This is a genomic window from Humibacter sp., assembly GCF_035547335.1.
Classification (GTDB): domain Bacteria; phylum Actinomycetota; class Actinomycetes; order Actinomycetales; family Microbacteriaceae; genus Humibacter.
Genome location: NZ_DASZVF010000078.1, coordinates 1 through 43114, shown reverse-complemented (window position 1 = coordinate 43114; position 43114 = coordinate 1). Strand labels below are relative to the sequence as shown.

General features: G+C 68.4%; 36 protein-coding genes, 1 rRNA gene and 1 pseudogene. 11 read left to right on the top strand and 27 right to left on the bottom strand.

Annotated features, from left to right (window positions below; genetic code table 11):
* From VHB92_RS15875 to VHB92_RS15865, 3 genes are all read right to left on the bottom strand, one after another.
* Positions 1-1677 (bottom strand): ABC-F family ATP-binding cassette domain-containing protein (locus VHB92_RS15875; RefSeq protein WP_325454741.1); only part of this gene is annotated, 1677 nt, incomplete at its 3' end.
* Positions 1678-2074: 397 nt separating this feature from the next.
* The gene (locus VHB92_RS15870) at positions 2075-3547 is read right to left on the bottom strand and encodes a malate:quinone oxidoreductase (RefSeq protein ID WP_325454740.1); all 1473 of its coding nucleotides are present in this window, start codon (positions 3545-3547) and stop codon (positions 2075-2077) included.
* Between the two features lie 138 nt (positions 3548-3685).
* Positions 3686-4312 carry a DUF1684 domain-containing protein gene (locus tag VHB92_RS15865; protein WP_325454739.1) on the bottom strand — a complete coding sequence of 209 codons (627 nt, stop codon included), beginning with the start codon at positions 4310-4312 and terminating at the stop codon, positions 3686-3688.
* Between the two features lie 148 nt (positions 4313-4460).
* On the opposite strand from VHB92_RS15865, the gene VHB92_RS15860 reads away from it, so the two are divergent.
* The gene (locus tag VHB92_RS15860) at positions 4461-5807 is read left to right on the top strand and encodes an APC family permease (protein ID WP_414653125.1); all 1347 of its coding nucleotides are present in this window, start codon (positions 4461-4463) and stop codon (positions 5805-5807) included.
* A 121-nt stretch (positions 5808-5928) separates the two neighbouring features.
* Here VHB92_RS15860 and VHB92_RS15855 read toward each other — a convergent pair whose 3' ends face one another.
* Positions 5929-6993 carry an aspartate-semialdehyde dehydrogenase gene (locus VHB92_RS15855; protein WP_325454737.1) on the bottom strand — a complete coding sequence of 355 codons (1065 nt, stop codon included), beginning with the start codon at positions 6991-6993 and terminating at the stop codon, positions 5929-5931.
* Positions 6994-7279: 286 nt separating this feature from the next.
* Between VHB92_RS15855 and VHB92_RS15850 the strand changes: the two genes are divergently transcribed.
* The 3 genes from VHB92_RS15850 to VHB92_RS15840 all read left to right on the top strand — a co-directional run bounded on the left by VHB92_RS15850 (position 7280) and on the right by VHB92_RS15840 (position 9470).
* A complete protein-coding gene (locus VHB92_RS15850; RefSeq protein ID WP_325454736.1) occupies positions 7280-7978 on the top strand; it encodes a FadR/GntR family transcriptional regulator in 699 nt (232 codons plus the stop codon).
* Positions 7979-7988: 10 nt separating this feature from the next.
* The gene (locus tag VHB92_RS15845) at positions 7989-8435 is read left to right on the top strand and encodes an L-rhamnose mutarotase (protein ID WP_325454735.1); all 447 of its coding nucleotides are present in this window, start codon (positions 7989-7991) and stop codon (positions 8433-8435) included.
* 96 nt (positions 8436-8531) lie between these two features.
* On the top strand, positions 8532-9470 hold the full coding sequence (locus VHB92_RS15840; RefSeq protein WP_325454734.1) for an amidohydrolase family protein: 939 nt from the start codon (positions 8532-8534) through the stop codon (positions 9468-9470).
* Between the two features lie 149 nt (positions 9471-9619).
* On the opposite strand, the gene VHB92_RS15835 is transcribed toward VHB92_RS15840, so the two are convergent.
* Together VHB92_RS15835 and VHB92_RS15830 are read right to left on the bottom strand one after the other, a co-directional pair.
* Positions 9620-10627: an aldo/keto reductase gene (locus tag VHB92_RS15835; RefSeq protein WP_325454733.1), complete on the bottom strand. Its 1008-nt coding sequence runs from the start codon at positions 10625-10627 to the stop codon at positions 9620-9622.
* Positions 10624-11976: an L-fuconate dehydratase gene (locus VHB92_RS15830; protein WP_325454732.1), complete on the bottom strand. Its 1353-nt coding sequence runs from the start codon at positions 11974-11976 to the stop codon at positions 10624-10626. The genes VHB92_RS15835 and VHB92_RS15830 overlap by 4 nt, the downstream gene beginning before the upstream one ends.
* Positions 11977-12118: 142 nt before the next feature.
* On the opposite strand from VHB92_RS15830, the gene VHB92_RS15825 reads away from it, so the two are divergent.
* A complete protein-coding gene (locus VHB92_RS15825) occupies positions 12119-12871 on the top strand; it encodes an SDR family oxidoreductase (protein WP_325454731.1) in 753 nt (250 codons plus the stop codon).
* A gap of 111 nt (positions 12872-12982) precedes the next feature.
* Positions 12983-13747 (top strand): Pr6Pr family membrane protein, encoded by a 765-nt coding sequence (locus VHB92_RS15820; protein WP_325454730.1) that lies wholly within the window; start codon positions 12983-12985, stop codon positions 13745-13747.
* Here the strand turns inward: VHB92_RS15820 and VHB92_RS15815 are convergent.
* The 11 genes and pseudogenes from VHB92_RS15815 to VHB92_RS15765 form a co-directional block, all read right to left on the bottom strand.
* Positions 13710-14633 carry an urea transporter gene (locus tag VHB92_RS15815; protein WP_325454729.1) on the bottom strand — a complete coding sequence of 308 codons (924 nt, stop codon included), beginning with the start codon at positions 14631-14633 and terminating at the stop codon, positions 13710-13712. The two genes, VHB92_RS15820 and VHB92_RS15815, sit on opposite strands and share 38 nt — an antisense overlap.
* Positions 14634-14652: 19 nt before the next feature.
* Entirely contained in the window at positions 14653-15648 is a 996-nt protein-coding gene (locus VHB92_RS15810) for an urease accessory protein UreD (protein ID WP_325454728.1), read from the bottom strand.
* The gene (ureG, locus tag VHB92_RS15805) at positions 15645-16280 is read right to left on the bottom strand and encodes an urease accessory protein UreG (protein WP_325454727.1); all 636 of its coding nucleotides are present in this window, start codon (positions 16278-16280) and stop codon (positions 15645-15647) included. The genes VHB92_RS15810 and ureG overlap by 4 nt, the downstream gene beginning before the upstream one ends.
* Before the next feature lie 55 nt (positions 16281-16335).
* The gene (locus VHB92_RS15800) at positions 16336-17052 is read right to left on the bottom strand and encodes an urease accessory protein UreF (RefSeq protein ID WP_325454726.1); all 717 of its coding nucleotides are present in this window, start codon (positions 17050-17052) and stop codon (positions 16336-16338) included.
* 8 nt (positions 17053-17060) lie between these two features.
* Entirely contained in the window at positions 17061-18785 is a 1725-nt protein-coding gene (gene ureC / locus VHB92_RS15795) for an urease subunit alpha (RefSeq protein ID WP_325454725.1), read from the bottom strand.
* A gap of 137 nt (positions 18786-18922) precedes the next feature.
* Positions 18923-19234, bottom strand: a pseudogene (locus VHB92_RS15790) (urease subunit beta); the annotation flags it as partial.
* Positions 19235-19259: 25 nt separating this feature from the next.
* Positions 19260-20243 (bottom strand): hypothetical protein, encoded by a 984-nt coding sequence (locus tag VHB92_RS15785; protein WP_325454723.1) that lies wholly within the window; start codon positions 20241-20243, stop codon positions 19260-19262.
* Positions 20219-20524, bottom strand: a complete 306-nt coding sequence (locus VHB92_RS15780; protein WP_325454722.1) for an urease subunit gamma — start codon at positions 20522-20524, stop codon at positions 20219-20221. Before VHB92_RS15780 ends, VHB92_RS15785 begins: the two co-directional genes overlap by 25 nt.
* Positions 20525-20754: 230 nt before the next feature.
* Complete coding sequence (locus tag VHB92_RS15775) at positions 20755-24213, bottom strand: FUSC family protein (protein WP_325454721.1); 3459 nt, start codon at positions 24211-24213, stop codon at positions 20755-20757.
* Between the two features lie 166 nt (positions 24214-24379).
* Complete coding sequence (locus tag VHB92_RS15770; RefSeq protein ID WP_325454720.1) at positions 24380-25492, bottom strand: HoxN/HupN/NixA family nickel/cobalt transporter; 1113 nt, start codon at positions 25490-25492, stop codon at positions 24380-24382.
* A 110-nt stretch (positions 25493-25602) separates the two neighbouring features.
* On the bottom strand, positions 25603-25929 hold the full coding sequence (locus VHB92_RS15765; RefSeq protein WP_325454719.1) for a metalloregulator ArsR/SmtB family transcription factor: 327 nt from the start codon (positions 25927-25929) through the stop codon (positions 25603-25605).
* A gap of 368 nt (positions 25930-26297) precedes the next feature.
* Here VHB92_RS15765 and VHB92_RS15760 point away from each other — a divergent pair, with 368 nt between their 5' ends.
* Together VHB92_RS15760 and VHB92_RS15755 are read left to right on the top strand one after the other, a co-directional pair.
* The gene (locus VHB92_RS15760) at positions 26298-27989 is read left to right on the top strand and encodes a site-specific DNA-methyltransferase (protein WP_325454718.1); all 1692 of its coding nucleotides are present in this window, start codon (positions 26298-26300) and stop codon (positions 27987-27989) included.
* A 56-nt stretch (positions 27990-28045) separates the two neighbouring features.
* The gene (locus VHB92_RS15755; protein ID WP_325454717.1) at positions 28046-28951 is read left to right on the top strand and encodes an SGNH/GDSL hydrolase family protein; all 906 of its coding nucleotides are present in this window, start codon (positions 28046-28048) and stop codon (positions 28949-28951) included.
* Between the two features lie 409 nt (positions 28952-29360).
* Here the strand turns inward: VHB92_RS15755 and VHB92_RS15750 are convergent, their stop codons facing one another.
* From VHB92_RS15750 to VHB92_RS15710, 9 genes are all read right to left on the bottom strand, one after another.
* On the bottom strand, positions 29361-30677 hold the full coding sequence (locus tag VHB92_RS15750; protein ID WP_325454716.1) for an aspartate kinase: 1317 nt from the start codon (positions 30675-30677) through the stop codon (positions 29361-29363).
* 360 nt (positions 30678-31037) lie between these two features.
* Complete coding sequence (locus VHB92_RS15745) at positions 31038-32195, bottom strand: acyltransferase (RefSeq protein WP_325454715.1); 1158 nt, start codon at positions 32193-32195, stop codon at positions 31038-31040.
* Positions 32196-32346: 151 nt separating this feature from the next.
* On the bottom strand, positions 32347-33651 hold the full coding sequence (locus VHB92_RS15740) for an MFS transporter (protein ID WP_325454714.1): 1305 nt from the start codon (positions 33649-33651) through the stop codon (positions 32347-32349).
* On the bottom strand, positions 33648-34220 hold the full coding sequence (locus VHB92_RS15735; RefSeq protein WP_325454713.1) for a helix-turn-helix domain-containing protein: 573 nt from the start codon (positions 34218-34220) through the stop codon (positions 33648-33650). Before VHB92_RS15735 ends, VHB92_RS15740 begins: the two co-directional genes overlap by 4 nt.
* Positions 34221-34376: 156 nt before the next feature.
* Positions 34377-35045, bottom strand: coding sequence for a nucleoside/nucleotide kinase family protein (locus tag VHB92_RS15730; protein WP_325454712.1), 669 nt, complete (start codon positions 35043-35045; stop codon positions 34377-34379).
* Between the two features lie 123 nt (positions 35046-35168).
* Entirely contained in the window at positions 35169-36380 is a 1212-nt protein-coding gene (locus tag VHB92_RS15725; protein ID WP_325454711.1) for an enolase C-terminal domain-like protein, read from the bottom strand.
* A gap of 127 nt (positions 36381-36507) precedes the next feature.
* Positions 36508-37803, bottom strand: coding sequence for a hypothetical protein (locus VHB92_RS15720; protein ID WP_325454710.1), 1296 nt, complete (start codon positions 37801-37803; stop codon positions 36508-36510).
* Between the two features lie 257 nt (positions 37804-38060).
* Positions 38061-38468, bottom strand: a complete 408-nt coding sequence (locus VHB92_RS15715; RefSeq protein WP_325454709.1) for a (deoxy)nucleoside triphosphate pyrophosphohydrolase — start codon at positions 38466-38468, stop codon at positions 38061-38063.
* 169 nt (positions 38469-38637) lie between these two features.
* Positions 38638-39525, bottom strand: coding sequence for an HNH endonuclease (locus VHB92_RS15710; protein ID WP_325454742.1), 888 nt, complete (start codon positions 39523-39525; stop codon positions 38638-38640).
* Positions 39526-39579: 54 nt separating this feature from the next.
* Here VHB92_RS15710 and VHB92_RS15705 point away from each other — a divergent pair, with 54 nt between their 5' ends.
* The 3 genes from VHB92_RS15705 to VHB92_RS15695 all read left to right on the top strand — a co-directional run bounded on the left by VHB92_RS15705 (position 39580) and on the right by VHB92_RS15695 (position 42857).
* A complete protein-coding gene (locus VHB92_RS15705; protein ID WP_325454708.1) occupies positions 39580-41730 on the top strand; it encodes an HNH endonuclease signature motif containing protein in 2151 nt (716 codons plus the stop codon).
* Between the two features lie 164 nt (positions 41731-41894).
* Positions 41895-42257 (top strand): GntR family transcriptional regulator, encoded by a 363-nt coding sequence (locus tag VHB92_RS15700; protein WP_325454707.1) that lies wholly within the window; start codon positions 41895-41897, stop codon positions 42255-42257.
* Positions 42258-42632: 375 nt separating this feature from the next.
* A complete protein-coding gene (locus VHB92_RS15695) occupies positions 42633-42857 on the top strand; it encodes a KTSC domain-containing protein (protein WP_325454706.1) in 225 nt (74 codons plus the stop codon).
* A 116-nt stretch (positions 42858-42973) separates the two neighbouring features.
* Here VHB92_RS15695 and rrf read toward each other — a convergent pair.
* Positions 42974-43090, bottom strand: a 5S ribosomal RNA gene (gene rrf / locus VHB92_RS15690).
* Positions 43091-43114: the final 24 nt, after the last annotated feature.

Below are 43114 nucleotides of genomic sequence, written 5' to 3'. Positions count from 1 at the left end.
GTTCGTGGGCTCGTCGAGAAGGAACACGTGCGGTGGCCGGGCGATGATGAGCGCCAGCGCGAACCTGCGCTGCTGGCCGACCGACAGCGATCCGATCGGCGCGTCCAGATCGCGGGGTGCGATCAGGCCGAGCGACTGCAGCGGAACCTGCTCCGCGCGTCGCTCCCCCAGCGCGCGCTCGTACAGCGCCCGGGGCGTGGCGGATGCATCCGCGAACCGCACGTCCTGTTCCAGCAGGCCCACGCGCAGCCCCCTTCGACGCGTCACCGATCCGGAGTCGGGCTGCACGGCTCCCGCGAGCAGTCCGAGCAGCGTCGACTTGCCCGAGCCGTTGGCTCCCGTGACCAGCAGCCGTGCGTCGGGCTCGATGCGCAGCCGCGACACGTGCAGCCGGTGCCGCACGCGGGCATCCGCGACCTGGATGAGCGTTCCCGCCGAGTCGTCGAGTCCGTGCGCCCCGCTCGGGATGCCTGCGAAGCGCAGCAGAGCAGGCGGCTTGCGCACCTGGTGGCGTTCCAGTTCGTCGAGGCGACCCTGCGCGTTGCGCACCCGCCTCGCGATCTGTGCATCCACGCGCTGGCCTTTGAACACGCCGATGAACTTGTCGTTGTCGCGCGGAGCACGGGCCGCATGCGTGGACCGCGCCGTGACCGCCGTCGTGTGACGCAGCCGGTCGAGCTCGTCCTGCTCGTCGCGGAACTGCCGTTCCCAACGCTCGCGTTCCGCCGCCTTGTGGTCGAGGTACGCCGTGAAGACGCCCTCGCGCGTCGCCGGCCTGCCGAACACCGTCGCGCCGTTGCCGCTCGCCTGCACGGATCCGCGTCCCGGCATGCCTGTGCCGCCAGAGGTGCCGTCGGCGCGAGCGGCAAGGCTCGAGCGCGACGGGTCGAGGTCGACCAGCGCCGTGGCCACGGCATCCAGGAACACGCGATCGTGGCTGGCGAACAGCACCGGCCCGCTCCACTCGGTCAGCTGGCGCTGCAGGAACTCCACGGCGTCGTCGTCGAGATGGTTGGTCGGCTCGTCGAGCAGGAGGGCGTCCGGGTGGCTGAGCAGCAGCGCCGCCATGGCGAACCTGCTGCGCTGGCCGCCTGAGACCTCCCCCAGAGTGCGCTCCAGAGGGATGCTGCGCACACCGAGGCCCGCCAGCACGCGATCGCGGCGCGCCTCGATGCTCCAGACATCCGCACGCTCGGCCGCGGCCAGAGCCGCCTCGTACCTCGACGACGCCCGTTCGACCTCGTCGGGTGTGGATGCCTCGCCCAGCCGGATGCCGGCGTCGTCGAGTTCGCGCTCGACGGCCCGAACCTCTCCGAGGGCGTGCTCGAGGAGCGAGTTCAGCGTCGCGCTCGGTGCGAATCGCACCTCCTGCCAGAGGAACCCCGTGCGCGCCGGCCGCGCGATGGAACCGCGGTCCGGTGCCTCAGCCCCGGAGAGCACCCGGAGCAGCGTGGACTTGCCCACGCCGTTCTCGCCGATGAGACCGACCCGGGAGCCGGGTGGAACGGTGAGTGAGACATCCGTGAGCACGGGGCGGCCGCCGTAGGCGAGGGAGACGCCGTCTGCGCGCACGTGATCGGCGATGGCTGCTGGCTCGGTGCCGGTGAACGGACGTGTGAGCGTCGCATCCACCGGTGCGGCGTCGACGACGGGAAGGGAGGGGAGTTGTGCAGGCATGGAACCGCCTCTCGGTCAGTCCCGATCCCGGCGGGCCGCGGTAGGCGGTGCCCGCACGAATCGAGGTGCTCGACCTCGGCGTGCGGCAGGCTGCCGGCGCGCGGGACGAGCGCGGAATCCCGCCGGGCGTTGGCCCCGAGCTCAGAAGCGGCCGACGATCCGATGACGAGCGCGCAGGACGCGACCCGTCACGGTGACGGATGACCGTTCCTCGTCGGGTGCGCTGCGGTGCGACATCGAGGTGTCGCGGATCCGCAGGGGTCGAGCCTCATGCGCGGGACGAAGGGTGGTCACTTCTTCATAGCTCGCGAAACGTTACCAGCGTTGCGTGCGCGAGTCCAGCGTGCGCGCGAAGAGGTTCCGCCGGTCCAGCGGCACAATCACCGCAGCGGCGGGCTCAGGCGTCGAGTCCGAGCACCTTCGAGGTCTCGGCGAGCACCTTCGCCGCCTTCTTCGGCTGGTCGTTCAGCGTGCTGCCCATCGTGGGGATCAACTCCTTGAGCTTGGGCTCCCACTCGTCCCAGTGATCCGGGAAGCACCTGTGCAGCAGGTCGAGCATGATCGGAACGGCCGTCGACGCGCCGGGCGAGGCACCGAGCAGGCCCGCGATCGAGCCGTCGGATGCCGCGACCACCTCGGTGCCGAACTGCAGCACGCCGCCGTGGTCGGCATCCTTCTTCATGACCTGCACGCGCTGACCGGCCGTGATGAGCTCCCAGTCGACGTCCTTCGCGGTGGGCATGAACTCCTGGAGGGCGCGCAGTTTCTTGGCGCGGGATGCCAGTAGTTCGGAGATCAGGTACTTGATGAGCGCGAAGTTGTCGCGCGCCACGGCGAGCATGGGCCACAGGTTGCCCGGCCGCACCGACCCGGGCAGGTCCCACCAGGAGCCCTTCTTGAGGAACTTCGGGCTGAATCCGGCGTACGGACCGAACAGCAGCGACGCCTCGCCGTTGACGACGCGGGTGTCCAGGTGCGGAACGGACATCGGCGGTGCACCGACGGCGGCCTTGCCGTAGACCTTTGCCTGATGCTGCGCGACCAGTTTGGGGTTCGTGGTGCGGAAGAACTTGCCGCTGATCGGGAACCCACCGAATCCGTTGATCTCCTTGATGCCGGATGACTGCAGCAGGTGCAGCGCGCCGCCGCCCGCTCCTACGAAGACGAACCGCGCGTCGACCGTGTGCGGCGTGTTGCCCACGAGGTGCTTCACGCTGAGGCGCCAGTTGCCGTCGCGCGTTCTGCGGATGCTCTTCACCCGGCAGTTGAGCCACAGCTCGCCGTCGCGCTCCACGACGCCGTCGAACAGGGCCGTCGTCAGCGCGCCGAAGTCGACATCCGTTCCCGCCGCGATGCGGGTGGCGGCGATCGGCTCGCGCTTGCGGCCCTTGATGAGCAGCGGCGCCCACTCGCGGATGACCTTGTGGTCCTCGGAGTACTCCATGCCGGCGAACAGCGGCTGATCTTTCAGCGCTGCATAGCGCTTGCGAAGGTACTTGACGTTCTCGCCGCCGCGCACGAACGTCATGTGCGGCGTCGAGTTGATGAAGGTGGTCGGCAGCTCGCCCTTGGTAGCCAGCGACGCCCAGAACTGACGGCTCAGCTGGAACTGCTCGTTGATGCTGATCGCCTTCGAAGGGTCGACCGTTCCGTCCTTCGCCTCCGGCATGTAATTGAGCTCGCACAGCGCCGCGTGACCGGTGCCCGCGTTGTTCCACGGGTTCGAGCTCTCCTGGGCGACTCCGCCGAGCGACTCGTAGACGCGGATGCTCCAGTCCGGCTGCAACCGCTGGATCATGGTGGCGAGGGTGGCGCTCATGATGCCCCCACCGATCAAGACGACGTCCAACGGGCCTCGGGAATCACTCACTCGATCGATTCTATCGGCGTGTCGACACTGCCGCGGACAGCCGTGAGGGCCCCACCCGGCGTACGGTTCGCGGCACGCTGCGAGTCTCTCAGCCGAGGTACCGCCCCCCGGTCTCAGCCGAGGTACCGCTCCCCGGTCTCAGCCGAGGTACCGCTCCCCGACGGGGATGTCGACGGTCACGGTGTTGCCTGGCGGCGCGAGCGGGCACGCCCAGGCCGGGTCATAGGCGCAGCTCGGGTTGTAGGCGAAGTTGAAGTCGAGAACGACGGTGCCGGGCGCGGAGCCCGGACCGAGGTCGGCACCCTTGATGGTGTCGAGGAGGTAGCGGCCGCCGCCGTAGGTTCCGTTCCGGCGGCCCGCTGAGGCATCCTTCACGGGAACGAACAGCCCGCCGCCGTACGAGCGCAGCCGCCACACGTCGAGCGAGCCGACGTCGGGAAGGCGCACGACGCCGATGCGTTCGAACGGCACGACGCCGTCCGTTCCCGTCTCGACGTCGAGCTCCGCGTGTTCGGCCGGCTCGATCGGCAGCTCGAACCGCCACTCCGGGTCGTACTCCGGAACCGGGAGCCCGGCGAAGCCGGCCCGGTCCTCGGGCAGCAACGGCGTCGACGGATGCGTCGCGAACAGCGCGTCACGCTCGACGACCCACGCCGCATGCGCGGCAGAGGCGTCCTCCTCCGCGAGGTCGCGCACGAGCTCGTACAACGCGAAGACGCGTCGGCGCCAGTCGGCGACGTCGATGGCGGTCTGGATGCCGGTCATGGCTCCAGCCTGCCGCATCCGCCGGACGCGTGCCTGCTGCGGTATCCGCGACGCTCCGGATGCCTGAGCAGCAGGATCCGGACAGCCGCCGACAAGATGCGGACAGCGTGCCGGAAAGCCGGCTGCCGTGTCGGAGGCCGCCGCCAGAATGCTCGTCGTGACCGTCGACACGCACCGCGGGATCGGCCTCGCGCAAGGGACGGCCCTGTACGTCGCGGCCGTGCTGGGAACGGGCATCCTGCTGCTTCCCGCGCTCGCTGCGAGGGCAGCAGGGCCGGCTGCGATCGTCGCGGTCGTCGCCCTGGCCGTCGTCTCCGTGCCGCTCGCGTCGACGTTCGCGGCGCTGTCGACCAGACATCCGGATGCCGGCGGGGTCGCGACGTTCGCGCGTCGCGCGTTCGGCCCGACCGCCGCTCGCGTCGTCGGGTACTGGTTCTTCTTCGGGACGCCCATCGGCGCGCCGGTCGCGGCGATCATGACCGCGCAGTACGTCGTGGCGATCATCGGCGGCGACCGGGCAACGGTGATCGCCGTGGCGGCCGGCCTCGTGATCGTGCCTGCCGTCGTCACGGTGTTCGGTGTGCGCTTCGCCGGCTGGGTGCAGCTGCTGCTCAGCGGTGCGTTGATGGCCATCCTCGTGCTGGCGCTCGCGGCCGCATCGCCGCACGTGCGCGCCGGCAACTTCACGCCGTTCCTTCCGCACGGGCTCGGCGGCGTCGGCGTGGCCGTGAGCCTCTACATCTGGGCCTTCGCGGGATGGGAGGCCGTCGCCGGCATCGCGGGCGAGTTCTCCAGGCCGCGCAGGGACATCCCGAGGGCGACCGCGCTGGCCCTGGCGATCGTCGCCGTCGCGTACGTCGCCATCCAGACCGTCGTGGTCGGCGTTCTCGGGCCGAGAGTCGGCTCGTCCGACGCGCCGCTGCTCGATCTCGTCTCCGTCGGGCTGGGCAGAGGCGGGGGCGTCGTGGTCGCGTGCGTCGCCGTGATCGTGGTCGTCGGCGTCTTCAACGCCTACTTCGCCGCGTTCAGCAAGCTGGGGGCGGCCATGGGGCGTGACGGCGATCTGCCGGCATGGTTCGGACGAGGAGCCGAACGGGGCGGCATCGCGCGCCGGGGGCTGCTGCTCAGCGCGGCACTGATGACCGTGTACTTCGCCGTGGTCGCGTGGCTGCCCGACCTGCAGCCGGTGATCCTCGTGCACACCAGTCTGGCAGCGGCCATCTACGGCGTCGGGGTGGCCAGCGCGCTGGTACTTCTGCCGAGAGCGAGCCTGGGCTGGTGGATGGCCGCGCTCTCCTGCCTGCTCGTGCTCGGCCTGCTCGTGCTCGCCGGCGTCAACCTGGTGTACCCGCTCATCCTCGCCTGCGCCGCGGTGCTCGTCCGCGTGGTCGCGCGCCTGCGACGTGGCGTGCGACAGACGCGCGAGATGCCGGCCGCAGCGGATGCCGTCGCCCCGGCCGTCTCCGGCAGTGCAGCACCGGCATCCCACGACTGAGCGCACGTCCGACGACGGGGGCCCGTCAGCGCGGCGCCCCGAAAGGAGTCCTGTGCTTTGGGGCTGCGCGGACCGACTCGGGCGCGTCGGCGTCCGCCGCCCCGCGCGGGGCGGGAAGCGCTCAGACCGTCGCGGCCGTGGGCAGGTTGGCTGCGACGAGCTCCGCGATCTGCACCGCGTTAAGCGCTGCACCCTTGCGGAGGTTGTCGTTCGAGACGAACAGCGCCAGCCCGCGGCCCTCGGGGGCACCCGGGTCCTGACGGATACGTCCGACGTACGACGGGTCGGTGCCGGCGGCCTGAAGCGGGGTCGGCACGTCTGACAGCTCGACGCCGGGCGCATCCTGCAGCAGCTCCGTGGCGCGCTCGGGCGTGATGGGCCGCGCGAACTCCGCGTTGACCGACATCGAGTGCCCCGTGAACACCGGGACACGCACGCACGTGCCGCTCACCAGCAGGTCGGGCAGGCCGAGGATCTTGCGGCTCTCGTTGCGGAGCTTCTTCTCCTCGTCGGTCTCGTAGAGTCCGTCGTCGACGATCGAGCCGGCGAGGGGGACCACGTCGAACGCGACCGGGCGGGCGAACTTCACGGGTGCAGGCAGCTCGACCGCGGCGCCGTCGTGCACGAGGTCGAGCAGGCGACCGGATGCCACGGCCGCCTCGGCCTGGTCCGCGAGCTCCTGCGCTCCGGCGAGCCCGGCTCCGCTGACGGCCTGGTACGTGCTGACGATGAGCCGCTGCAGCCCTGCCTCAGCGTCGAGCGCCTTGAGCACGGGCATGATCGCCATGGTCGTGCAGTTCGGATTGGCGATGATGCCCTTCTGCGCCTGCGCGATGGCCCCGGGGTTCACTTCACTGACGACGAGCGGGACCTCGGAATCCATGCGCCACGCGCTGGAGTTGTCGACGACGATGGCACCGGCATCCGCGAACCTCGGCGCGTAGGCGCGGCTGCCGGTCGCGCCCGCCGAGAACAGCGCGATGTCGACACCGGACGGATCCGCGGTCTCGACGTCTTCCACCACGATCTCTTCGCCCTTGAACTCGAGCGTGCGTCCGGCAGAGCGACTCGTGGCGAACAGCCGCAGGCTCTCCACCGGAAAGTCGCGTTCCGCGAGGATGCGGCGCATGACGGTGCCGACCTGGCCGGTCGCGCCGACGATGCCTACCGTGAATCCGTTGCCCATGGGAGTTCCTTGCGTCCGTGCGGCAGGCGCTCGACGCCGGCCGTCGTCATCGATGCGGGTATGACCTTCCATTGTGGCAGACCGCGCCGCGCCGGTAGCGACACCCCTCGTGACCACGCGGTGCGCCGAGACCGACGGATGTGGTCGAGACGGTCGAGACCGACCGCGGGGAGGCAGGTCTCGAGCGGATCGGTCGGTCTCGGCAGTGCGAATGGGGCAAGGTGCGGGGCGCGCGGACGGCGAAGAGACATCCGACGTATGGCCGCCACGCGCTACGATCGCGCGTATGGCCGTCACCGACGAGGCGATCCTCAAGATCAAGGAGATGATCACCACGGGGCGACTCTCCCCCGGCGATCGCCTGCCTCCCGAGAAGGAGCTGAGCGAGAGCCTCGGGCTCTCAAGGTCGTCCCTGCGCGAGGCGGTGAAGGCTCTCGAGGTGATCAGGGTGCTGGATGTGCGCCGCGGCGACGGCACGTACGTCACGAGCCTGGAGCCCCGGCTTCTGCTCGAGGCGCTCTCGTTCGTGGTCGACCTGCACGACGATCGGTCGGTGCTGGAGATCTTCGGGGTGCGGCGCATCCTCGAGCCCGCGGCGGCACGGCTGGCGGCGACGCGCATGACCGACGAGCAGCTGGATGCCCTTGAGCAGCTCCTCGAGGCCACCACGCACGACACGGGCGTCGAGGGCGCGGAGGCTCTGGTGCAGCACGACCTCGAGTTCCATCGGGCGATCACCGAGTCGTGCGGCAACGACTACCTCGCGCAGCTCGTCGAGTCGATCTCGAGCCACACGGTCAGGGCCAGGGTGTGGCGTGGCCTGACGCAGCAGGGTGCGGCGGAACGCACCATCCAGGAGCACAGGGCGATCCTGAACGCTCTGCGACAGCGCGACGCTGAGCTCGCGTCGGCGCACGCTCTGACCCATGTCGCCGGCATCGAGGACTGGCTCCGCGCGGCCGTCACCGCGACTGACCGAGCCTGATCGGAGGACCATGCGGATCGCACTTCATTCCACGCTCCGCGCCGGAGCCGCCGACGCCTACCTCGCCGAGCACGCGAGGGTGCCCGACGAGGTGCGGGCTCTCTTCGATCGGGCGGGCATCCGGGACTGGACGATCTGGCGCTCCGGCGACCGGCTGTTCCATCTCGTGGAGTGCGACGACTTCGACGAGGCGATGCGCGTCATCCGTGCCGACGAGGCCGACCGGCGGTGGCAGGAGCGGATCGGCCGTTTCGTCGACGGCTTCCGCGGCCCCGACGGAACCCCGGCGTACGCCCCGCTCGAGCAGGTGTGGCGGCTGGAGGAGCAGCGGCGCGACGACGCCGCATCCGTCGCATCCGGGGCAGAAGCGCCAGAGAGCGGACGCGCGCAGCCGGCTGATGCATCCCGTTCCGATGCCGATGCCGACGGGCCCGTCGTCGACATGGGACTGGACTGAGTGGTGGAGGACGCACCGGAGGCCCCGGCATCGGCTACAGGCACAATCCGGGCGACCCCTGCACCGGCGGCCGACGGTCACGATGCCCCGACGCCCATGGTGGACGCGCACGTTCACGTGTGGGACCCGGCGCGGCTCAGGTATCCGTGGCTCCACGGCATCCCGGCGCTCGACCGGGCCTTCCTTCCCGCTGACATCGACCGCGCGGGCGGCGCGTCGAGACGCCACGTCTTCGTGCAGGCGGGCTGCGTGCCCGAGCAGGCCATCGACGAGGTGCGCTGGGTGCTCGGCATGCGGGACGCCTGGCCTGAGCTGGCCGCGATCGTCGCCGACGCCGACCTGCGGTCCGGGCGAGCGCTCGAGTCCCAGCTCGACGCGCTCGCCTCGCTCGACTCGCTCGACTCGCTTGACTCGGTCGACTCGCTCGCGGACCGGGACACCGAGGGGTACTCGGTGCGGGTCGTGGGCATCCGCCACCTGCTGCAGGACGAGCCGGACGAACTGCTCGAGGATGCTCGTGCCCGCTCGGCGCTCCTCGACGGCCTGCGGATGCTCGCCGAGCGCGGCCTCACGTTCGACGCCTGCGTCAGGCACCGGCAGCTCGCGGTCGTCGCGGAGCTGCTCGAGAGCGTTCCCGACGTGCGCGTCGTGCTGGATCACCTCGGCAAGCCGCCGGTCGACGACGGCATCGACTCGGCGGGCGGGCGCGCGTGGGCGCGGAACATCGAGCGGATGGCGCTGCTGCCACTCGCCCACGTGAAGCTCAGCGGGCTCGGCGCCGAGGCATCGACGCGGGACGCCCTCGGCGCGCACGCGGCGCCCTTCCTCGTCCACACGCTCAACGCGTTCGGTGCCGAGCGTTCCATGATCGGAAGCGACTGGCCGGTCAGCTCCTACACAGGCGCAGGCGGCACGACGAACGAGTGGCGTGAGCGCGTCCGCGGTGCGGCGTCGGATGCCGGGCTCACCGCGGACGACCTCGCGGCCCTCGAGAGCCGCACCGCCGAACGCTTCTACGGCCTGCCCCGGTCCTGACCGTGCCACGCCGCCGACGCGCGGCGCCGAGCCAGGCGGCCGACACGCGGCATCGAGCCACGCGACCGACGCCCGGCACGAGTCAGGCGACCGACGCACGGCACCAGGCCCGTGCTCTTCGGCCCGGGGCAGCCGTACCCCGAAGGCCCTCAGCCCGGGATGTACCCGGCCGCGGCGAGCGCCTCCCAGAGCTCGCCGGGAATGGGCGCCTCCAGACGCGCGAGATTCTGCCGGACGGCATCCGGGTCGGCCGCGCCCACGAGCGCCGCCGCGACGACGGGGTCGCGGAGCGGGTACTGCAGCGCGGCGGCAGGCAGCTCGACGCCGTGCTCCGCGCACACTCGCGCGAGGTCGCGAGCCCACTCGACGAGTTCGGGCGGCGCTGCCGAGTAGTTGTATGTGGCATCCGGCGCCGGCTCCGCACGTGCGAGCAGCCCCGAGTTGTACAGCGCGGCGGCGACGATCTGCACGCCACGCTCGCGGCAGGCGGGAACCAGCTCGTCGAGCGCCGGCTGCTCCAGCAGGGTGTAACGCCCGGCGATCATGACGACGTCGAGGTCGCCCTCGCGCACGGCGCGAGCCGCCGCGGCGGCGTCGTTCACGCCGATCCCGATGCGGTCGACGAGACCCTCGTCGCGAAGGGCGCTCAGCGCGGGAAGTCCCTCGCGCAGCCCGCGGTCCAGGTCGTAGACATCGGGGTCGTGCAGGTAGAGGATGTCCACGCGGTCCAGCCCCATGCGCGCCAGCGACTGCTCCAGGCTGCGACGGATGCCGCCCGCGCTGGGATCGAACCGCCGCACGAGGTCGTCGGGCACATCGAACCCGTGCGCGAGGTCGCGCCCGCCCGCGAACGCGGGGTTGGGCTCGAGCAGACGTCCGACCTTGGTGGACACCACGTAGTCCGCCCTGGGCTTCGCGCGCAGGAACTCGCCGAGCCGACGCTCGCTGAGGCCGAGACCGTAGTGCGGCGCCGTGTCGAAGTAGCGGACGCCGCCCTCCCATGCGGCACCCAGCGCGGCGCGCGCCTGCTCGTCGGTGACGGCGCGATACAGGTTGCCGATCGGCGCCGCCCCGAACCCGAGCCGCGATCCTCCCCCGAACGCGCTCGACGCCCTGCTTGCGGGGGCGCTGTCGGTCGCCTCGAGGTCGGAGCTCACTCGCCGTCCCCGGTGTGGGCGGCGTCCAGGCGGGCCGAGGCCTGAGCCTGCTCGGCAGCATCCTCTCGCTCCGCGAGCCACTCGAACTCGTCAAGAGATGCGGGCAGCATCTCCATGCCGGCACCCGGCGCCGTCGGCGTCGTGTAGCGGCCGTTCTCGATCACGACGGGTGTGACGAAGTGCTCGTGCAGGTGGTCGACGTACTCGATCATGCGGCCCTCCACGGTGCCGGTGACCGCCACGAAGTCGAACATCGAGAAGTGCTGAACGGCCTCGCACAGCCCGACTCCGCCCGCGTGCGGGCAGACCGGGATGCCGAACTTGGCCGCCAGCAGCAGGTTGGCGATGTTCTCGTTCACTCCGCCGACTCGCGTGGCGTCGATCTGCATCACCTGCATGCCGCCGGCCTGCAGGAGCTGCTTGAACACCACCCGGTTCTGCACGTGCTCGCCGGTGGCCACCCGGACCGGGGCGACCCCGCGCGAGATCGCCGCGTGGCCCAGGATGTCGTCGGGGCTCGTCGGCTCCTCGATCCACGCGGGGTCGAACTCGGCGAGCGCCTTGACCCAGTCGATGGCCTCCTGCACGCCCCAGCGCTGGTTCGCATCCATGGCGATCGGGAACCCGGGGCCGAGCACCTCGCGCGCGATCCGATACCGGCGGATGTCGTCGGCCAGGTCCGCGCCGACCTTCAGCTTCACCTGCCCGAACCCTGCGTCGACCGCCTCGCGGCAGAGCCGCGCGAGCTTCTCGTCGGAATAGCCGAGCCATCCGGGGGAGGTCGTGTACGCCGGGTAGCCCTGTTCGAGGAGCCGTGCGATGCGTTCCTCGCGCCCGGGCTCGGCGGCCTTCAGGATGCGCAGCGCCTCGTCCGGCGTGATCGCGTCGGTGAGATAGCGGAAGTCGACGAGCGAGACCAGCTCCTCCGAGCTCAGCCGCGACAGGTGCAGCCAGAGCGGCTCGCCCGCGCGCTTCGAGCGCAGGTCCCAGAGCGCGTTGACGATGGCGCCGATGGCCATGTGCATGACGCCCTTCTCCGGGCCCAGCCAGCGCAACTGGGAGTCGTGCACGAGCATGCGCGACGCCGAGCCCATGTCGGCCAGCAACTCTTCGACGTTCAGGCCCAGAAGGTGGTCGCTGAGCGCATCGAGGGCCGCGACCTGAACGTCGTTCCCACGACCGATCGTGAAGACGAACGCGTGCCCCTCGAGGCCGTCCTCTGCATCGGTGCGGAGCGTGACGTAGGCGGCAGAGTAGTCGGGATCGGGATTCATGGCATCCGACCCGTCGAGCGAGAGCGAGGTAGGGAAGCGCACATCCCTGGTGTCGACGGCGATGATCGTGCTCATGGGTTCCTTCGGTCGGGAGGCGATGCTGCAGTCACGACACTAAACATCGGATGTTTAGGCTGTCAATGCGCCGGTCTCATGCAAGAATCGGCACACGACCGGCAGCAGTGCTGCTGAGGCATCAGTCCACGAGAGGAACGACATGGCCACCGACTTCACCGGACTCGTCGCGATCGTCACCGGAGGAGCGTCGGGCATCGGAGCCGCCGTCGCGCGCCGGCTGCGTGCCGACGGTGCGCGCGTGGCGGTCTTCGACCTGAGCACCGACGCCCCGGCCGCTGACCTCGCCGTCCGGGTGGACGTGAGCGACGACGCGACGGTGGTGACTGGCGTGCAGAGCGTGATCGACGAGTTCGGACGTCTCGACATCGTCGTCAACAACGCGGGCATCGGGGCCCAGGGCGATGTCGCGGCCAACTCGGATGCCGAGTGGCAGCGCGTTCTCGACATCAATGTGATCGGCATGGCACGGGTCTCGCGCGCCGCGCTCCCCTACCTACGCACGTCCCCCGCCGCCGCGATCGTGAACACGGCATCTGTCGCGGCGACGGCCGGGCTTCCGCAGCGTGCTCTGTACTCCGCCTCGAAGGGCGCCGTGCTCGCCCTCACCAAGGCGATGGCCGCCGATCACCTGGCCGACGGCATCCGGGTGAACGCGGTGAGCCCCGGCACGGCCGACACGCCGTGGGTCGGCAGGCTGCTCGACTCCGCCGCCGATCCTGCCGCGGAGCGGGCGGCGCTCGAGGCGCGCCAGCCGCACGGGCGTCTCGTCTCCGCAGAGGAGATCGCGGATGCCGTCGCCTATCTCGCGAGCCCGGCCGCCGGCTCCACGACGGGAACGGCACTCGAGGTGGACGGCGGCATGGCAGGACTCAGGCTGCGCCCTCGCGGCTGACTGCACACGCGAACGCCCTCGCACGGCATCCGGCCGAGCACCGATCCCCGTTTCCTCGGTACCACTATCCTGAGACACGCGACCAGGACGGTCGCAGACGGGGGTCGTGTCATGGGGGGATCGACGACGGATGCGCGTGCGCGGGCGGCGCGCTGGTGGTTCGGCGGCATCGGGGTCATCGTGGGGGCCGCGCTGGTCATCCAGCTCGTGCTCGTCTTCACCGGCGGCCAGGACGTCAACACGTTCATGCCCAGCACGAACCAGAGCCTGCGCGAACGGCTGATCAACCTGTTCAGCTACTTCACCATCCAGAGCAACCTGTTCGTGCTGGGCACCTCGATACTGCTGGCGGTCAGCATCCGCCACGACGGAACGCTGTGGCGCACGCTGCGCTTCGACGCCATCCTCGGCATCATCATCACGGGTCTCGTCTACGAGACGATCCTCGCGCCGCTCGTGCACCCGACCGGCTGGGCGCTCGCCGCCACGATCGGATTCCACTACATCTCGCCGTGGGCGACGCTCATCGGATGGCTCGTGTTCGGTCCGCGCCCGCGCATGTCGTGGCCCGTCATGGGATACACCATGATCTGGCCGCTCGCCTGGCTCGTCTACACGTTCGTGCGGGGCGCGCTCACCGGCTGGTACCCGTACCCGTTCCTCGACGTGAACCTCATCGGGTTCGGCGACTCGGTGCGCAACTGCGCCGTCATCCTCGTCATCGCACTCGGCATCGCCGCGCTGCTCACGATCCTCGACAAGCGTCTGCCCGCACTCGTGCACGACGACGACGGCGGCAGGCGCCGGCCCGTGGCCGCCGCTGCCGAGACGGCCGGCATCACGACCGCGTCGGTCGACCCAGGAAGTGAGCGGTGACCAGCGCGACCCAGGTCGTGAGGATGTAGGGCCACGTGTACGTGTCGACCCCGAGGGCCTGCATCACGAACGTCACGACGGCCGTGACCACGATCCAGGGCAGCGCGTAGAGCCACGACGCGAGCGAGCTCCTGAAGAACGTGACGGCGACGGCGATCGCGGTGAGCACCCCCGAGTAGCCGTCCAGCCCTCCTGCCACCTCCGACCACGGCTGTCCGATCAGGATCGCCGTGAGCGACCCGACGACGCTGCCCAGCACGGCAGCGACTCCGACCTTCCAGTTCGCGATGAAGAGTCCGAGCAGGATCAGAGCGCCGCTGACGGCGTTGCCCACGAGCACGACCTGCGAGACATTGGTGAGCAGAGAGAGAAGGAACGCAGGCAACGGCTCCGCCGGCGGCACGGCCGGCCTGCCGGTCACGGCGAGGCGCGCGGTCGACACCACGAGAACGGTCGCCACGATCACGAACGGAGCCGTCGTGTACGGCAGCGCGAATCGAGACAGCGGCCGCATCGCGAACAGCGCGTTGATGAGCCGCGTCACGGGCCCCGTCGCGAGACCGCCGAGCACGGCTGCGGCGTAGCACCACCAGGCAGAGCCGCCGAGCGCGGCGAACACGGCGGCGCCGACGAGCATGCCGCAGAACGACTGCATGCCGGTCGACACGTCGGCCAGCGAGAAGCGCATGGCGCGACCGCCCAGCATGCCGGCGGCAGCCCCGACCACGGCGAGGATGCCCATGCGCCAGTCCGCGACGAAGAACGCTGCGATGATGAGCACGCCCGTGATGACGTTCTGCTGGAAGTAGATCTGCGACGCACCGTGGAACAGCCCGAGCGTCCACTGCAGTGTCGTGCTCCTGCTGGCTGTGCTCGTACTCGTCATCGTCTCCCCCGAGCTGGCGCTACTTACGGATCTTCGGCGCGATCCCGCCCGTGATGAGCTCATGTGCGGCGGCCGCAGCAGTGCTCTGCACATTCGCCGACGTGATGGTGTCGTCGCCGACGTACCTCAGCCACGCCCCCGCTTCGTGAGGAAGCGCGCTCACGCCGAACAGCGCGGCATCGTCATCCGACTTCTCGACCACGGCGCGAACCGCCTCGTGCAGCGTTTCGGCGACGCGCGCCGCGGGAACACGCGATGTCACGACGTAGAGCGAGGCGATGATGTCCCTGCCGCCCAGCACGGCGGGGCCACCGACGTGCCCCTCGTGCGGCACGAGCCGCGCCCTGTCGATCGCTACGGGCACCCCGTCCGGCCGCGACACCTCGAAGTCGCTCGCGAACGCGGCGTAGGCGTTGTGCTCGCCACGGGTGAGACGACCGGCGTAGACGACCTCGCCCGCCAGGAGGGTCGCATCCGGATGCAACGACACGGCGGTGCGCTGATAGAAGCGCGAGTCGACGTACGGGATCACCGGATCGGGCAGGTACTCGACATAGGCGTCCGCGCCGATCTCGAGGTTCACGAGAGCCGTCGCGTAGCCGGACTCCATCCGGTACACCTTGGTGTGCGCCTGCGTCGTGACGTGTGCCGACGTGCCGGGCCCGAACGCGAGATCCGTTCGCTGCCGGTCGTTGTGCAGCACTCCTCCGCCCGTGGTCACGAGGTACGTGTACGGCATGTCCGGCCGCAGCGGGTTGTAGTACAGCGGCTTGATGATCTGCAGCGGCGACTTCTGGTAGTGGTGCACCAGCTCCGTGCGCTGCACGCCGTGCGCCTCACGCAGCTCGAAGTCGAGCTCGAGGATGCCCACCTTGCCCGGGCTGCCGATGGGCAACGTGTGCGCATCGTCGCCGAAACGCGCCACCTCGACCGGCACGTGGGCCGGCTCGTAATGCTCGGGCTGCAGGCGAGCGCCCCCGTACCGGTCGCCCAGCCGTTGAACAGGGATCGTCACGCGACGGACTCGGCCCTCGACGCGTTCCAGTTCGCCATGATCGAGTCGAACAGCTCGTGCACCCCCGTGCCGTCGAGGGAGTTCGTGAGGATGACCGGCTTGCCTTTGCGCACCGCGTTGGCGTCGCGCTCCATCACGCCGAGATCCGTGCGCACGTACTTCGCGATGTCGACCTTGTTGATCACGAGGATGTCGCTGTCCGTGATGCCCGGCCCGCCCTTGCGAGGCATCTTCTCCCCGTTGGACGTGTCGAGCACGAACACGAAGACGTCAGCGAGCGAGGGCGAGAACGTGAGCGTCAGGTTGTCGCCGCCGGACTCGTAGATCAGGGTGTCGACGGCCGGAAACCGCTCCAGCATCTCCTCCCCGGCCGCCAGGTTCATCGTCGGGTCGTCACGCACCGCCGTGTGCGGGCACGCTCCGGTCTCCACTCCCACCACGCGCTCGGGATCGAGCACCCCGGCCAGCTCGCGTCGCACGTGCCGGGCGTCCTCCTGCGTGTAGATGTCGTTCGTGATGACCCCCGGCGTGCGGCCGGCGGCGATGAAGATGGGCACGAGAGCCTCGGTCAGGGACGTCTTGCCCGTTCCCACCGGCCCTCCGATGCCGACTCGTAGCACGTTGTCGCTCATGTCACTGATTCCTTCCTTGTCGTCCTGTGGTCGTCGTCCGGCATCCCGGTCCGGCTCAGCTGGTGAAGAGGCGCGCGTGCGCGCGCTCGTGGCTCGCCGACATGATGTCGCCGACCGGCGCGAACCCACCGATGTCGAGCGCCGGCCTGGCGACCGCGTCGGCCGCGACCGCCTCGATGGTGGGCTGGATGCGACGCAGCAGCACCTGCGTGCTCCGGTGGTCGGTCAGCCGGAGGCGCAACGCCGCTCCGGCGTAGCTGACCGCGAACGCGAACAGGTCGGACACCACGGCCTGCTCGACCGGTACGCCCGTCGCCGCGTAGGCGACGCCCGTCACGATCGCCTGGCATCCGGGAGTCCGCCGCGCCTTGACCAGACCCGCCCACGTGGCCAGGTCGTCGCCGCCCGCCGTGCCCGCATACGCTTCGCCGGCGATGTCGGCGAGCTGGCGCCCGCTGCGCACGCTCGCCGCCCGCAGCTCCGCGCTGAGCTTGGAGGCGAACAGCTGCCTGTCGAGGTCGATGACGGCATCCCAGTCGCGACGGATCGCAGCACCGTGCGCGCGAGCCAGAGCCGTCGCATCCGACGGGCCGACCGTGCGCACGAGCATGTCCTCGAGCAGGCCGCCGACCGTCTCCGGCGACACGAGGCCCTGCTGGAGAAAGCCCTCGAGTCCGTGGGACATCGCGTAGAAGCCGCTCGGGAACGCCGAGTCGCTCAGCTGCAGGCTGACCAGCAGCTGAGCGGCTCCGACGGCATCGTTCCCTGCCATGTGGTTGCCTAGACGAGGAAGAACAGCTGCGTGAGCGGCAGCGACTGGGCCGGCTCGATGTGCACAGGCTCGCCGTCCACCGTCACCTTGTACGTCTCTGGGTCGACCTGGATGTCGGGCGTGGCGTCGTTGCGCACCATGTCCGTCTTGCCGATCGTGCGCGTGCCCGTCACGGGCAGGGTGCGGCTCTTCAGGCCGAGCTGCTCGGGAACCCCCTTCTCGATCGAGACCTTCGACATGAACGTCGCCCGCGTGGAGTGCAGTGCCTGCCCGAAGGCGCCGAACATGGGCCGGTAGTACACCGGCTGCGGCGTGGGCAGCGACGCGTTCGGGTCGCCCATCAGCGACCAGTTGATCAGGCCGCCCTTGATGACCAGCTTCGGCTTGGCCGCGAACGAGTCGACCGGCCAGAGCACGATGTCGGCCATCTTCCCCGGCTCGAGCGAGCCGACGTAGTCCGCGATGCCGTGCGTGATCGCCGGGTTGATGGTGACCTTGGCGAGGTAGCGCAGCACCCTGAAGTTGTCGTTGCCCTCGGCATCCTCCGGGAGCTTGCCGCGCTTGTCCTTGCAGTGATGAGCGGTCTGGAACGCGCGCACGACGGACTCCCCGATGCGCCCCATCGCCTGCGAGTCGGACGAGAACATCGAGATGATGCCCAGGTCGTGCAGCACCGTCTCGGCGGAGATCGTCTCGGCCCGCACCCGCGAGTCTGCGAAGGCGATGTCCTCGGGGCTGTCGTACGACAGGTGGTGGCACACCATGACCATGTCGAGCAGTTCGTCGATCGAGTTGACGGTGTACGGCAACGTCGGGTTCGTCGACGACGGCAGCACGTTGGCCTGCCCGGCGATCTTGATGATGTCGGGCGCGTGGCCGCCACCCGCTCCCTCGGTGTGGAACGTGTGGATGGTGCGGCCGTCGATCGCCGAGATGGTCTCCTCCACGAATCCCGCCTCGTTCAGCGAGTCCGTGTGCACCGCGATCTGGATGTCGTACTCGTCGGCGACGCTGAGCGCTTGGCTGAGCGCAGCGGGCGTCGCACCCCAGTCCTCGTGCACCTTGAGGCCGCCGGCGCCCGCCTCGATCTGCTCGATCAGCGCCTGCGGAAGCGATCCGTTGCCCTTGCCGTGGATGCCGACGTTCACCGGCAGCGAATCCCACGCCTCGAGCATGCGGTGGATGTTCCACGCGCCAGGGGTGCACGTCGTGCCGTTCGTGCCATCCGTCGGTCCCGTTCCGCCGCCGAACAGGGTCGTGATGCCGTTCGACAGCGCCGTCTCGGCCTGCTGCGGCGAGATGAAGTGCACGTGCGAGTCGATGGCGCCGGCGGTAGCGATGAGGTGCTCGCCCGCGATCACCTCGGTTCCCGGTCCGAGGAGGAGCTTCGGGTCCACGTTGCGCTGCGTCTTCGGGTTGCCCGACTTGCCGATCCCGACGATCAGGCCGTCCTTGATCCCGATGTCGCCCTTGACGATGCCGAGCACCGGATCCATCACGATCGCGTTCGTGATGACGAGATCGAGCGCACCCATCGACTGGCTGGCCAGCGGGTCGGCCGCCATGCCATCGCGGGCGGACTTGCCGCCACCGTAGACGACCTCGTCGCCGTAGCTGTCGGCGGCGTAGTCCTTCTCGATCTCGATGACGAGGTTCGTGTCGGCAAGCTGGACCTTGTCGCCCACGGTCGGTCCGAAGAGATCCGTGTACTGCTGGCGCGAGATGATGGCCACGGCTAGTTCCCGCCCTTTCCGTTCGTTGCGGTCGTCGTCGAAGTTGCCGGCGTCTTGCCCACCGTGCTGTCCGGTTCGCCGTTCTGGAAGCCGCGTTCGGCGAGCCTGCGCATCGCATCCACCTTGGTCTGCGGCGCATCCAGCCCGCCGTCGACGAGACCGTTGAAGCCGGAGAGATGCCTCGCGCCGTCGAAGGCGACGAGTGTGACCTGCTTCGTCTCACCCGGCTCGAACCTCACGCCCGTGCCCGCGGGCACGTCGAGGTGCATGCCCCACGCCTGTTCGCGCAGGAAGCGCATGGCGGGGTTCACCTCGAAGAAGTGGAAGTGCGATCCGATCTGCACCGGCCGGTCGCCGGTGTTGGTGACCTTGAGAGTCACGCTGGGGCGCCCCGCGTTGATCTCGATGTCGCCGCCCCCGTGCTGGACTTTCGGTTTTCGGCTGGCCATGACGTTCCTTCCCCCTGAAGGCGGTTCAGTTGTGTTCGTGGAGCCCGGCCGAGTGGCCGGCTGCATCCTCCGCGTGATGGTGCGAATGCCCGTGCGAGTGCGGATGCTCGTCCGAGTGCTGGTGCTCGTCCGAGTGAGCGTGCTGATGCTCGTCCGAGTGAGAGTGCGTGTGAGCGTGCGAGTGCGTGTGCTGATGCGAGTGCGAGTGGCCGTGCGGATGTGCATGGCCGCCTTGCGCCTCTTCGAACGCGTGCGAGTGCGCGTAGCCGTGACCGTGGTCGGCCATCAGACCGTCGTCGATGCCGTCATCCCCGGCCTCGAGGGAGGCGAGCGCGTCGCCGACCCTGGTACGCACGACCCGGATGATCGCGGCGTCGCTCATGAGCGGTCCGACGTGGTCGGCGTCGGCGGCGGGCACCGACGCGGCGAACCCGGCGGGCACCACGGCGACGCGCGACGATCCCAGGCGATGCAGCCGCTCGACGGATGCCGCGACCCCGGCCTCGTCCGCGGCGATCGCGACGCCGACCTCGCCGAGCGCGCCGTTCGTGCCCACGAGGTAGGCGATGCGGTGCAGTTCGGCCTCGTCGAACGGATTCGACGGCGGGGCGACGATGAGCAGCGCGGTGCCGGCATCCACCGCCTTCGCGCCGTTGGCCGCCCTGCGCAACCAGGCGATCAGATGGTCGGGCTGACCGAACGGCGCCGTGAGCGCGACGCGGCCCTCGTGCTTGTCCTTCAGCCACTTCAGCGTCTTGGCGGCGTCGGCCACCATGGTCGGGTTGCGACCGAATGTCATCGGGACGACGACGACCGTGTCGCCCTGCTCCAGCGCGACGGACACCGCGTTGTGGAACCCGCGTCCCGCGCCGGCGCTGATCGCATCGTCGATCCTGTCGGCGATGCGGCGAAGCTCTACCCCCTCGGCACTCTCATGGCCGCCGACGAGCACGACACGGATGCGATGGTTGGACTCGGCCCGCCTCATCCGCCGACCGGGTCGTGGCACGATACGAGTTTTGTGCCATCGGGGAACGTCGCTTCGACCTGCAGCAGCGTGATGCGTTCGCGCACCCCCGGCATACACTCGTCGACGGTCACGACCTTCTTGCCGAGCTCCATGCAGTCCGCGACGGGCTTGCCGTCACGTGCGGCCTCGAGAATGGCCTCCGTGATCAGCGCTTGAGCTTCGCTCGTGTTCAGTTTCGTTCCGCGGTCACGTCGTCGGCGCGCAAGTTCCGCGACCTGATAGACGTACAGTTTGTCGATCTCGCGAGGAGAGAGATCCATCACGCTCCTGTCTCAGGCAGAGAAGGGCGAACCCCAGCGCACACCCCCGCGTTTCATATTGGCCGGTGCGCAACGAGGGCGCAAGCATCGCCGCGTGCAGCGCGTCGCCGCGCCGTGATCGTTCACGGCGACGGCGCGATGTGAAGCCCGCAGTGAGCCGGGAGCGGAGCGGGACGCGAGCCGGGAGCGGAGCGGGATGCGAGCCGGGAGCGGAGCGGGATGCGTCGCCGTCAGCGCTTCGGCGCGTGTGCGGCCGTGGAGCCGGGCATCACATCGTCGATGTACGTCAGCAGCGCCTCGTTGATGCGCAGCACGTCGGCGAGCGCCGCCGACCGTCCGGAACCGGACCGCGGCGACACGCTCGGCGCGATGTCGCGCACATCGTGGATCCTCCTCGGCGCCTCGCCGCCGAGCACCGTGAGCGCGGCCTGGAAGTTGTCGCGCGTCGCCGCATCGAGCCTCTGCCACTGGTCGGGTGCGATGCCGGAGGGCGCAGAGCCCCTGTCGGCGTCGACGAGACGGCGAACGTAGTACAGCAGGGCCCACAGCGAGATCAGCTGCGCCTCGATGCCACCGCGCGCCAACGCGCCGGATCCCTCCCTGATCGGTCTCGCGAGCGACTGGATGGATCGGAACAGGGTGTCTGTCTCGGAGCCGAGACCGCGAACGTGCGAGTCGTCGAGCCGGCCAGGGTGCGCGAGCCGCTCCAGTGCGCCGTGCGCCGCCGCCATCGCCGCGGAGACCGCATCCGACATGCGCTTCATGGTCTTGCGCCTCGTGCGGGCAGGCAGCACCAGCGCCGACACCAGCAGGGCGATCACCGCTCCTGCGGCGGTCTCCATGATGCGCACGTGCACCGCCTCTGGGCTCAGGCCGCTCACCGTGTCGTACATCGTCGCGAGCAGCACCATCTGCCAGAACACCGTCCACGCTGACGCCACGGTGCGCAGGAACGCGGCCACGAAGACGGTGAGCCCCAGCAGTGCAAAGGCGATGACCGGGTTGTGGTGGGTCCACAACGCCAGTGCGAAAGCCCCGGATGCGCCGGCGACCGCCGCGATCACCCGCTGCAGATTGCGTGCCCAGGTCAGACCCTCCGCGGTCGTCAGGCTCTGATACGCGGGCAGCGCCGCCCAGTACTCGGCGCCGACGGACACCAGGCCGCCGACCAGCAGCGCCAGCCCCACCGAGAGGCCGGACTGCACGGCTCGACGGTCGCTCGGTGTCATGCCGCCACCGGTGGATGCACCTCGGCGTTCGTCGTCCGGCCTTCTGGGCGATCCGCGTCGCTCCTCCTCAGGCGCCGGCGCGTTGCCGGTTCGCTGGGCCCCGAGCACGTCTTCGTCCGCGGTCTCGGTCGCGTGAAGCCGATCGAACGCGGCGCCCAGCTCCGCGATCGCGGCGAGCGCCTCGCGGGCATCCGCGGTCCAGTCCGCGTGCGACTCGGTCTGCACGGTAAAGGTCCGGCGCTCGTCGGCGCAAACCGTGGTCGTGCCGGCCTTCGCCGTGTCGGCCGTCGCCGTGTCGGCCTTCTCAGCGGACTTCGCGGTGGCTGCCTTCGCCGCGCCGTTCTCGGTCGTGCCCGACTTGCCGCCGTCCGGCTTCTCTTCGCCCAGCGTCAGAAGGTGGCGCTGCAGCGAGACGAGCTCGCCGGCCAGGCGGGACCGCACGTCCACGGACACGGCGTAGTCGCTCGGCGACGGCAGCGCGCGGACGAGACCCTGCGACGCGAGCTCGATGTCGAAGACGCGCAGCCGTAACGTGCGGGTGCGCAACGGCGTCAGCCCCGTGGGCGGAGCATCCGGATCCAGGAGCGCAGCAAGACGGGAGCTCGTGCTCTCCAGCGCCAGCGAGTCCTCCGACATGCGACGCTGCACGGATCGGTCGCTTCCGGCGGAGAGCATGTCGATGGCGGCATCCAGCAGCATCGTCGCGCGAGCACGGAACGCGTGCACCAGGCCGTTCAGCTGAGCGCGAGGCGCGCGATCGGGAAGGAACCCTGCCGCCCAGCTCACGACGACGCCGAGCCCGGCGGCGACGAAGGCGGCCACGTACTGCGAGGGTTCGACGACGAGCACGGCCGAGAAGAACGACGCGATGAAGAACAGCCGGCCGGAGGATGCGGCCACGGCACCGAACCGGCCGAGCCACACGGCGAAGGCGGCGATGACCGCCAGCCCGATCGTCGTCCACACGGAGGAGGGCGGCGCCAGAGCACCGCACGCCACGCCGACGGCCACCGGCACGAGCCCGATCAGGCCCGCCCTGCGCATCGCATGCTTGCGGATGCCGGACGGCGTGGACGCGAACATGGCGATGAGTCCGGCCAGGGCACCGGCGGTGGTCACGCTGAACGACGACGGGGTCGCAGTCGCCATGGCCAGCGCAACCGAGACCGCGACCACGAATAGGCTGCGCGTCGCACCTCGAGAGCGCACGAGCCCGGGATCGAGGAAGATCTGCCTGCGCTGCAGCCAGGCACCGAGACCTCGCCGCGCGCGAGCGGGAATCGTGCTGCGCGTCTCGTCCGTTGCGGCCTGGTCGCCGATGGGCGGATCGTCTCGGTAGATGGGCTGGAAGTCGAGATCGCGTCCCACGCGGGAGACGAAGTGCTGGGCGGGATGCGCGAACGCCAGCCACTCGACGTATCTGCGGTACGGATCGTCCTCCGACTCGGCGGGGATGCTGCCTGCAGCGAGCTTCGCCATCGACTCGTTGAGCGCGAAGAAGCGCGCGGCCCACGGGTCGAGCGAGGCATCGATGCGGTGCGAGCGGTACGCCGACCACTCATCCTCGAACTCGTCCGCGGCCAGCGGCGTCAGCGGAAGCGGGACGCGCCAGCCCATCACCCGGTACCTGGTGTCGCGGAACTCGCCGAACGCCTCGATGATGCGTACGAGCTCGGGAGACTGCGTCGCGACGTGACCCTGCGGAAGCCCCCACTGCAGCGCCCCCACGATGCCCGACGTCATGGAGAGCGCGTACGGCAACGAGAACTGGTCCTCGCCGCTCTGGAAGTGATACGCGGCCCTGTCCTGCCTCAGGCTGTCGCAGTACAGGTTGAAGTCGTTCACGAGGAACGTGAGGTGCAGATCGAGCCCGCGCGGATGCCCGTCGGGAAAGAACGGCTGCAGCGCCTCGACCGGGTTGCCCACGCCGGGACCCGCTCGGAAGAAGTCGGCGCAGAGCGAGCGCAGGTTCTGGATGACGGAATAGATGTTGCTGAGGAACGTCACGAAGAACGAGATCATCACCACGCTCAGCAGCGCTTCCGTGACCGGCAGAAGGTCGACCCATCCGCCTCCTGGAGCGATGTTGTCGGCCCCGGACGTGGAGAACTGGCCGACGCTCAGGTAGAAGGCGCCGACGAAGTCGGGAGCGACGCCCTTCGAGATCTGGAACAGGCCGAACGCGATCAGCCCCAGGTAGATCAGCGTGAATCCGAGCACCAGGCCGAGGATCCAGCACAGCAGCGTCGTGACGGTGAGCACGCCGGTCACCTGCCGCAGAACCAGGGGACGCCAGCGCCGCGAGACCCTGCGCGTGAACGAGCGGATGGCCACCCACTCCCAGCGCACGATGCGATTGACGACGATGCCGGCCTCGTTGTAGTTGAGCACGGCGAGGAACGCGTCGAGGAGCGTCAGAACGAGGATCGCGATCCCGATCGCGATCCACACGGCGTCCATGCCGCCGATCCTATCCATAGGCTTTTCGCAGACAGCGGAGGCCGACCCCTGTGCTGCGCGGCGGCTCCGCCACGGCGGCCACGGTCACCCGCGACGCACGGCGAGCGGTGTCAGACGTCGTCTCCGCGGGTTGCCGGTCGAGTCATCCGCGACGCGGCGAGCGGTGTCAGACGTCGTCGTCCGTGGGCACGAGTCGTCCCGTCCAGCGCTCCTCCACCCGGCGGATGCGCCAGATCGCCAGCGAGACGAGCCACGCGGCCAGGAACAGGCCGACGATCGTGAAGCCCACGTAGTTGAGGTCGAGGCCGGCGATCCAGCCCAGCGGACCGCTCGTGATCGCCGTCGCCGAGGAGATCACGCCGATGAGCTCGATGGCTCCGACGGCGACAGCGATGACCACAGACAGCGACGTGACGATCATGTTGTAGTACATCTTGCGCACCGGCCGGTCGAACGCCCACCCGTATGCGCGGTTCATGAAGACCCCGTCGGTGGTGTCCAGCAGCGACATTCCCGCGGTGAACAGCACGGGAAGCACCATGATGGCGTACCACGGGATGCCGTTGGCCACGGCCCCGCCCGCGATCACGAGCAGCGCGATCTCGCTGACGGTGTCGAATCCGAACCCGAACAGAACGCCGATCGGATAGATGTGGAACGGCCGCGTGATGAAGCCCATGAGCCTGCCGAAGATGCGGTTCATCAGCCCGCGGTCCGACAGCTGACGCTCCAGCTCCGCCTCGTCGAGCCCGCCGAGGCGCATGTCGCGGTAGACGCGCACGATGCGCATCAGCACCACGAAGTTCACGGCGCCGAGGATGAGCAGGAACAGGCCGGAGACGGAGGCGCCGAACAGGCTCGCGTACGTGGAGACGAACGAGGAGCTGTCCGTGAACTGGGTCGTCAGCGCGTGCACGCCCGCGGCGACCAGCGCAACCATCACGATGACGACGCTGGAGTGGCCGAGCGAGAACCAGAAGCCGACGGACACCGGTTCCCGATCGGCGTGCTCACGCAGCTTGCGCGTCGTGTTGTCGATCGCGGCGATGTGGTCGGCGTCGAAAGCGTGGCGCATCCCGAGCGTGTATGCCGTCAGCCCGATGCCGAGGCCGAGCGCGGTCGATCCCGTGTCTCCGCCCTGCGAGACGACCATGATCACGAGCGTGCCCCAGCCGAGCACGTGCAGGAGCACGACGACCCCGTACATGGCGACGTACGTTCTGGCTGGAGACGCGGAGCCGCGACGAACCGACGTCGGCGTACCCCCCGGAATCGCCATTCGACCTTCTTCGCAATACCTGCACGAGCGTGCAGCAATGCCAGGCTAGCCAGGCGGATGCGACGACGCAACGATCCCGGCATCCGGCGCGCCGCCGAGACAGCGGCCGGTCACTCGCCCGCGTGCCGCGCTCCGATGGCGTGCAGCATGGCATGCAGACGCTCGTCGGTCAGGCGATAGATCTGCTCCCTGCCGTCCTTCTCCGACACGACCCAGCCGTTGCCGCGCGGGCGCCGAAGCGACTGGGAGACGACGGTGGGGCTGACCTCCGTGACGTTCGCGATCTGACCCACATTGAGACCGGGCATGTAGTGCAGGCACAGCAGCAGCCGCAGGCGAGTGGGATCGGACAGCAGCGCGAAACGCTCCGTCCAGCCGTCGATGTCGACCGTCTCGTATGCGCGGCGGGCGGCCGCCGGATCGTGATCGTCCTGCATGCTGACGCCTCCAGCCTCGCCCGAGTGAGCCGATCATAGCGCCGCCATCGAGCGCGCCGCCCATAGCGCCGCCATCGACCGCGCGGCCATCGCCCCGCCATCGACCGCGCAGCGCATCGCACAGCCACCGACCGCGCACAGCCCTCGGCTCGCATCCGCGGATGTTCGCCGTGGCGCTCGCCGCCGCGGGTGTTCGGCGTGGCACTCGCCGCCGCCCGTACAGTGACGAGTGGACAGTGACGGGTGAGCAGTGACGAGTGAATACTGACGAGCGAACACCGACGACGGAGCACCGACGAGCGGACGGTGAAGGCGACACTGGCGAGCGGCGCGCCAGGCCTCACGCAGCACGACGACAAGGAGCACGAGTGGACGAGTCGGACGAAGCCTGCCCGGCGACCACGTCCGAGCGGCTGGCGGACAGCATCCGGGCCATCGGCCGCCTGTTCCCGCACGTCGTCACCGAGGTGCTCGACGAGTCGGGTCGGCCGAACGTCGCGGTCGACTTCGATGCGCTCAGACACGAGCTCTCCGGCGCGATGGTCGAGGGCGCTCGCGAGCGCTACCGGCTGGACTGGCCCGGCAAGCGCGCGGCCGCAGCGAGCGCGAGCGCTCCGCCCGTCAGCCGGATGCGCGAGCTGCCGGCCGGGTCGCCGGGTGCGGCATCCAGCTGCAATCTGCTCATCGAGGGCGACAACCTCGAGGCCCTGAAGCACCTGCGCAGCACGCATGGGGGGTCCGTCAAGCTCATCTACATCGATCCGCCGTACAACACGCGCAACGACTTCGTCTATCACGACGACTTCGCGCTGAGCAGGCGGGCGTTCCGGGACCTTCATTCCGCAGGCGAGCGCGCCGCGGGGTTCGACGCGGACGCCGTTGCCGCCGACGCGCTCGAGGCGCACACCCATGCCGAACCCGCAGAGCCGCTCGAGCTGCCGGACGACCACGAGGAATCGGCAGCGGATGCCGGCGGCCACCTGCACTCGGCGTGGCTGAGCATGATGTACCCGCGGCTGCTCGTGGCTCGCGACCTGCTGGCCGACGACGGCGTCGGGTTCGTCAGCATCGACGGCAACGAGGTGGCCCAGCTCAAGCTGCTGCTGGCCGAGGTGTTCGGCGCCAGGAACGTGGTCGCGACCATCGTGTGGGTGAGCAACCTGAAGGGCAGGCAGATCTCCGGCGGCGGCCCGGCCGGCACGCACGAGTACATCCTCTGCTTCGCGCGGAACGCGGATGACGTCGCCCGCTTCCGCGGTTCGGCGTCGCAGCTGCACGCGCTCATGCCTGCCATCTACCGGCATCCCGGGTATGCCGTGAAGCACGACGCGAAGGGACCGTACGTCACCAAGAACGAGCTTTACAACACCAACTCCCGGTTCAATGAGCGCACGGCGCCCACCATGGTGTACCGCATCCACTACCACCCGGGAACGGGTGAGGTGCGCGTCACCGACATCGACGACGACACGGAGCTCGACGGCTTCGTCACGGCCATGCCGCACGCCAATCATCGGCCAGGACTGAACTGGCACGCCTGGCGCTGGAGTCGCTCGCGCGTGCTCGCCGACCACGACGAGCTCGAGTTCGACACGACAGGAGGCGCGCTGCGCATCCGCACGAAGGTGCGCGATGTCGATGGCATGACGCTGAAAGACGTCGTGCTCGGGCCCAGCACGATGAGCGGACAGCGCGACCTCGACGACCTCGGGATGCACCTGCAGTTCGACTCACCGAAGCCGGTCTCGCTGCTGCGCACGCTCGTCGCCGTGACCACCTCGGACGACGACCTGGTGCTCGACTTCTTCGCCGGATCCGGCACGACCGCGCAGGCCGTGATGGAGCAGAACGCCGAGGACGGCGGCCGGCGCCGGTTCATCCTCGTGCAACTCGACGCGCCCGTTCCCCCGCACTCGGCGGCAGCGGCGGCAGGCCACGCCACCATCGCCGACGTCACGGCCGAACGCATCCGGCGGGCGGGTGAGCGCGTCCGTTCCGCCGCGCCGAGCGCCGGCGTCGACACGGGCTTCCGCCTCGTCAGGCTCGAACCGGAACGCTAGGCCGGCGCCCAGCATCCGTCCACGGCGCTCCAGGATGCCCGCAGTACCCTCACAGGATGCGCAGACGATCCCGAGCGGCATACCAGCGCGCCGCCGTCGCGCTGCTCGCTGCTGCCCTCGCTGCCGTGACGCTGGCCGGATGCGCCGACTCCGACTCGGTCCATGCCGATCGCACTCAAGGCCCCACGCTTCCTCCGACGACGAGCGCCGCGCCGACGCCTGCCCCGACCTCCACGCTCCGCACCGGCACGCCGTCGAACCCGCTCAGGTACGCCGCGCTCGGCGACTCGTACTCCGCGGGAATGGGAGGCGGGAACGAGACCGGTCCCTGCCGGCGCAGCCCCCACAGCTTTCCGCAGCAGCTGGCGCAGTCCAAGAGCATCGTGCTCTCCCGCTTTCCGGCGTGCGCGGGCGCGACGACGGCCGACGTGCTCCAACACCAGATCAAGACGCTCGACCCGCAGATCGATCTCGTCACCATCACGATCGGCGGCAACGATCTCAACGTGAGCGTGCTGCCGTCGGCCTGTGCCAAGGGCGAGTCGGCGACGTGCAAGGCGGCGGTGGCGGCATCCGTCGCGTTGCTGCAGAAGCTGCCGGACAAGCTGTCGAAGACGTACAAGGCGATCGCGAAGGCCGCTCCGCACGCGCGCATCCTCGTGGCCGACTACCCGCTGTTCTACGACCTGCCCACCATCGACGAGAACACGCTCGGCTCGCCCGAGCTGTCGGCGGCCGTGGCCGTCGACGCTGCTGTGGCATCGCTCGACGCGACCATCTCGGATGCCGTGGCGAAGCAGCGGCAGGCGGGCACCGACATCCACTTCGTCGATGTGTCGTTCAAGGGACACGGCGTGAACGCCAAGAAGCCGTGGTTCGTGCTGAACGGATTCGACGCGTACCACCCCACCGTCAACGGGTACACGCGCTACGCCGACACGTTGAGCGCCCTGACCCGCTGACGCGGGCCGTCCCGCCCGCGGTGCCACCGCGGTCGTGCCCGCCGGGATGCTGCCGCACCGCCGAATCCGCACGCCGTCGTCGTGAGAACAGGCGGGAATGCCCTTACCCCGCGAAAACAGGCGGAATCGGCCTGTTCTGGTGACTTCTGCCTGTTGCCGATACCGCGCGGCCGCCCGAAGGGTGCGGTTTCGACAGGCTCAACCGGCGGTACGGAGCTACCGGAACCGGCTGTGCGGGGCGAATTCCGACGCCGGACGCGTCGTGAGAACAGGCGGGAATACCCTTACCTCACGAGAACAGGCGGAATCGGCCTGTTCTGGTGACTTCTGCCTGTTGCGGATATCACGACGCCGCCCGAGAACTCGGTTTCGACAGGCTCAACCGGCGGTGCCGCGGACGCGAACCGCCCTAGCGGCCGGTGCCCGCATAGACGACGGCCTCGGTGTCGGCATCCAGTCCGAACGCGTGGTGCACGACCCTGGCGGCCTCGGCGACCGTGTCGGCTCGGGTCACTACGGAGATGCGGATCTCGCTCGTCGAGATCATCTCGATGTTGATGCCCGACGTGTAGAGGGCGTCGAACAGCGCTGCCGACACGCCGGCATTCGAGCGCATGCCCGCGCCGACGAGCGCCAGCTTGCCGATCTGGTCGTCGTACTGGAGCGATTGGAAACCCACCTCGTCCTGCTCCGAGCGCAGCGCTTGAAGCACACGCTGCCCATCGCCCTTCGGCAACGTGAACGAGATGTCGGTGAGACTCGTCGCCGCCGCCGACACGTTCTGCACGATCATGTCGATGTTCGCGTTCGTCTTGGCGACGATCTTGAAGATCAGCGCGGCCTTGCCGGGAACATCCGGAACGCCCACGATGGTGATCTTGGCCTCGCTCAGGTCGGTGGCCACACCGGCGATGATCGGCTCTTCCACTTTCTTGCCCTTCTCTTGCAGCTTCGCCTGCAGCGCGGCAAGCCGTTCGGCGTAATCGTCGGATGACTCGTTGAGCACGAACGTGCCCTCGCCCAGGCTGAACGACGACCGCACGTGCAGCGTCACGCCATGCCTCCGCGCATATTCCACTGCGCGAATATGCAGCACCTTCGCGCCCGCGGCCGCGAGCTCCAGCATCTCCTCGCTGGTGATGTAGTCGATCTTGCGGGCCAGCGGAACGACGCGGGGGTCCGACGTGAACACGCCGTCGACATCCGTGTAGATCTCGCAGACGGATGCCTGCAACGCGGCGGCGAGCGCCACCGCCGTGGTGTCCGACCCGCCTCGCCCCAGCGTGGTGATGTCGCGCGACTCACGGCTGAACCCCTGGAAGCCCGCGACGATCACGATCGCTCCCTCGTCGAGCGCCTCGCGGATGCGACCCGGAGTGACGTCGACGATGCGCGCGGCGCCGTGCTGCGCATCCGTGATCATGCCGGCCTGGCTGCCGGTGAACGAGCGCGCGTCGTATCCCATCGACTTGATCGCCATGGCCAGCAGCGCCATCGAGATGCGCTCCCCCGCCGTGAGCAGCATGTCGAGCTCGCGCGGCTCTGGCATGGGTGTCACCTCATGCGCGAGGTCGACGAGCTCGTCCGTCGTGTCGCCCATGGCGCTGACCGCGACGACGACCTCGTTGCCCGCCTTGCGCGTCTCGACGATGCGCTTGGCGACCCGCTTGATGCTCTCCGGGTCGGCGACGGAGGAACCGCCGTACTTCTGCACGATCAAAGCCACGTGGACTCCAAGGGGGTGGGATGCGACGCGGCGGGCGGATGCCGGCGACTCACGCCTGGTATCCCAATTCTACGTATGCGCAGGAGCGGGTCCGTCCGCGTTACGTCCCCCGTTGCCTTGCCCGTCGGGCCGTCGCGTCCTGTCGCATCCGTCCGCGTCCAGCCAATGCCGGCCGCCGCCCTCCCCAGACGGATGAATCGCGCCCAGACGGATAAGTCGCGCCCAGACTGATGAGTCGCGCGGCGGCCGCGGGCGGCCGAAAACCGGAGTTTCGCGTCGACACGCCGTGTCTCGCGGTGCCACATCGGCGCGGCGACACGGAACTCCGATTTTCCGGCCCCGCGCCCGGCGCCCCCGCTTCTAAACGTTGGACGCACGCGCCGGATCGTGCTCTGCGCGTGTTACGAGGCCACGGGTGAGCTCACGCGTGCGGGCGCCCGCACGAAGCGGGTCTTCGATCCAGCGCTTGGACACGAAGCCGACCGCCACCCCCAGCACGATGAGCAGCACGACGCCCCACCACGCCGTCGGATGGCCGGACACGAACGGGAAGAGGAAGATGATCGGCCAGTGCCAGAGGTAGATCGAGTACGAGGCGTCGCCGAACGACTGGATGGGCGACCACTGCGCCAGGTACGCGGGCGACCATCTGGTCGTCGGGGTGCCGCCCGCGATGACCGCGACGGCGCCGGCGACCGGGAACAGCGCGTACCAGCCGGGGAAGTGGTGCTGGTCCCACACCAGCAGATACGTGCCGACGATGGCGGTGAGGCCGGCCCAGCCCAGAGCGGCGCGTGCCTTCGTCGGCATCCGGTCGAGTCCCGGCGCCAGCGCGAGCAGTCCTCCGACGGCGAGCTCCCACGCGCGTGCGTTGGGCGCGAAATAGCCCAGGTTCACGTTGGCGTACGTGGCCACGACGCAGTCGGCGAACGAGCAGACGGCGACGGCGGCGAAGACCCAGCGCAGCTGCGTGCGGAAGCCCTGTCCACGAGGCCTGCTTCGTCGAACCAGCCACACGATGAGCAGGATGAGCGCAGGCCAGACGAGATAGAACTGCTCCTCGACACCGAGCGACCAGTAGTGCAGAACCGGGGTCGGCGGGAGGTGCCGCAGGACGGCATCCGTGCTCTGCGAGTTCGCCAGCTCGCTGCAGTTCTCCACACCGAGCGCCGCCATCAGCATCTCGTGGAAGAAGTACGACCACTGCTGGCGCGGCACGAACGTGAGCGTCATGATGGCGCTGAATGCGATGACGGCGTAGGCGGTGGGCAGAAGCCGGCGGATGCGCCGGGTGTAGAAGCGCCGGAACGAGATGCCGCCCGTGCGGTCGACCTCGCGCACCAGCATGCCCGTGATGAGGAAGCCGGAGACGACGAAGAAGACGTCGACGCCCGCGTCGCCGCCTGGAATGTACCCCGGCCATGTGTGGTAGCTGATCGTTCCGACCACGGCGAGCGCCCGCAGGGCCTGGATCTCGGGGCGGATGCGCGTCACAGACCTCGGCACCGCTTCCCGCATGCTGCCAGCGTGGACGGCGGAATTCCGACGGCGCTATGCGCTGCCTCGACGGCTTCTGGCAGGCGCGGTGTCGAACCTGTCGTCCTGTGCAGGTTCGTCCCAGGGACGCCGGATCAGGACACCCCCGGGCACCGTCTCAGCACTCGCGCTCTCAGCGGTCGATGGGCGACTGGGGGTCGTTCTGCTCGACGGGTGACTGCGGGTCCCTCTCGCGTGTCGAAGCATCCGCACGCCAGGACCGCAGGCTTGGAATGGCGGCGCCGATCACACCTGCGCCGATCACGCACGCCAGTCCCCCGCTCACGGCCGAGATGGCGCCGGAGGTGGCGGATGCCACGAGCCCCGCCCGCAGATCGCCGAGGCTCGGCCCACCTGCGCCCACCAGGAAGTCGAGCGCATTCATGCGGCCGCGGAGCGCATCCGGCGTCGCCCGCTGCACGATGGTGCCGCGGCTCACCACCGTGCCCGTGTCGGCGGCGCCAGCGATCACGAGGCCGAGAAGCGCGACCGGCAGCCATCCGCCGAGGCCGAACAGGGCCATGCCCGCACCCCAGACGGCGCAGCACACGACCATGACCACGCCCTGGCGCGGCTGTCGCGTGATGCGGCCCGAGAAGACCCCGGCCAGGATGCCGCCCAGCCCGATCGCGGGCAGCATCAGCCCCAGCGTGACCGGGGATCCGCCGAAGCGTTCTGCATTGATCACCGGGAACAGCGCGGTAGGCATGGCGAGCACCGTGGCGTTGAGGTCTGCGGCGAAGGCCCCCAACAGCACGGGCGTGCGCACGAGATAGTGCACAGCGCCGAGGATGCCCCGCCCCGACCGGCCGTCGGCCCGGTCCGGCTGTGGACGGCCGGCATCCGCCGGCAGGCTGAAGATGCCCCACAGCGAGGCCAGAAACGTGACGCCGTCGATGACGAGGCAGAGGCCGACACCCACCCAGTTCACGAGGAATCCGGCGACGAACGGTCCGGCCAGCATGGCGAACTGGGAGGACAGGCGCATGAGTGCAAGGCCCGCGGTGAGCCGTTCCCCGTCGAGCAGGCGCGGGGCGAATGTCTGCGCGACGGGGGCCCCGATCGAGGCCAGTCCACCTCCGATCGCCATGAAGACGTAGACGACCGGCACGCTGCCCCCGCCGGCGAGCACGACGACCGCGAGCGAGACCGCGCTCGCGAGTTGGGTCAGCCGCACCGTGAGCAGCACGGTGCGGCGGTTCATCCGGTCGGCGAGCGTTCCTCCCATGAGTCCGAAGATCGCCATGGGCACGGCCCGCACGAGGCCGATCAGGCCCACAAGCGCGGCCGAGTGCGACAGCTCCCACATGTAATAGAGCAGGGCGAACGCGCTCAGCTGGCTGCCGAAGCTCGAGACCGTCGCGCCGACCCAGAACGCCCGGAACGCAGGGATGTCGCGGAGCGGGCGAACGTCGATCAGATGCTCGCGCAGACTCACTGTTCGGCCTGCAGGTGCCGCAGCACGCGATCGGTGAACGACTCGCGGTCGAGGGCGGCACCCATTCCGGCGGCAACCTGCTCGAGATCCACGCCGGCCTCCTCGGCGACCTCGCGCACGGCCGTCTCCGTCGCGTACCACTCCCGCCAGAACACCGCAGCGACTTCGTGGCCTCGCGCGGTGAGTGTGATGACGCGACTGCGGGCATCCGTTCCGGGCTCCGACTCGACGAGTTCGGCGTCGCGCATGACCGCGACGGACTGGCTCATCGCGGAGTGCGTCACACCGCATCGGTCCGCGAGCTCCCGGATGCTCATGCCGCCGCTCATGCCCCCGTCATCGAGGAACATGAGCGCCATGCTGAACCGTGGCCGCACACCCTCGATGCCGAGCCTGTCGTAGACGGCGGCGATGCCGTCTTCCATGCGCTGCTGCACGCCTTTGATCGGTCGCCACGTGCTGGGCAGTTCCGAGACGCGGCTCGGGCGGGGCGCGCGGCTCGTCCGGGCGCCGGTGTTGGCGTCGTCCGACCCGCTCTGGTCCTCGCGCTTCCGATCCGGGAATGTCACAGCGCTAATATAACAGCGCTTTCGTATTTAGGGAACTGGCTGGTCGCCCGTCGAATTCTGTCCCTACCGCAGTTGAGCCCGTCGAAACCCGGGCCACCGCGGGTTGAGCACCTCGAAACCCGCACCGCGCGTTGAGCCCGCGGAGACCACCTCACCTCACCCAGAAAGCGTCACCACAAGGTTGGCTCGTGCTCGAGACGCTGCAATGCGCCGCGCATTGGGCTCGTCGACGCGCGCGACCCAGTTCCGGGCATCCGCCGGGCTCTTGCCGAAGCGCTCGTGGCGAGCGATGAGGCGGGGCACGCGCACCTCGTCGCTCGTCTCGACGAACCACGACTCGTCGAGCAGCGAGCGGATGCTCCGCCACGGCTCCTCGTCGTCGAGCAGGTAATTGCCTTCCACGATGACGATGCGCACGTGCGGTTCGATCGCGATGCTGCCCGCTATGGGCTGTTCGAGATCGCGCTCGAACGCTGGCGCGTACACGGTGTGGTCGCGCCCGTCGCGGATGCGGCGCAGCAGTGCAAGCAGCCCGCGCCCGTCGAACGTATCGATGGCGCCTTTGCGGTCCAGTCGTCCGAGCCGTTCCAGTGCGGCGTCGGCCAGGTGGAACCCGTCCATCGGCAGCACAGCGACGTCGGCCGCGTGGCCGCGCTGCGCAGCGCCGCGCGCGAGCTCGGCAGCCAGTGTGGACTTGCCTGCGCCGGGTGGGCCGGCGATACCGAGCACCGCTCGGGGTGCTGATGCCTGCTCATCGCTCGATCCGGCGAGCGCCAGCATCCTCTCGACGAGCGAGTCGAGGTCGGGCGTGGGATCGGCGGTCATGCATCCGATCATGCCGTGTGCTGGGCACGCGTTCGGCCTCGGGACGGCGGCCGTCGAGGACGTCGACCCACGGCACGATGGACAGCGCCGAGCGACCACTGCTCCCGCCGCGGACTGCGGCCGTCAGCCGAAAGGCAACAGCTCGTCGCGCTCGATCTTCGACTCGTCCAGCTCGATACCGAAGCCGGGCTCCGTCGGAAGGGCGAACGCGCCGCCGACGGGGGCCGGGGCATCCGCTTCGAAGTGATGCCGCCAGGGCATGTGCCGCAGCAGGTACTCCGCCTTGGGGCACACCTCGGGCGACTGCGATGCGATCACGTGCAGCGCGGCGTGCACGCCATGCCCGTGCGGGATCAGAGCCACTCCGAAGGTCTCCGCGAGCGCCGCCATCCTGGTCAGTTCTGTCACGCCGCCGCACCACTCGGGGTCGGTCTGGAGCACCTGGATCGACCCGTCGCGCAGCAGGTCGAGCACCTCCTGCCTGTCGTACACGTGCTCACCGGTGGCCAGTGGGATGCTCGTCGATCGCCGCAGCTCGGCGAACGCCGCGTGCCGGTTCGGCAGCAAAGCTTCCTCGAGCCAGTCCGGGCGGTATTGCTCGGCGCGTTGCGCCCAGGCGCGGGCGAACGGCAGATCCCAGCCGTGGTAGGCGTCGAACATGATCGGCTCGTCGTCGCCGACGGCCTCCCGCACCTGCCGCACGAGATCGACACTGGCGGCCAGCCCCTCCGGTCCGCTCGCAGGCCCGTGTTCGAAGAACCACTTCTGGCCGGCGAAACCCTCGGCCTGCACTGCTGTGGCGCGGCTCACGATCGTCTCCGCATCAAGCGGAGTGCCGAGCATACTCGCGTACGCGGGGATGCTCCGTCGCGACCCACCCCCGAGCAGCTGCCACACCGGGGCGTCGAACACGCGCCCGCGCAGGTCCCAGAGCGCGTTGTCGATCGCCGAGATCGCCGCCTTGTGGAGCCCGTGCCTGCTGTGCCGGTCGATGCGCTCGAGCTGATCCCAGATCGTGGAGGATGCCAGCGCATCCTGCCCGATCAACAGCTCGCGGTACACGTCGAGCACGACCCGACCTGGCAGCTCGTCGATCGGTCCGTAGAAGCCGAAAGCGCCGTCATCCGCGACGATGCGCAGATAGCAGAGCGAGATGGTGCGCGGTTCGCGGGCCTCGGCTGCCGGTACCCGTCGCGGTGACCGGGCGTCGTCGTACAGGTCGACGGCCTGCACCTGCCGCTGCCGATCGCCCTCCGGATGCGCGCCCTCGGAGTATCGCGGATTCGGCCCGGTGATCCTGTGCACCTCGACGTCGACGATCCGCAGGTTTCGCATGGGGCCTCCTCTGGCATGGGTACGGATGGTCCGAGGCTAGGGGCTGGGACGCGCGCGTGGGGCAGGGGGTACCTTGCCGCCGACTACCGCCGGTTGAGCTGGTCGAAACCGGCCGCACCGCCTCCGGTCAGCCTTCCGTCCTGCCTCCGCCTCCACGAAGCAGTCGTTCCGAGATCGCGCCGGCGAACTTGCCGGTAGCGGTCCTGGCGCGGTCGAGCGAGTCGTCGCCCAGTCGCAACGCCGCATCCAGGCTTTCAGCGCCGGTAGCGAGAGCCTTGTCGCCAGCGTCAGCGGCGGCATCCCGCCATCTCCGCGCTTCGATCGCCTGTGTCTCGGGTTCGATGCCGATACGACGATGGAACTCCGTGACCGAGGCGGCCACGCCTTTAGCAGAACGCACAACGGATGGCGACGTAGTGGGGTGCAGCAGCACCTTCGTGTTCGCGAGGGCTGCAACGGCATTGATGCGAGCGAGCAGATTTCCGGTGCTCCGAGCGATGGTCTCAAAACGATCATCCCTCGCCGACCGAAGGCCGATGCGGTGACTGTTCAATTCGTCGGGAGCGGCATCGAGAACTCGATCGAGTTCCAGCGCGGCGAGCGCATCGTACAGCTGGGCACAGCGTGCCAGAACCGCTAGCCAGTCCTGGACCGTGTCTTGCGCTTGTTGCGGTGCATCGGCGAGATCGCCCATCGCGGACTTCGTCTCGAGTTTCTCGGCGAGCGCGTCGAGCTGGAGAAGTGCATAGGCCTGCGTTCTGGCGATGGTGAGCGACGTCCCCTGCACCTTCGACCAAGTGACCTCCGATACCCGGCCCACGCGTTCTCGTACCGCTATGGCTTCATCGATCACAAGGCCCACGGCGATCATGTCCGCAAGCACCGCATCCTTCTGTGCCGGGAGGACGTCGTCGACCTTCGCGTCGATCACGGCAAGGTATTCGGTGATCTCCTCCATCGCGCGCTGCATCGCCAACTGAGTCATAAGGCCGCCAACCCCGGCGAGGAGAGCCGGATTCGCCAGGAGCGCCACCGGATGGGCGAGGGCCGCTACCCCCGGCCCGTTGACGAACTGCAGATTCTTGACGAACTGCCCGTTCGACGCTCTCAGAGTCGCGTGCGCGTACCCCGTCCCGGTGTTGTGCACCATTGCGTACTTGTGTGCCACCTTCGCGGATTCCTCGGTCAGTTGCATCCAGCGGCCCGAGTTGGCGGCGATCTGCGAGGCGGCGTTGAGAGCAGCACCCGCCACCGTGACGGTTGGCGTGATCTTCGCCATGCCGAGGTCCTTCGCGAGCAGTCCTTCCTTGACCATGAATCGCTCAATCACGGCAGCGTCGCCGATGACAGCTAGACCGTCGGCGTCGCTGATCAGCTCGATCTCACTGCCTCGTCCGGTTTCGACCAGGTTCTCGTGGTCCACGTTGACTCCTGTTTCGCACGCGGGAAGGCTGTGCATCCCGCTCGGGTAATGGCGATCCTCCGCTGTCAGCTTCTTCGGCGTGCGTGGCGAATGTTCGCGTTTCAGCAGTTCAAAGCAACTGGGCGCCGTGACAGAGAGTTGCGTCCGAGTCTAAAGTGCACCGACGACGGCAACGAGTCTGCACCGCGATCGTCCTACTTCTAGGCGAGAACGGCGCGCCCCGTTGGAGTGCTCGCGGTGATCCCGTGCCCCACGCTTTATATCCACTCGGGCAGCGAGCCGGCCGACAGAAGAGCTACCGTTGCCAAGTCTGGTTCGGCCCAGGTCAAGCCGCGCAGCTGGTTCCGCCGGAACCAGGAGATGAGGTCATGATCGGTGCTCGAAGTGGGCACGGCGTCAGCGAGTCTCGCCCAATAGCAACTGAGATCGACCAAGCGGCCGTTGACCGGTGTGCTCCCTCGATGCAGCAGGGACCCGACAAGGATGTCGACGCCGAGTTCCTCGCGGATCTCGCGCGCGAGCGCGTCTGCGGGCGCCTCGCCGAATTCCACCTTGCCGCCGGGGAACTCCCACAACCCGCCAGCCTCGCGGGCAGGGTTGCGACGGCAGCCAAGCACACGATCGTCGCGGATTACGACGGCGGCCACGACCTCAACGATTCGCATTCTTCACCTCTCTGTCCCTGAGTCAGCGACCACCGTGGAGTTCCCTTCGCCGGTCCCACAACCGTGGCTATGTGCGCCCTTCCACCTGCCTGCGATGAACTCGTGCGACAGCAGGTCGGGTCGTGGCGAAGCCACGAGATCCTCACAGCTCTGAAGCCGCTTTGGCACGTCAAAGTGAACGGAACTCGGCAAAGCGCACTGCCAGGCGGTCTCGATCGGGCCACTCGGCTTTCCGTTTAGGAGTAGCGATTCGTCGCCCGTGCATGTCCTGTAGCCCATGACGGAGCATGGGCCCATCGACCTCATCCAGGAGATCTTGATTGATGCGTACCTCATAATCCGGCGTGATTCCGAGCAAGTTCCGGTCATATGAGGCGTGATGAATTTTGCAAAGCGCCAGTCCGTTGGTCACGATCGGTAGGCCCTCATCGTGACTGTCACCGACAATGTGCGCGGCGTCAAGGAGATCTGCATGTCGTAGTGAGCAGATCGCGCAGGTTCCTTCATATGCATGCATGACTCGCGCTCGGAACAACGGTTGATGGAGCCGGCGCTTCGCGATACCTTCCGCATATCGCCGAGCTTCTCCTGTCATCTCCAAGGGGTCACCAAAGAAGCGGAACATTTCATCGGCGGCCAACATCACGGTGCGTTCATGAGGAAGATTCTTGATGACGTACACCGGATAGTAGGCAATGAACACTCCGTCCCGAACGCCACGGAAGTAGATCAGCGGATCTCGATCAATAAAGGCCTGGACCAGCTTCTTGTTGTCTCCGCCTTCCTGCGCGCGGTATGAGTAGCGGATGATGCCGTCATCCAGGATCTCGTCGTCATATGGACGGCCTTTAGCGCTGGTCATGACCGAAAGGGTCGAATCAAAGTCTGCAGGATTTCGGATACCACGCCCTTGGTCGAGCAACGGGATGCGCTCGCCCAGATATGTGTAATTCACCAGTTCTGCGCGGGTCAGCTCCCACTTCCCCGAACCGAGCTGATTGTCGAGCCAACGAAACACGTCCTGCCTGATGGCAGCCTGTTCGGCACGGCTTCTCATCTTCGCCACCTAGCACTCCACCAAGTTCATCATCCAGGCGTCCTTGCCGCTTTCATGACCAAAGAACTCCTTCGCAACGGCGTTGTGGTGTCCTTGGGCGGCATCCTCGCACCAACCGGCAGCGGGGTCGCGGGCAACGCGGGGATATGTTCGATCGCGTTCCGTTTGCTTCGACAGTTTCGGCGTTCACCATGCGACCATCCGCTTCTGTTGCACTGCATCGCGCGCCCAGCGGTGGTGCAAGTGTCGACAGGTCCGGATAATGCACGGGCTAGATTCCAGATCTCGGCGTTTCGCAACCCTGAACGCGTTCTTGTCACGGCGTCGCGCATTTTTACGAGTTCTCACGTTACTCGGCCCAGAGTCCACCCCGCGAAGGCGGCCTGGTCGAAGAATCCTGCGATCGATACCGGCGAACGAAGGATTGAGCAAACCGCAACAGGCAACCCCGAACCCATCCCCGGAGAAAGCGAGAGGCGTCAAAACGACGAAGTTGAATCGACCCCGAGGCTTAACCTTTGCTCGTTCAATCGAGACTTGGATCCCTACTCAGGACTCGACGTCGGTCGCCCGGGCGAGCCGCGTGAGTGTGGCGCCGTTCACAGGTGCGCGAGTAGTCGGCTGATGAGACTAGGGCCGGCTTCGATTGAAAGAGCTGGCGATCAAGAACCGTGTTATGCAGTCGTCTCTCCGTCCACAAGCGTCACCGACTGCACTCTTTCCACAGAAAGTCCTCCTGATCGGGAATTTATCTGCCGCAATGTCGGTGGCACCGGGTTGACTGTACCCATGAACGAGATCACGGTAACCCTGGCGAAGGCGACCTCCGTCGCGCGCGATGCCGTGTCGTTCGACGACGTCGGGATGCTGCCGGATGCGACTCTGCTCGAGTCGCTGGCGGCCGTCGAGCAGCTCGGACGCACGGTGGACGCGCTTCGCATCGCCATGGCCGCCGAGATCGGCGAGCGGTCACGGCCGACGCTGGGCCTTGACCGGCTGTCCGCCAAGAACGGATGCCGCAACGCTAACGAACTCATCGCCCGCGTCACGCAGGTCGCCGAGACTACCGCCGCACGCTGGACTCGCGCTGGGGCGTCCTTGCGGCCTCGAGAGCAGTTCACCGGCGATTCCTCGCCTGCCAAGTTCGCAGTCGTCGCCCACGCGGTCGCCGACGGACGCATCGGCTACGACACGGCAACCGCCATCACCTCCGCACTCAGTCAGGCCGCAGACCGTGCAGAGCCGGCCATGCTTGTCGAAGCGGAGCAGGCACTCGTCGCATCGGCACTGGGTCTGGACGCGACAACAGGCGAACCCCTCGTGCCGTTCACTGCCGACCAGACCCGCATCCAAGCCCTTCAGTGGCAAGTCGCGCTCGACCCGGACGGCGCACGTCCTCGCGAGGCGCAGGCCATGGTCCAAAGAGGCATCATCAAGGTCGGTACGCGCGGCGACATCGTTCGATACCGCATGGATCTCCTCCCCGAGATCGCCGGCAAGCTCGAAGCCGCGTTCGACTCCTGCCTCTCTCCTAAGACACCTGGACGCTTCCTGTCGGAAGAAGAACGAGAGAAAGCCGAGCTGAACGGCGATTCCCGTTCTCCCGCCCAGCAGCGACACGATGTCTTCTCCGCGATAGTCGATGCGGCGGCTCGATCGGGACAGCTGCCGACCGTCGGTGGCACGTCTCCGACTGTGCTCGTTTCGGTGTCCGCCGAGGAGCTCACCGTTGGCAGGGGCGCAGGATGGATCGACGGCATCGACCAGCCGATCTCACTGGATGCCGTGAAGCAGTTCTGCTGCACGGGCGGCTTCCAGAAGGTCTACTTCGACTCGACCGGATGCCTCATCTCCCTCGGCGCTCAGGAACGCTGCTTCACCCCGCAACAGAGACGCGGCATCACGCTGCGCGACGGAGGATGCGTCATCCCCGGATGCGCCGTCCCCGCAGGGTGGTGCGAGATCCATCACGTCAAAGAGTGGGCGAAGGGCGGACCGACGCACACCTCCAATGGAGTGCTGCTTTGCTGGTTCCACCATCGAACGATCGAGCACTCCGGATGGCAGATACGCATGTTGAACGGCGTTCCCGAGGTCCGGGCTCCGCAGTGGATCGACCACGAGCGCACCTGGCGTCGCGCGACCAAGTCCCGAGCTCTTCATCCGCCACGTAAGCGAGAGCCGGTGAGTGGTCGACGAACGTGATGCGACGTTCGGGCGGGGTTTGATGGACGCCGTCTCTCTCATGCTGCCTGCCCCCGAGTCGATCGGCAGTTCGTGCCGCCTGTGCTCTGTCGCCCGATTCCCGCAGTCCGAGGCGTCGGATGCAGAATTGATACCTTTGTACGAGTACAAAAGAGGGAGCGCATGTGCTGACCATCGATCCGTCCGTGTCGGTCCCGCTCTATGAGCAGCTACGAGATCAGGTCATCGCCCAGATCTCGGCCGGTGAACTGGCACCCGGAGACAAGTTGCCATCGGTTCGTCAGCTGGCGACTGAACTCGACCTTGCTCCGAACACCGTCGCCAGAACGTACAAGGGACTCGAAGAGGCCGGCTACGTCCAGACTCGCGGACGCAACGGCACCACTGTTGCCGAGGATCTCGCAAGCAACGAGACGCACCGGCGCGCGGCCGCTCTCACCAGCGAGTATCTCCGACAGATGGGCGCGCTCGGCTTCAGCACTGAGCGCACGATCGCGTATCTGCAGCGAAACTCGCTCCGGGCGTGACCCGGATGCGATAAGGCCGAGAAGCAGCCCAGACGCCTCGAAACCCGAGGGTCCGCCGCCTGGCAACAGTCCAGCCACCGCATGGATGGCCCAGGAACTGAATAGTCGAGGAACCATGGATGGTCCGGGAACCATGGATGGTCCCGCAATCGCACGTCGATTGAGTCGCCCGACCACGTCGACCTTTGGCCGCTCGATGGCGACCGCTCGGGGACCGTCGCGAGGCATCGGCCCCTCGAGACAAAGTCGGCGCCTCGGAGGTGACCGAGTCACGGGCGAAGCGCACCAGCAACGGCGGCACGGCAACGATGCCGCGCACGACCTATCGTTGAAGACCAGCGAGTGCCACCCTTCAGGTCGCACGAGGCCGCTCCTATGAAGCGAACGCCAGTCTCCAGTAGCGTTCTCGTCTCGGTTGGATACGACGACGAGACCAACACGCTCGAGCTCGAATTTCACGGTGGCGCGATCTACCGATACTTCGAAGTCCAGCCGATCGTGCACTCGGAGCTCCTCGCCGCCGACAGCCTCGGCGGCTACTTCGCCCGCCACATTCGCGATCAATATCCGTACGAACAGGTACGGGGCCCCGATAGCTGACGAAGCTGAGCCAGCCGAGGGCAGCTCCAGGACCGACGACAGTCCCTCGACCGCCGAAGAGCCGCGCATTAACGCAAGAAGGGCCGCCCACAAATGGGCGGCCCTCTTACAAAGAAGTCCGGCGGTGTCCTACTCTCCCACAGGGTCCCCCCTGCAGTACCATCGGCGCTGAGAGTCTTAGCTTCCGGGTTCGGAATGTGACCGGGCGTTTCCCTCTCGCTATGGCCGCCGAAACACTATGGATATATCAAGTGTGA

What these genes read in the sequence shown, in the direction of transcription:
- VHB92_RS15865 (WP_325454739.1), bottom strand. Translation starts at nt 4,312, where the DNA reads ATGACCGGCATCCAGACCGCCATCGACGTCGCCGACTGGCGCCGACGC.
- VHB92_RS15860 (WP_414653125.1), top strand. Translation starts at nt 4,461, where the DNA reads ATGCTCGTCGTGACCGTCGACACGCACCGCGGGATCGGCCTCGCGCAA.
- VHB92_RS15855 (WP_325454737.1), bottom strand. Translation starts at nt 6,993, where the DNA reads ATGGGCAACGGATTCACGGTAGGCATCGTCGGCGCGACCGGCCAGGTC.
- VHB92_RS15850 (WP_325454736.1), top strand. Translation starts at nt 7,280, where the DNA reads ATGGCCGTCACCGACGAGGCGATCCTCAAGATCAAGGAGATGATCACC.
- VHB92_RS15845 (WP_325454735.1), top strand. Translation starts at nt 7,989, where the DNA reads ATGCGGATCGCACTTCATTCCACGCTCCGCGCCGGAGCCGCCGACGCC.
- VHB92_RS15840 (WP_325454734.1), top strand. Translation starts at nt 8,532, where the DNA reads ATGGTGGACGCGCACGTTCACGTGTGGGACCCGGCGCGGCTCAGGTAT.
- VHB92_RS15830 (WP_325454732.1), bottom strand. Translation starts at nt 11,976, where the DNA reads ATGAGCACGATCATCGCCGTCGACACCAGGGATGTGCGCTTCCCTACC.
- VHB92_RS15825 (WP_325454731.1), top strand. Translation starts at nt 12,119, where the DNA reads ATGGCCACCGACTTCACCGGACTCGTCGCGATCGTCACCGGAGGAGCG.
- VHB92_RS15820 (WP_325454730.1), top strand. Translation starts at nt 12,983, where the DNA reads ATGGGGGGATCGACGACGGATGCGCGTGCGCGGGCGGCGCGCTGGTGG.
- VHB92_RS15815 (WP_325454729.1), bottom strand. Translation starts at nt 14,633, where the DNA reads ATGACGAGTACGAGCACAGCCAGCAGGAGCACGACACTGCAGTGGACG.
- ureG (WP_325454727.1), bottom strand. Translation starts at nt 16,280, where the DNA reads ATGAGCGACAACGTGCTACGAGTCGGCATCGGAGGGCCGGTGGGAACG.
- VHB92_RS15800 (WP_325454726.1), bottom strand. Translation starts at nt 17,052, where the DNA reads ATGGCAGGGAACGATGCCGTCGGAGCCGCTCAGCTGCTGGTCAGCCTG.
- VHB92_RS15780 (WP_325454722.1), bottom strand. Translation starts at nt 20,524, where the DNA reads ATGGATCTCTCTCCTCGCGAGATCGACAAACTGTACGTCTATCAGGTC.
- VHB92_RS15775 (WP_325454721.1), bottom strand. Translation starts at nt 24,213, where the DNA reads ATGGACGCCGTGTGGATCGCGATCGGGATCGCGATCCTCGTTCTGACG.
- VHB92_RS15770 (WP_325454720.1), bottom strand. Translation starts at nt 25,492, where the DNA reads ATGGCGATTCCGGGGGGTACGCCGACGTCGGTTCGTCGCGGCTCCGCG.
- VHB92_RS15765 (WP_325454719.1), bottom strand. Translation starts at nt 25,929, where the DNA reads ATGCAGGACGATCACGATCCGGCGGCCGCCCGCCGCGCATACGAGACG.
- VHB92_RS15755 (WP_325454717.1), top strand. Translation starts at nt 28,046, where the DNA reads ATGCGCAGACGATCCCGAGCGGCATACCAGCGCGCCGCCGTCGCGCTG.
- VHB92_RS15745 (WP_325454715.1), bottom strand. Translation starts at nt 32,195, where the DNA reads ATGCGGGAAGCGGTGCCGAGGTCTGTGACGCGCATCCGCCCCGAGATC.
- VHB92_RS15730 (WP_325454712.1), bottom strand. Translation starts at nt 35,045, where the DNA reads ATGACCGCCGATCCCACGCCCGACCTCGACTCGCTCGTCGAGAGGATG.
- VHB92_RS15725 (WP_325454711.1), bottom strand. Translation starts at nt 36,380, where the DNA reads ATGCGAAACCTGCGGATCGTCGACGTCGAGGTGCACAGGATCACCGGG.
- VHB92_RS15715 (WP_325454709.1), bottom strand. Translation starts at nt 38,468, where the DNA reads ATGCGAATCGTTGAGGTCGTGGCCGCCGTCGTAATCCGCGACGATCGT.
- VHB92_RS15710 (WP_325454742.1), bottom strand. Translation starts at nt 39,525, where the DNA reads ATGAGAAGCCGTGCCGAACAGGCTGCCATCAGGCAGGACGTGTTTCGT.
- VHB92_RS15705 (WP_325454708.1), top strand. Translation starts at nt 39,580, where the DNA reads ATGACCAAAGAACTCCTTCGCAACGGCGTTGTGGTGTCCTTGGGCGGC.
- VHB92_RS15695 (WP_325454706.1), top strand. Translation starts at nt 42,633, where the DNA reads ATGAAGCGAACGCCAGTCTCCAGTAGCGTTCTCGTCTCGGTTGGATAC.